Source organism: Caulobacter sp. UNC279MFTsu5.1 (assembly GCF_900114015.1).
Lineage (GTDB): Bacteria > Pseudomonadota > Alphaproteobacteria > Caulobacterales > Caulobacteraceae > Caulobacter.
Map to the genome: position 1 here is coordinate 1 of NZ_FORN01000024.1, position 56,539 is coordinate 56,539.

Below are 56,539 nucleotides of genomic sequence, written 5' to 3' on the forward strand. Positions count from 1 at the left end.
AGCCGTTATCCGGAAGCCTTCGGATCGCGGATTTTTAACCCGCTCCGATGGAGGCCCCCGACGGGCGGAAGGTTGACGACCCTTCCGGACCGCCTGGGCGATTTCAGCCCAGGCCTGCCGCGTCCGCCGATCCTTCGCCGCCGGGCTTCGTCCTGTGTTGCAAGGAACCTGCCCAGGACGCCCGAAGCGTCACTCAAGACCACCGGCGAGCGCTTCCCGCTCGTCCACCCCCGAAGGCCGCTCGGTCGCCGGCCGGACGCCCTTCCCGTGCCTTCAGGTGGGACCAGTATGGGGGTGGTCTGGAAGGGTGAGGACAGATTGGGGTCGAGAAAGTTTAGAGCGTTGATTTCTCAAAGCTTTGCTCGTTATCCGCCGAGGACAGACGCCCCGCCGGGGACGCGCACTCACGGCAAGGCTTCGGAAAATCGATCCCGGACCATCGGGGGAGTGCGTGTCCCCACCATCATCCACGGCGTCGAACGATCATTCCGGGAGCCCAGATTCCAAGCGCAACGGCCGACTTGGGGGACACGCACTCACCCGCAGCGCCCTGCAAACCGGCCGAGCCCGGCCATGAGCGCGCGTCCCCGACCTCACTTCCGCGCGCCCGCTTCACTCAAAACCTAGCCTCCGCCGTCCACACCGCTTATACCCCGCGCCATGTTTGAAGGCCTCTCCCCCCTCGCCCGCGACGCTCGATCCTGGCCGTTCGAGCAGGCGCGCGCCCTGCTCGCCCGCATCCTGCGCCTGCGCCTGTCCGACGAAGAGCGCGACTTCGCCGCGGCCCTGATCCATGCGGGCAAGGCCGACGAGGCGGTGAAGGCCCTTCCGGCCCTGGCCCGGCCGGTGATCCTGGAGACCGGCTACGGCCCCTCGGGCCTGCCGCACATGGGCACCTTCGGCGAGGTGGCGCGCACGACCATGGTCCGCGCGGCGTTCCGCGCCCTGACCGACGACGCCATCCCCACGCGCCTGATCTCGTTCAGCGACGACATGGACGGCCTGCGCAAGATCCCGCCCAACGTACCGAACGGCGATCTCATGATCCCGGATCTCGACAAGCCGCTGACCGTGGTCCGCGACCCCTACGGCGAGCACGAGAGCTTCGGCCACCACAACAACGCCCGCCTGCGGGCCTTCCTCGACAGCTTCGGCTTCGACTACGAGTTCGTGTCCTCGACCGACTGCTATCGCGGCGGCCGGTTCGACGAAACCCTGCTGATCGCCCTGGAGCGTTTCGACGCCATCCAGAAGATCATGCTGCCCTCGCTGGGCGAGGAGCGCCGGGCCACCTATTCGCCGTTCCTGCCGATCAGCCCCAAGACCGGCAAGGTGCTGCAGGTCCCGACCCTGGAACGCAACGTCGCCAAGGGCACGATCGTGTTCCGCGACGAGGACGGCGAACTGACCGAGGTCCCGGTGACTGGCGGCGGCGTCAAGATGCAGTGGCGGCCCGACTGGGCGATGCGCTGGACGGCCCTGGGCGTCGACTACGAGATGAGCGGCAAGGACCTGATCGACAGCGTCCGCCTGTCCAACCAGGTCTGCAAGGTGCTGGGCGGCTCGCCCCCCGAAGGGTTCCACTACGAACTCTTCATGGACGAGAACAACCTGAAGATCTCCAAGACCAAGGGCAACGGCCTGACCATGGAGGACTGGCTGCGCTACGGCGCGCCGGAAAGCCTGTCCTACTACATGTTCCAGAGCCCGAAATCGGCCAAGAAGCTGTATTTCGACGTCATCCCCAAGGCGACCGACGAGTACCTGCAGCAGTTGGACGCCTACCAGAAGCAGGAGCTGGCCAAGCAGATCGACAACCCGGCCTGGCACGTCCATTCCGGCCAGCCGCCCGAGCAGGGCTCGCCGGTGTCGTTCAGCCTGATGCTGAACCTGGTCTCGGCCGCCAACGCCTCGGACAAGGCGATCCTGTGGGGCTTCCTGTCGCGCTACATCCCGGGCGCGACGCCCGAGAGCCAGCCGTTGCTGGATCGCCTGGCCGCCTATGCGATCAACTATTACGACGACTTCGTGAAGCCGACGAAGGCGTTCCGCACCCCGGACGACAAGGAGCGCGCGGCGATCCTCGACCTGCTGGCCCGCCTGAAGGCCCTGCCGGCCGACTGCCAGGACGCCGAGCTGATCCAGAACGAGGTGTTCGCGGTCGGCAAGGACCACGGCTTCGACCCGCTGCGGGCCTGGTTCCAGGCGCTGTACGAGGTCCTGCTCGGCCAGAGCCAGGGCCCGCGCTTCGGCTCGTTCGCGGCGATCTTCGGCCTGGACCGGACGACGGCGCTGATCGCGGAAAAGCTGGGCTGACGAAGGCGGCCGGAAACACGGCCGCCTCCCGCCGTCGCGAAGAAGAAACGACCGCCGGCCGGCAACAGAAACGTCACGCCCCGGCCAGATTGTATCAAATGCAACAATCAACCTTCGCCGGACCGTTAACGTCGAACAGACATTCGGTGGCGAAAATGCGTCACGGAACTGCAATTGCGCTGAAATTTTGCAGGTCGCGACTGTATCGTCTTTCTTAAGCGACTTTCACCGTAAGCGGTTGCTCCGCACGGACGAGCAGTGCTAGTCACGTTTTACTTTTGTCACCGCCAATTTGGGCGGCTTTCGCAAATGGGGATCTCATGCGCGTTGCGATGATTGGCACCGGTTATGTTGGCCTGGTGTCTGGGGCCTGCTTCGCCGACTTCGGTCACGTCGTAACCTGCATCGACAAGGATCCTAGCAAGATCGAACGGCTCGAACGGGGCGAAATCCCGATCTTCGAGCCTGGCCTCGACGACCTGGTGGCGCGCAACGTGCGCGAAGGCCGCCTGTTCTTCACGCTGGAGGGCGCCCAGGCGATCAAGGACGCCGACGCGGTGTTCATCGCCGTGGGCACGCCGACCCGCCGCGGCGACGGCCACGCCGACCTCAGCTACGTCTACGCCGCCGCCGAGGAGATCGCCGGCCTGATCGAGGACTTCACCGTGGTGGTCACCAAGTCGACCGTGCCCGTGGGCACTGGCGACGAGGTCGAGGCGATCATCAAGAAAGTGCGTCCCAACGCCCAGTTCGCCGTGGTTTCGAACCCCGAGTTCCTGCGCGAAGGCGCGGCGATCGAGGACTTCAAGCGCCCCGACCGCGTGGTGGTCGGCACCGAGGACGAACGCGCCCAGGCGGTGATGCGCGAGCTCTACCGCCCGCTGAGCCTGAACGAGACGCCGATCGTCTTCACCGGCCGCCGCACCAGCGAGCTGATCAAGTACGCCGCCAACGCCTTCCTGGCGATGAAGATCACCTTCATCAACGAGATGGCCGATCTCTGCGAAAAGGTCGGCGCCGACGTGCAGCAGGTGGCCAAGGGCATCGGCCTGGACAAGCGCATCGGCGGCAAGTTCCTCAACGCCGGCCCCGGCTACGGCGGCTCGTGCTTCCCCAAGGACACGATCGCCCTGGTGCGCACCGCCAACGACTATGGCGCGCCGACCCGGCTGATCGAGACCACCGTGGCGGTTAACGACGCCCGCAAGAAGGCCATGGCCGACAAGGTGGCCGCCGCCATGGGCCTGGACGACCTGGCCGGCAAGACCGTCGGCGTGCTGGGCGTGACCTTCAAGCCCAACACCGACGACATGCGCGACGCGCCCAGCCTGGACATCCTGCCGGCCCTGCAGGCCAGGGGCGCGACGGTCCAGGCCTTCGATCCCGAAGGCCGCCACGAGGCCGAGAAGCTGCTGCCGGGCGTGATCTTCAAGGCCGGCCCCTACGAGGTGGCCGACGGCGCCGACGTGCTGCTGATCCTGACCGAATGGGACCAGTTCCGGGCCCTGGACCTGGACCGCGTCAAGGGCCTGCTGAAGGCCCCGGTCGTGGTCGACCTGCGCAATGTCTACAAGCCCGCCGAGATGGTCCGGCACGGCTTCACCTACGCCTCGATCGGCCGAGGCTGACCATGACCGCGGTGATCGTCACGGGGGCCGCGGGCTTCATCGGCATGCACGTGGTCGAGCGCCTGCTCGACCGTGGCGAGACGGTGATCGGCGTCGACGTCTTCAACGACTATTACGACCCGGCCCTGAAGGCCGCGCGCGCCGCCCGGCTGGAAGGCCGGGTCGGCTTCACCATGGTCCGCATGGACATCGCCGACGCCGCCGCGTTCGAGGCCCTGGTCCGCGACAGCGGCGCCAAGCGCATCGTGCACCTGGCCGCCCAGGCTGGCGTGCGCTACTCGATCGAGAACCCATTCGCCTACCAGCGCTCCAACCTGGCCGGCCACCTGTCGGTCCTGGAAGCCGCCCGCCGCGTCGAGGCCGTGCACCTGGTCTATGCGTCCTCCAGCTCGGTCTATGGCGACCGGCCCCAGTCGCTGGACGGCGGCGAGGGCGCCGGCTTCAAGGAGACCGATCCGGTCGACGCGCCGGTGTCGCTGTACGCCGCCACCAAGCGCGCCGACGAGCTGATGAGCATCAGCTACGCCAAGCTCTACGGCTTCCCGATGTCGGCCCTGCGGTTCTTCACCGTCTACGGCCCGTGGGGCCGTCCGGACATGGCCTATTTCGGCTTCACCCAGAAGATCCTGAGCGGCCAGTCGATCGAGGTGTACGGCGAGGGCAAGATGGCCCGCGACTTCACCTATATCGACGACATCGTCGACGGCGTGGTCGGCGTCCTGGACCACCCCCCGGCCCGGGGCCGGCACGAGATCTACAACATCGGCGACAACGATCCCGTCGGCCTGATGGAGATGATCTCGACCCTGGAGACGGCCCTGGGCCGCGAGGCGGTCAAGATCATGCGCCCGATGCAGCCGGGCGACGTCACCTGCACCTACGCCGACATCGCCAAGCTCAACGCGCTCACCGGCTACAAGCCGAAGGTGAAGCTGAAGCAGGGGCTGGAGAACTTCGTGGCCTGGTGGGACCAGTACTACGGCCGCTGACGCCATCACCGCGCGGGGCCGAAGCCCCGCCGGCGGAGACCAACCCGATGAAACTGCCTGTCAACCCGCGCGCGCTCGCGGGTAAGGTTCTGACCAGCAAGGGCTTCCGCGACGCGGTGCTCGTCTATTTCGCCTACTGCTTCCGCTTCATCTCGCCCCTGCTGCTCTATCCGCTGCTGACGCGGCGGCTGGGGGTGGACGGGTTCTCGGTCTACGCCACGGCCTATTCGATCGCGCTGCTGACCTCGATCGTCGTGGAGTACGGCTTCAACCTCAGCGGCACGCGTGACGTCGCCACCGCCGCCGACGACGAGCAGCGGGGCCAGATCGTCGCCCGCATCTCGTTCGCCAAGGCGCTGCTGTGCCTGCCGGCGGTGGCGATCGGCTTCGCGCTGGGCGCGACCAATCCGGTGGTCGGGGGCGATCCCATGGTCACCCTGGCCTCGATCGCCATCGGCTGCGCCCTGGGCCTGTCGGCGTTCTGGTATTTCCAGGGCATGCGCCGGATCTTCCTGGCCGTCTCGCTGGAAGTCTCGGGACAGGTGATCGGCCTGGTCTCGACCTTCCTGCTGGTCCGGCATCCCAAGGACACGATCCTGGCCCTGTCGATCCAGGCCGGCGCGATCGCCATCACCTCGCTCGCCGGCGTCTTCGTCATGCTGCGCCAGTATCCGAACCGCCCCAAACCCAGCATCGGCGAGGCGGTGGAGGCCCTGGTCACCGGCTTCCCGATCTTCATCAGCCGCTCGGCCGTGGTGATCTACGGCACGGCTGGCGTGTTCGTGCTGGGCCTGACCAGCACGGCGGCCCACGCGGCCTGGTATGGCGCGGCCGAGCGGGTCATCGCCCCGGCCGCCGCCCTGCTGCGCCCGATGTCGACGATCCTGCTGCCGCGCCTCTCGGCCCAGGCCAGCGAGGACCCCAGGAAGGCCGCCAGGACGGCGGGCCTGATCTGCGCGGCGACCGGCGCGCTCTACCTGTTCGGCGCCCTGGTCGTGTGCCTGGGCGCGCCCCTGCTGTTCAAGCTGATCTTCGGCGCGGGATTCGCCGGCGGCGCCCCGGTGCTGGCCGTGCTGGCCTTCGTGATGCCCGCCGCCGCCCTGAACACCATCGTCGTCAACCAGCTGATGGTGGCCTTGCGCCTGGACAAGAAGATCGCCCAGGTCGTGCTGGCCGGGGCGGCCGTGAGCCTGGCCTCGGCCTTCCTGCTCAGCCACAACTTCGGCGGCGTGGGCATGGCCGCCTCGCGCCTGGTCTCGGAGCTGTTCATCTTCGGGTTCGCGGCGTTCCTGTCCTGGCGGCACCTGCGCGCGGACCGGTCGGCGGCGTCAGCGGCGGGCTAGAACCTTCGCCGGGACGCCCCCGACCACGCTGCCGGGCGGCACGTCGCGGTTGACCACGGCGTTGGCCGCGACCACGGCGCCGTCGCCGACCGTCACCGGGCCGACGATCACCGCGCCGGCATAGAGGGTCACCCCGTCGCCGATCACCGGATACGAGGACTGCTCGGCGTTGGCGCGGCCCAGGGTGACGTTCTGGTAGATCGTCACGCCCTTGCCGATCCGCACGTCGTCCCCGATGACGATCCCGGTGGGATGCGGCAGCAGCAGGCCCTCGCCGATGTCGGCGTCGAACGAGATGTAGCAGGCGCTGGACGCGACGTTCCACCGCCAGACCAGGCGCGCCAGGCCCTTGCCCAGCTTGCCCCGCCGGGCCAGCTGCGCGGCCAGGCGGGCCAGGACCATGGTCTTGAAGGCGGGCGTGAACAGCCACTTCACCAGCGGCGCATAGGGCTTGCGGCTGTCGGTGATGCGGGCGAGGTCGGCCCGGACGGCCTGTCTCAGGCTCATGGAGCGACGCTCGCCGGCCAGCCCTCGGGTCGGCCGGACTTCACGCCCATGGCCTTGCGCAGCTGGGCCAGCGCCGGGCCGCCCCAGGGCGCGGCCAGTAGGCTCAAGCCGGTGCGGATGACCCGATTGCGGGGCGAGGCGACCAGATAGTCGCGGGCGATCTGGTGGCCGGCCTTGGGCGAGCCGAACAGGGCGCTGCGGATCGCCACCTTGCTCAGTTGCTTCTGCACGTCCGGATCGTCGATCGGCAGCACGTCGGTGACCGCCTCGCCGGCCGCCAGGCGCGAGAGCACCTGGACCTCGTCGACCGTCCCGCGGGCGATCTTCTTGCCCAGCATGTAGTAGGCGCTCTGGCGCGCCACGGTGGCCGGGTTGAACGAGATGCCGCCGAAATCGACCGCGCGGATATAAAGCGGCTCGGGCACGGTCGCGAACCGGCCCAGGTGGCGCATGCGCAGCCACAGGTCGTTGTCCTGCGACATGCGGAACTCGGGACGGTAACCGCCGGCCGTCTCGTAGGCCGAGCGCCGGAACATCACCTCGCCATGGGTGAAGGTGGTGTCGTCGATCAGGTCCTCGGTCGACTTGGATCCCGCGTCCGGCGTGCGGACTCGGTAGAGATTCATCGCCTCGATATAGTTGACGTAGTGGCTGCCCACGACCACGACCTCGGGCTGGGCGTCCATCAGGGCGGCCTGGGCCTCCAGCCGGCGCGGCAGCGAGACGTCGCCGGCGTCGTGGATGGCGACATAGGGGCTTTGGGCCTGGCGGACGCCTTCGATCAGCCCCCGGGTCAGGCCGATGTTCTTCTCGCGCGTCACCAGCCGGAAGCGCGGATCGTCCATCTCGGCGAGCACCTCGCGCAGCACCGCCGCGGTCTCGTCGCTGGACCCGTCGTCGGCGATGATCGCCTCGAAGTCCTGCAGGGTCTGGTCCCTCAGGCCGTACAGGGTGGGACGCACCGCCTGGGGGCGATTGTAGAAGCAGCAGACAACCGAAACCTTGGTCATGCCGGGGCTCTCCGGACAACACGGGCGGGCGGGATGGCGAACATGCCGATGATGAACCCGATATAGAGGCTGATCGGCCAGGTCTCGACCGAGGTGATGGTCAGGCCCGCGCCGATGAGCAGGAAGACGCCCAGCATCGACAGGCTGTTGTCGAAGCCCAGCATGGGGTCGGGCTTGGCGGCGCGAACCACCTTGCCGATCTCCCAGTAGAGCCACAGGCTGAGCGGCGCGCCGAACTCGACGACGTACTTGAGCAGGACGTTGTGCGGCTCGACCCAATGGGCGCCGCCTACGGCGAAGGGCTCGCCCAGCGTGCTGCCCGCGCTGCCCAGGCCGTAGCCGGAGAACAGGCCGATCGGATAGGTGCTGAACAGCGTCGCCATGGCTTCGTAGCTGATCGAGCGCGAGGTGAAGCGGTAGTCGCTGAAGATCGCCTGCTCAAGCTGCGAGAAATAGCCGGCGAAGATGCCGACGGCCATGATCGCCGCGCCGGCGGTCAGGACGCCGACCCGTATCAGCGGATGCTTGCCCGACCGCGAGATCTGCACGCAGGCCAGCGCCGCGGCGATGATCATGAAGGTCCGCGTGAAGGACGCGTAGATGCCCAGGGCGCCGATGGCGATCAGGATCGCCGAGCGGCCCCAGGCCAGCGGGTTGGGCGCCTGCTTGATCGTCAGGGCGATGATGATCAGCAGAGTGCCGGTCATGCCGACGTGGAAGCCCGACGATAGGATCGAGATGGCGCGCTGGTAGTCGCCGATCTTGTTGGCGTACTCCTGCGCGGACTGGGCGTCGAGCATCTGCTTGTCGAACGCCGTGAACCCGAAGAGCCACTGCTTGACCGCGTAGAGCGCGACGACCACGCAGACGCCGGTGATGATCCAGAGGACGATGTTCCGGTCGCGGCGGCGCACGCTGTAGCCGATGCAGATCGCCAGCAGCCAGAGGATCGACTTGCGGAAGCCCTGGTAGGTGGCCGTCAGCGGCACGTCGTGCGTCCAGAACGCGATGTTCAGCACCGACAGGGCCAGGAGGCCCAGGATCAGGAACTTCAGCGTCCGCAGGCCCGGCTTGAACAGCGACCAGAGAAACATCGCCAGCATGATCATGTCGGTCCCGCCCATCAGGACGCGACCGAGCGGCTGGGAGACGCCGCGCACCGCCGAGAACATCGGCATGGCGATGATCAGGGTGCAGACGATGACGCCATAGCGCCATGCGCCGGCGGGATTCAGGTCGGACGATTGCGACGGCCCCTGACCCGGCGGCCGAGGCCCCGGGCGCCGCCGGACGGGCGTCTCGGAGACGGGCGCGAGGGTTTCCGGGATCGGGGGCGTTGCGTCGGTCATCGCGCGGGTTCCGTGGCGGCCAGGCACAGGGCCTCATACTCCGACAGGATGTCCGACCAAAGGAAGGCCGTTTCGAAGCGGTGGCGCGCGGCCGCGCGGGCCTGGTCCAGTCGCTCGCCGCCCGCCTCGATCTCGTCGAAGCACCGGGCGCAGGCGTCCTTGTCCGGGAAGTACCACTGCTCAGACCCGGCGACCCAGCGGTTGTAGGGATTGTCGTGGCCGACGATCGCGTTGCCGGCGCCCAGGGCCTCGACCAGCGAGGGGTTGGTGCCGCCGACGCTGTGGCCGTGGCAGTAGGCGGCGGCGTGGAACCGCAGGGCCCGCACGACAGCGGCGTCGTAGATGGCGCCCGGGAACATCACCTTGCCCTCGCCGGCCTTGAGGACGGCGGCGTGGTAGGGGTTCTTGTCGGGCTCGAGCTTGCCCAGGCAGACGAATTGCAGGTCGCGCTCGCGGGCCGCGAAGGCCTCGATCATCGGCAGGATGTTGTTCTCCGGTTCGATCCGCCCGATCGAGATCAGGTAGCGGCCGGGCTTGAGCCCCCGCGCCTTGACCGGCTCCTCGGACGCGGCGGTCACCGCGTCGGCGCCGTACGGGATCATGACGATGTCGCGCTTGCCGCGCCGCCGCGATAGGTGACGCTCGATCTCCGGGTGGTCGGCGATCAGCTTGCTGGAGGTGAGCGCTCCGATCCATTCGTTGAGGTACAGCCAGATCCGGCCGTGCCAGGGCCACTTGGCGCGCTTCCACTCGATGCCGTCCATGTTGGTCAACACCGGATGGCCGCCCAAGCGCAGCAGGGCGCTGAAGATGGCGGTGTTGTAGCCCAGCACCAGCATCACGCCTTCGGACCGCATGGCGTGCATCACGCACTTCCAGTCGAACTTCATGGTGCCCGTCGCGCCGGAATCGGCGACATAGGTCACCCGGCGCACACCTTGCCATTCGTCAACGACGGGTCCCGGCGGGCCGTCGTCGACCTGGCAGTAGACCGTCACCTCCCACCCCTTGGCGACCATGTGCAGGGCGAACTTCTCGGCGAACGTCTCGAAGCCGCCGTGACCGGCGGGGACGCCCCGGGTGCCTAGGATGGAAAGCTTGCGCACCTTGCTCATGCCGGCGTGTACCCGCCGTGCAGCCGCAGGACGTTGCGCAGATATTGGCCGTAGGTCGACTTGCCCAGGTTGTCGGCCAGCTTTTCCAGCTGCCGGGCGTCGATGAAGTTCTTCATGAACGCGATTTCCTCGGGACAGGCGATCTTGAAGCCCTGGCGCTTCTCGAGGGTCCGCACGAACTCGGCCGCCTCGATCAGACTGTCCGGCGTGCCGGTGTCCAGCCAGGCGTAGCCGCGGCCCATGATCTCCACCGACAGCTTGCCGCGCTCGAGATAGACGCGGTTGACGTCGGTGATCTCCAGCTCGCCGCGCGGCGACGGCTTGAGGTTGGCCGCGATGTCGACCACGTCGGCGTCGTAGAAGTAGAGGCCGGTGACGGCCCAGTTGGACTGCGGCTCGGCCGGCTTTTCCTCGATCGACAGGGCGCGCATCTTCTCGTCGAAGGCGACCACGCCGTAACGCTCGGGATCGGTGACGTGATAGGCGAACACCGTCGCGCCGTCCGGACGGGCCGAAGCGCTCCTGAACAGGTCGGTCGAGCCGTGGCCGTAGAAGATGTTGTCGCCCAGGATCAGCGCCGAGGGCGAGCCCGCCACGAAATCCGCGCCGATGATGTAGGCTTGGGCCAGGCCCTCGGGATTGGGCTGGACGGCGTACTCGATGCTGCAGCCCCATTGCGACCCGTCGCCGAGCAGCGCCTGGAAGGACGGCGTATCGCGCGGCGTCGAGATGATCAGGATTTCGCGGATCCCGGCCAGCATCAGCGTCGACAGCGGATAATAGATCATCGGCTTGTCGTAGACAGGCATCAGCTGCTTCGACGTGACCTGGGTCATGGGGTGCAGACGCGTCCCAGAACCGCCGGCAAGTATGATGCCCTTCATGACGCAACGCTCCTGTTCGAAAGCTCTTCAACGATCTCGGCGACGGCGCCCCGCCACGGGCGGGGTTCGACACCGTAGTCGGCGGTGATCTTGGTGGTGGAAAGTCGGGAATTGGCCGGCCGTCGGGCCGGCGTCGGATAGTCGGCGGTCGTGATCGGCGTCACCTCGGCGGACGCGCCGCCGCGGCGAGCGCTTTGCGCGAAGATCTCCTCGGCCAGGCCGCTCCAGCTGGTCTCGCCGGCGTTCACGAAGTGATAGACGCCGGTCGGCGCGTCGGGATCGGCGATCATCCGCAGCGTTATGGTCGCCAACGCCTGCGCGATGTCGCGCGCCGAGGTCGGGCAGCCAAACTGGTCGGCCACGACCGAGATCCGGTCGCGATCGCCAGCCAGGCGCAGCATCGTCTTGAGGAAGTTGCCGCGATGGGGGCTCAGCACCCAGGCCGTGCGGACGACCACCGAACGCGGATTGCCCGACCGTACGGCCAGTTCGCCCGCCAGCTTGCTGGCCCCGTAGACGCCCAGGGGCGCCACCGGGGCGTCCTCGGCGTTGAACCCGTCGCCCTGGCCGTCGAAGACATAGTCCGTCGAGACGTGCACCAGGGGAATGCTCGCCGCCTTCGTCGCCTCGGCCAGCAGGGCCGGCGCCAGGGCGTTGGCGGCGAACGCAGCGCCGACCTCGGTCTCGGCCCGGTCGACGGCGGTGTAGGCGGCGGGGTTGATCACCGCCGCCACCTTGTGGGCGGCGAACCAGGCCGTGACGCTGGCCGCATCGGTCAGGTCCAGCTCGGCCCGGCTGGGCGCCAGGATCGTCACGCCCGCTGGCCAGGCGTGAGCGATCAGCTCGGCGCCGACCTGGCCGGCGCCGCCGGTGACCAGGATCGCGATCGGATCAGCCATGGCCGCGCCGGGCCGTGGCGTCGCGCTCGTCAAGGATCGCCTGCCACCAGGGCTGATTGGTCAGGTACCAGTTCACGGTCCGCTCGATGCCCTGCTCGAAGGTCACCGACGGGGTCCAGTCCAGCTCCGCGCGGATCTTCGTCGCGTCGATGGCGTAGCGCTGATCGTGGCCCGGACGATCCTTCACGAAGGTGATCTGGTCGGCGTAGGACTTGCCGTCGGCGCGCGGCGACAGGCGGTCGAGCGTGCTGGTGATGGCCTTGACCACGTCCAGGTTCTTGCGCTCGGAATTGCCGCCGATGTTGTAGGTCTCCAGCGGCACGCCGCGCTCGAAGACTGCCTGCAGCGCGCTGGCGTGATCCTCGACGAACAGCCAGTCGCGGACGTTGGAGCCGTCGCCATAGACCGGCAGCGGCTCGCCCGAAAGCGCCTTGAGGATCACCAGCGGGATCAGCTTTTCGGGGAAGTGATACGGCCCGTAGTTGTTGGAGCAGTTGGTCACCAGCACCGGCAGGCCGTAGGTGTGGCCCCAGGCGCGCACGAGGTGGTCGGACGAAGCCTTCGAGGCCGAATAGGGCGAACGCGGATCATAGGGCGTGGTCTCGGTGAAGAAACCTTCCTCGCCCAGCGAGCCGAACACCTCGTCGGTGGAGATGTGGTGGAAGCGGAACGCCGCCTTTTCGTCGGCTTCCAGTCCGTTCCAATAGGCCAGCGCCTGGTGCAGCAGGTTGAAGGTGCCGACGACGTTGGTTTGGATGAACTCCCCAGGTCCGTCGATCGAGCGATCCACGTGGCTCTCGGCGGCCAGGTGGGCGATGACCTGCGGCCTGAACGTGCGCAGCGCCTCGGCGACAGCCTGCGGATCGGCGATGTCGGCCTGGACAAAACGATAGCGCGGGCTGTCGGAGACCGGGCTCAGGGAGGCCAGGACACCGGCATAGGTCAGCTTGTCATAGACCAATACCTCGTGATCGCTCTCGGTGATCAGACGTCGAACCAAGGCCGAACCGATGAAGCCGGCGCCGCCGGTGATCAGAATGCGCAATTACCAATCTCCACTTCGAACCTAGACGGAACTAGGCCTCGCTCATTTTCAGGGGGTTGCCGTCGTATTCGAACGGACTGTCGAACTCCGCAAGCAGCGGCAGCGCCTGGTCCTTGGCCGAGAGCGTCGCGCCCTGGGCCGGCAGCGGCCAATCGATGTTCAGCGCCGGATCGTTCCAGACGATTCCGCCGTCGTGCTCCGGGGAATAGACGTCCGAGACCTTGTAGGCCACCTCCGTATCATCCTCGAGCGTGACGAAGGCGTGACCAAATCCGATCGGCACGAACAGCTGATGACCGTTCTGCGCGCTCAGTTCCGCACAGACGTGACGCCCGTAGGTCGGGGACCCTTTTCGCAAGTCGATGGCATAATCGAGGATTCTACCTTTAGTGCAGCGAACGAGCTTGGCCTGGGCATGCGGCGGTCGTTGGAAATGGATGCCGCGGATGGTTCCGGAATACTTCGAATAGGACTGATTGTCCTGAACAAACGTAGAATCGATGCCCAAGGCAATCATTTTCGGCGCGTTGTAAGTTTCTGAAAACCATCCTCGATCATCTTCAAACCGACGAGTTTTAATTACACACACGCCAAGCGTCATATTTTCGTCCCATATCTTAACGGTGGTCGGCCGCCGCTCGCCGCATTGCATTGCAACATCGGCGTTATTGGGTCAAGCGGCGGCATGAACGGGTGGATTTTGAGACTTGAATTGTCTAATCACGCCTCAGAATCAATGACAGAACCGCGAAACTTGCGGCATTTGGGGTTATTTTCATGAGGCTGCGGCTCTTCCGTGGAAATATAGGGCGAGACAGGCCGCACGCGGAGCGTCCCATCTAAGCTTGAGCATTGGGCATTGCGGCGCTTGGCGCGGCGACGCCTTTCGATATTTCCCTCAAACCAACCTTGACCTAGGCAGTTGAAAATCCATCGCCCGGAGACGGCGACGGACGCGGAGCAAGCATCTTGGGCGAAACCATCCTCGTGGCGGGCGGCGCGGGCTATATCGGCGCGCACACCTGCCTTCGACTGGCCGAGGCCGGATACACCCCCGTGGTCTACGACAACCTGTCGAACGGCTGGGAAGCGTTCGTCCAGTGGGGTCCGCTGGAGGTCGGCGACATCCGCGACGCCGCTCGGCTGGACGCGGTGTTCGCCAGGCACCGGCCCGTGGCGGTCATCCACTTCGCCGCCTTCATCGAGGTCGGGTTCTCGATCGCCGATCCGGGCGCGTTCTACGAGAACAATGTCGGCGGAACCCTGACCCTGATCGAGGCGGCCCGCCGGGCCGGCGTCGACAAGCTGGTGTTCTCCTCGACCTGCGCGACCTATGGCGCTCCGGTCTATGTGCCGATGGACGAAAAGCACCCGCAGGCCCCGCTGAATCCCTATGGCCGCAGCAAGCTGATGGTCGAGCAGATCCTTGAGGACCTGGCCCGCCACAAGGGCTTCCGCTCGGTCGCCCTGCGCTATTTCAACGCCGCCGGCGCCGATCCCGAGGGTCGGATCGGCGAGAAGCACGAGCCCGAGACCCACGCCATCCCGCTGGCCATCGCCGCCGCCCGGGGCGAACGCGACAAGTTCATGCTGTTCGGCGGCGACTACGACACCCGCGACGGGACCTGCGTGCGCGATTACATCCACGTGCTGGACCTGGCCGACGCCCACGTCCTGGCGCTGAAGTGGCTGCTGGACGGCAAGGACAGCGCCGTCTTCAACCTGGGCACGGGCGCGGGCACCACGGTGCGCGAGCTGGTCGGCGCCATCGAGCGGCGGTCCAACCGGCCGTTCCCGCTGGAGCTGGCCGGGCGCCGGGCCGGCGACGCTCCCAGCCTGGTGGCCGACAACCGCAAGGCCCGCGAGCAGCTGGGCTGGACGCCGCGCCACGATCTGGACGCCATCATCGAGCACGCCTGGGCCTGGCACGCCAACGGCGCGCTGGACCTCAAGCGCTGATTGTTCCCAGGGCAAAAGCTTGGTTTCGACGCCGTCCCCCGTATCAACACTGACGCATTTGGCGGCTACACACCGCCTCCGCCGGCCCACGACAGGCGGCGACATTGTCGCCGCTCCGGGCAAGCCATAGGGTTTCGACATGCACAGCCACGCCGGCCGCCAGGCCCGTCCCCAAGACCTGGTCGACCTGACCGCCCTGCTCAAGGCCTATGACGAGATCCGCCCGGACGTCTCCCGGGTCGACCAGCGGGTGACGTTCGGCACCTCGGGCCATCGCGGCTCCAGCCTGGACGGCGCCTTCAACGAGGCCCACATCCTGGCCATCAGCCAGGCCATCGCCGAGCATCGCGCGAGCGCCGGGATCACCGGCCCGCTGTTCCTGGGCCGCGACACCCACGGCCTGTCCGAACCGGCCTGGCGCACCGCCCTGGAGGTCCTGGTCGCCAACGGCGTCGCGGTGATGGTCGATTCCCGCGACGGCTACACCCCGACCCCGGCGGTGTCCCACGCCATCCTCAAGCACAACCGCCTGGCGCCGGGATCGGCCGACGGCGTGCTGATCACTCCGTCGCACAACCCGCCGCGCGACGGCGGCTTCAAGTACAATCCCCCCTCCGGCGGTCCCGCCGGGTCCGACGCCACCACGCCGATCGCGGCGCGGGCCAACCAACTGCTGAAAGACGGCCTGACCGAGGTCCGGCGGATCCCGTTCGAGCGGGCCCGGGCCGCGGCCGGCGAGTACGACTTCCTGGCCGCCTATGTCGACGACCTGCCCAGCGTGCTGGACCTGGAGGCCGTGCGCCGCGCGGGCGTCAGGATCGCGGCCGACCCGCTGGGCGGCGCCGCCGTCGCCTATTGGGGCGAGATCGCCGACCGCCACGGGCTGGACCTGACCGTGGTCAACGACCGGGTCGATCCGCGCTGGGCGTTCATGCCGCTCGACGCCGACGGCAAGATCCGCATGGACTGCTCGTCGGCCTGCGCCATGGCCAACCTGATCCACACCATGCAGGGCGGCGCGAAGTTCGACGTGGCGATCGGCAACGACGCCGACGCCGACCGCCACGGGATCGTCACGCCGGACGCCGGCCTGATGAACCCCAACCACTACCTGGCCGCGGCCATCGCCTACCTGTTCAGCCACCGGCCGCGCTGGGGCGCCGACGTCGCGGTCGGCAAGACCCTGGTCTCGTCGTCGATGATCGACCGCGTGGTCGCCAAGCTGGGCCGCCGCCTGCTGGAGGTGCCGGTCGGCTTCAAGCATTTCGTGCCGGGCCTGGTGGACGGCGGCGTCGGCTTCGGCGGCGAGGAATCGGCCGGCGCCGCCTTCCTGCGCCAGGACGGAACCGTCTGGACCACCGACAAGGACGGCCTGCTGCTAGGCCTGCTGGCCGCCGAAATCCAGGGCGTGACCGGCTCCAGCCCCAGCCAACTCTACGCCGATCTGACCGTCGAGCACGGCGCCCCGGCCTATGCCCGCATCGACGCCCCGGCCTCGCGCGAGGAGAAGGCGCGCCTGGCCTCCCTGAGCCCCAGCGACGTCGCGGCCGGCGAACTGGCCGGCGAGCCGATCGAACAGATCCTGACCACCGCGCCCGGCAACGGCGAAGCGATCGGCGGCCTCAAGGTGGTGACCAAGAACGCCTGGTTCGCCGCCCGCCCCTCGGGCACCGAGGACGTCTACAAGATCTACGCCGAATCGTTCCTCGGTCCCGATCACCTGAAGGACGTCCAGGATGAGGCCAAGAAGGTGGTCGCCGGCGCGCTGGCCGGCTGACCGCCGCCTGCGACACCATGCCCCGGAAGATGAACAACAGATAAACTGCTGGTTAAGGGTATGTCCGCACTTTTGAGGCTAGTCTGGTTTCATCAGAACCAAGGTTAGTCTCATGGCTTGCTTCACCCTCCGCCCTTCGCGCCGCTCGGAATTCGATTCGTTGCTCGGCGAACTGGCCACTCAGTTCCCCGCCGCGCATGTCGAGGCCGCCCACAACGACAACTGGGCGTCCTACCGTGTCGACATCTCGTGCGACGCCCCCTGGGAAGGCGACCTGACCGCCTGGCTGCAAAGCAAGCACGCCGACTGCCCGCGCACCTAATCTAGCCTTCTTTACTGGCTGGCCCACAGGATGCGGGCGATCCACACCACCTCGGCCAGGTCCAGCGTCCGGTCCCGGCCGTCGCGGTTCAGCGAGGCCAGCTCGACGCTGCGGGCCGTGACCCGCGCCAGCTCCGCGATCAGCAATTCGCCGCCCGTGGTCCGCACCACCACCCGATCGCCCCGGCGCGGCTCGACCGACGGCGAGACCAGGACGCGGTCGCCGTCGCGGAAGACCGGGGCCAGGGCGTCGCCGGCGATCTCCAGGGCGTAGAGTCCATCTGCGTCCACGCCCGGCAAATCGATCTCGTCCCAGATCCCGCCGATCGGCGCGCCGGTTTCGTCGAACACGCCCTCCGCACTCGCCTGGGCGAAGCCGATCAGCGGCGCCGCCCGCGGGTTGGGCCTGGGCGACCGCTCGGTCAGGGCCGCGAACTCGGAGAACCCGACCCCCGTCGCCTCCAGCACCTTGGCCAGGCTCTCGGTCGACGGCCAGCGCGGCCGTGAATCGCCGTCGCCGCGCTTGGAGCGGTTGAAGCTGGTGGGGTCGAGGCCCGCCATCTTGGCCATGGCCGACGGACTCATGTCGAACCGCTTGGCCAGGGCGTCGATCGCGGTCCAGATTTCGGTGTGCGACAGAGACGACATGGCTGGCTGCATCCTGGCCGTGAACTCCGGAAAATATGCCTCCGACCTAGGAAAGTAAACCTAACCGCTGTCGAACAAGTTGACGTTTACGTAAACGTTGACGACGGATTGCCGCGCGCATATGGTGATCGACGATAACCAACCGGCTCGGCCGCAGAAGTCGGGCCTGCCCAGGGAGGGTTCGAATGTTGGCCGACCTGCGACGCCCGGAACGCACCTTTACGATCCGCCAGCTGTGCAACGAGTTCAAAGCCACGCCGCGCGCGCTGCGCTTCTATGAGGACAAGGGCCTGCTGACGCCGGCCCGCGAGGGCCTCAACCGCGTCTATTCCCACAAGGATCGCGTCCGCCTGCAGCTGATCCTGCGCGGCAAGCGCGTAGGCCTGTCGTTGTCGGAAATCCGCGAACTGCTGGACCTCTATGACGAGAACGACGGCGGCGCGGCCCAGATGGCCCGGTCGCTGAAGAAGTTCCGCGAGCGCGCCGCCGCGCTGGAGCAGCAGCGCGAGGACATCGACGGCGCCCTGATCGAACTGCGCGAAGCCTGCGCCCGCCTGGAGAAGCGCCTGGCCGAGATCCGCCCCGACCTGCTGCCCCGCGCCGCCGACTACGACCAGGTGTTGCGCGCCCGGCTCGATGGTCACGCAGATGCGGCCTTGGGCAAGTAAGCCCGACCCGACCAGCCCGCTCCGGCCGCTTCCTGCAAGACGGGGCGCGGGCGGAGCGCTTGTTTTCAGCCACCTCCCGATCTGCCACCTCCCGATCTGACTGACCAGGACCGTTTCATGACCTACCAGCCGCCCGTTCGCGAACACGCCTTCATCCTGCGCGACGTGCTCGACATCGATCAGCACGGCGACCTGCCGGGCTTCGCCGACGCGCCGTTCGAAACCGTCGAGCAGATCCTCGAGGCCGCCGCCCAGTTCACCGGCGAGGTCCTGGCCCCGCTGAACGGCGTCGGCGACAAGCAGGGCTGCGTCTGGAGCAAGGACTTCACGGTCAAGACGCCGGACGGCTTCAAGGAAGCCTACAAGCAGCTGTGCGAAGGCGGCTGGCCGGGTCTGGGCTCGGATCCCGCCTACGGCGGCCAGGGCCTGCCCCACGTCGTCAACCTGGCCTTCAGCGAGATGTCGAGCTCGGCCAACATGGCGTTCTCGATGTATCCGGGCCTGGCCCACGGCGCCTATTCGGCCATCCACACCGGCGGCACGGACGAACAGAAGCAGACCTACCTGCCCAAGATGGTGTCCGGCGAATGGACCGGCACCATGAACCTGACCGAGCCGCAGTGCGGCACGGACCTGGGCCTGCTGCGCACCAAGGCGGTTCCGCAGGCTGACGGAACCTATCGCATCACCGGCCAGAAGATCTGGATCAGCGCCGGCGAGCACGACATGGCCGACAACATCGTCCACCTGGTGCTGGCCCGCATCGAGGGCGCGCCGGCCGGGGTGAAGGGCATCAGCCTGTTCATCGTGCCGAAGTTCCTGCCCAAGGCCGACGGCTCGGTCGGCGAGCGCAACGAGGGCGTCAAGTGCGTCGGCCTCGAGGAGAAGATGGGCATCCACGGCAACGCCACCTGCGTGATGCAGTACGAGGACGCCAAGGGCTGGCTGATCGGCGAGGAGAACAGCGGCCTGAAGCTGATGTTCGTGATGATGAACGAGGCCCGGCTGGGCGTCGGCCTGCAGGGCATCGCCCAAGCCGAGGCCGCCTACCAGGCCGCCGTCGCCTTCGCCAAGGACCGCCTGCAGGGCCGTTCGCTGACCGGGCCCAAGAACTCCGACGGCCCGGCCGACCCCATCATCGTCCACCCGGACGTGCGCCGCATGCTGCTGGAGAGCAAGGCCCTGATCGAGGGCGGCCGCGCCTTCCTGTTCTGGACCGCCCTGCACGGCGACCTGGCCCACCACCATCCGGACGAGGCCGTGCGCGCCAAGGCCGAGGACTATATGGGCCTGATGACGCCGGTGCTGAAAGGCTACCTGACCGACAAGGGCTTCAAGATCTGCTCGGACGCCATGCAGGTGCACGGCGGCAGCGGCTTCACCGAGCACTTCCCGGCCAGCCAGTACCTGCGCGACGTCCGCATCGCCCTGATCTACGAGGGCACCAACGGCGTCCAGGCCCTGGACTTGGTCGGCCGCAAGCTGGCGGCCAAGGGCGGCCGCGGCGTGATGACCTTCTTCCAGGAGATCGACCAGTTCATCGGCGAGAACGACGGCGACCCCGAACTGAAGCCGTTCATCGACGCCCTGGCCGGGGTGAAGGCCCAGCTGCAGGACGGCACCATGTGGCTGATGCAGAACGGTCTGCAGAACCCCGACAACGCCGGCGCGGCCTCGACCGACTACATGCACCTCTTCGGCCTGACGGGCCTGGCCTACATGTGGGCGTTGATGGTCAAGGCGGCCAACGCCAAGATCGCCGCCGGTTCGACCGATCCGTTCTTCACGACCAAGATCACCACGGCGAAATATTTCGTCGAGCGCATCCTGCCCGACGCGGGCGCGCACCTGGCCAAGCTGAAGACGGGCTCGGAGACGCTGATGGCCCTGCCCGCGGAGGCCTTCTGACCATGGGCGTGCTCGACGTCGAAAAGCCGGCCTTCATGGCTGAAGAAGACACCGCGATCTTCGAGGACGCGGTCGGCAAGTTCTTCGACGAGCACGCCCCTGAATCCGTGGCGGCGACGTGGCGCAGGAACCACGTCGTCGACCACCGCCTGCAACTGTTCGGCGGCTACGGCTTTAAGAACGAATATCCGATCGCACGCATGTATCGCGACAGCCGCGTGCAGCGCATCCACGGCGGCGCCAACGAGATCATGAAGCTGCTGATCGCGAGGACGCTCTAGCCATGCTGCTGGAAGCCGCCGTCGTCCTGTGCCTGACCAACGCGACCGACATGGCCGTGTCCGGATCGGTGCGCGACAGCCGCTCCAAATTGACCTCGGCCAGGCTCGACGGAACCAGCCTCACCTATCGCGAACCCCTGGCCGAGACGCCGTTCCCGGCGGTGGACGCCGGCCGGACCGGCTGCGCCGATGTCGACGCTTTGGTCCTGACCAAGCCGCAACTGGTGATCCGCGGCGGCCGATCGGTCGGCGGCGGCCAGCATCGCGGCGACACCGTCTGCCGGCCGACGCGGCCGCTCAAGGCCGGCGAACGCCTGACCTTCGTCTATCGCAAGAGCTTCCTGGGCCCGCTGACCTGCAAGGAGATCCGCTGATGCCGTTGATCGTCGCGCCGCCGCCCCAGCCGCCCGCCCAGCACGCCGCCCCGCCCTCCAGCGACAGCCGCTCGGCCGTCGTCTGCGTGCGCGCGTCCGGCCCGCGCCCGCTGTTCTTCACCGGCAAGCTGACGCCCAAGAAGCCCGGCTCCAAGCCGCCCGGCGATTTCGAACTGCCGCTGAAGGCCAATGTCGACCAGTGCAACAACCTGCTGCGCTCGAAGGTCGCCGACTGGACCCTGTCGGTGACCACCCCGGGCTTCAAGGCCTGCTATTTGCCGGCGCCGGAGTTCGGCCAGCGCGTGACCTACAGCGCCAAGGCCACGGCCCGGGGCCTGGCCTGCGCGCCGATCGCCAAGTCGCCGATCGGAAGCTGGAAGTGATCCGACCCCTAGGCCTTGTTGACGCTGTTGGCCTTGATCTGGGCCGCGCCGCGCGCGTCCAGGTCCTTGCGCGTGGCCTCCAGGCTGAGCGGCCCCAGCAGGGTGGCGTTGACCGCGTCCATGCCCGGCGCCGCGGCGCCGGGCTTGCGGGCGATCAGGTAGCGCAGCGAGAGGCGTTCGTTGTCGGCCGCGTCGGGCTGGGTGCCGTGCAGGGTGCAGGCGTGCCACATGGCCGCGTAGCCGGTCTTGCCGGTCAGCAGGTGCTGGCGGGTCTGGACCTCGTGGCCGCGCCCGTCGCGGTACAGCCAGCCGCCCTCGTTCTTCGTGAGGTCGTGCGGGAACAGCGTCCCGCCCAGCTTGTGGCTGTCCTCCAGCAGGAACAGCGGGGCGTCGTGCGTCCCCACGTCATGCAGGTAGACGTACAGGGTGATGAAGTCGGCTTCCCGGTCCTTGTAGTCGATCAGGTCCTGGTGGAAGTCGATGCCGTAGAAATAGGTGATGTCCCGGAACGGGGCCTTCACATAGGCGCCCAGGTTGTTGACCGGGTTGCCGGCGATGCGGGCCTTGAGCCAGTCGGGCACGACGCTGGCCGGCACGCCGCAGATCAGCTTCTTGAGCAGGATCTCGTAGCCCTCGCCCAGCAGGGCGTTCAGGGCTTCGACGATCGCCGGGTCCTTCTCGACGAAGGCCAGGTCGTCCTCGAACCGCTCCAGCAGGTTGCGGCCGGGCGCGGGGTTCACCCCGATATATTGCGGGTCGGCGTCGAACTCGGCTTCCGACAGGAACAGGTCCGCATCGAACGTCCGAAGCGCCCGGATCTTGGCCAGCAGGGCGCTCGCCGCCGCCGGATCCACCCCGCCGCCGAACACGTGATAGCCGCGCGCGATGAAGTCGCCCACCACCGGGTGGGCCACGTCCGTCGAGTGCTCGGCTGCCGTCATCGTCCTGATCTCCAAACCCGCGAAATCAGACGCCTCTTTGGTTAACGAACCATCCAAGCCTACGCAGGAAGGAGCCATACAATGGCCGACGCTTACATCTTCGACGCCGTGCGCACGCCGCGCGGCAAGGGCAAGAAGGACGGGTCTCTGCACGAGATCACCGCCCTGTCCCTGGCCACCCAGGTCCTGGAAAGCCTGCGCGACCGCAACGGCCTGGACACCGCGTACGTCGACGACGTCGTCCTGGGCTGCGTCGCCCCGGTCGGCGAGCAGGGCAGCGACATCGCCCGCACCGCCGTGCTGACCGCCGACTACGCCGAGAGCGTGGCCGGCGTGCAGATCAACCGCTTCTGCGCCTCGGGCCTGGAAGCGGTGAACATGGCCGCGGCCAAGGTCGCGTCCGGCGAGGCCCAGCTGGCCATCGGCGGCGGCGTCGAAAGCATGAGCCGCGTGCCCATGGGCAGCGACGGCGGCGCCTGGCCCACCGACCCCTCCTCGGCCTTCAAGACCTATTTCGCCCCGCAGGGCGTGTCGGCCGACCTGATCGCCACCCTGTACGGCTTCTCGCGCGACGACGTCGACGCCTACGCGGTCGAGAGCCAGAAGCGCGCCGCCGCCTCGTGGGCCGACGGCCGCTTCAAGAAGTCGGTGATCGCCGTGAAGGACCAGCTGGGCCTGACGATCCTGGACCACGACGAGACCGTGCGCGGAAACACCACCATGCAGACCCTGGCCTCGCTGAACCCGTCGTTCCAGGGCATGGGCGACATGGCCTTCGACGCCGTGGTCACCCAGCGCTATCCGCAGGTGGAGAAGGTCAACCACGTCCACCACGCCGGCAACAGCTCGGGCATCGTCGACGGCGCCGCCGGGGTGCTGATCGGCACCAAGGAAATGGGCGAGGCCCTGGGCCTGAAGGCCCGCGCCCGTATCAAGGGCGCGGCCTCGATCGGCAGCGAGCCCTCGATCATGCTGACCGGCCCGTCGCTGGTCACCGAGAAGCTGCTCAAGAAGCTGAAGATGGAGGTCAAGGACATCGACCTCTACGAGCTGAACGAGGCCTTCGCCGCCGTCGTCCTGCGGATGATGCAGGCGCTGGACATCCCGCACGACAAGATGAACGTCAACGGCGGCGCCATCGCCATGGGCCACCCGCTGGGCGCCACCGGCGCGATGATCCTGGGCGCCATGGTCGACGAGCTGGAGCGCTCGGACAAGGAAACCGCCCTGATCACCCTGTGCGTCGGCGCCGGCATGGGCACCGCCACCGTCATCGAACGCGTCTAAGATCCAAGGACCAACGACAATGGAAAACTTCAAGATCGAGGTCGACGGCGACGGCATCGCCCTGGTCACCTTCGACGTGCCCGGCCGCACGATGAACACCCTGACCGCCTCGGTGATCCGCGAGATCGGCGAGGTGGTCGAGACCATCAAGTCCGACGCCGCCATCAAGGGCGCGGTGATCACCTCGGGCAAGACCACCGGCTTCTGCGCCGGCGCCGACCTGGGCGAACTGGGCGACGCCGAGGGCGGCGTCGGAGGCGGCGACCTGAAGGCGACCTTCGACGCCGGCTTCGCCCTGAACAAGGCCTTCCGGGCCCTGGAGACCGGCGGCAAGCCGGTCGCCGCCGCGATCAACGGCCTGGCCATGGGCGGGGGCCTGGAAATGACCCTGGCCTGCCACTACCGCGTGGTGGCCGACAATCCGAAGATCCAGCTGGCCCTGCCGGAAGCCAAGGTCGGGCTGCTGCCCGGCGGCGGCGGCACCCAGCGCCTGACCCGCCTGATGGGCGTGATGGCCGCCGCGCCCTTCCTGCTGGAAGGCAAGTCGATGAAGCCGGCCGAGGCCCTGGGCTTCAAAGTCGTGCACGAGGTGGTCCCCGCCGGCCAGGAGGTCGAGGCGGCCAAGACCTGGGTCAAGACCAAGGGCGACCCGGTCGCGCCCTGGGACAAGAAGGACTTCAAGATCCCTGGCGGCGGCCCCTACACGGCCAGCGGCAGCCAGGTGTTCATCATGGGCAACGCCATGCTGCGCAAGCAGACCTACGGCAACTACCCCGCCCAGCTGAACATCATGAAGGCGGTCTATGAGGGCCTGCAGGTTCCGTTCGACGCGGCCATCCGCATCGAGACCCGCTACTTCCTCAAGACCCTGATGTCGCCGCAGGCCAAGGGCATGATCCGCACCCTGTTCCTGTCCTTGCAGGAACTGGGCAAGGGCTCGGGCCGTCCGGCCGGCGTGCCGCACTACGACGTCAAGAAGGTGGCCGTGCTGGGCGCCGGCATGATGGGCGCGGGCATCGCCTATGTCCAAGCCATGGCCGGCATCGAGACCGTGTTGATCGACCAGACCCAGGAAGCCGCCGACAAGGGCAAGGGCTACGCCGAGGGCCTGGTCAAGAAGGCCGTCTCGCGCGGCAAGCTGACCCAGGAGAAGGGCGACGCCATCCTGGCCCTGATCCACCCGACCGCCGACTATGCGCAGGTCAAGGGCAGCGATCTGGTGGTCGAGGCCGTGTTCGAGAACCGCGACGTCAAGGCCGAGGTGACCAGGAAGGCCGAGGCCCAGCTGGCCGACACCGCGATCTTCGGCTCCAACACCTCGACCCTGCCGATCACCGGCCTGGCCAAGGCCTCGGTCCGCCCCGCCTCGTTCATCGGCATCCACTTCTTCTCGCCGGTCGACAAGATGGGCCTGGTCGAGATCATCATGGGCGAGCAGACCAGCCAGGAGGCCCTGGCCAAGTCGATCGACTACGTCCTGAAGATCAAGAAGACCCCGATCGTCGTCAACGACAGCCGCGGCTTCTACACCAGCCGCTGCTTCGGCACCTTCGTGCAGGAAGGCATGGAGCTGCTGGCCGACGGTTACGCCCCGGCCATCATCGACAATGTCGGCCGGGCCACCGGCATGCCGCGCGGTCCGCTGGAGATGCACGACGACGTCGCGCTGGACCTCTCCTACAAGATCGCCCAGCAGACCAAGAAGGACCTGGGCGACAAGTACGAGGAGCGCCCCTTCACCGCGATCATCGAGAAGATGGTCGAGGGCGAGGGCCGCTACGGCCGCAAGAACGGCAAGGGCTTCTACGACTATCCGGAGAATGGCCCCAAGGTGCTGTGGAAAGGCCTGTCCGACCTGGCGCCGGTCAGGATCGCCGAGGTCGACAAGACCGGCATCGAGGAGATCCGCACCCGGCTGCTCTATCGCCAGGCCGTGGAAGCCGCCCGCTGTTTCGAGGAAGGCGTGATCACCGACCCGCGCGAGGCCGACGTCGGCGCCATCCTGGGCTGGGGCTTCGCGCCCTGGACCGGCGGCCCGGTCAGCCTGATCGACGGCGTGGGTGCGACCAAATTCGTCGAGGCCTGCGACACTTTGGCGCAGAAGTATGGGGCGCGTTTCTCGCCGCCACAATTGCTGCGCGACATGGCCGCCAAGGGCGAGACTTTCTATAGCCGATTTGGGGTCAAGGAACAGGCCGCCGCCTAGCCTGCCCGTCCACCCTATACTTCGAGGAGGGCTCGCCCAGAAAGGGCGAGCCCTTTTCATTTAGATATACATCATAACTTGTAACGACGTTTTACGAATTTCAATTTGATATATACTAATGTCTCGGATTATGATCAACAACAGGTGTGGCATATATTGGATTTATAAAATTCTATAACAATTAAGAGTTCACAAGTCTGCGACGTAGTCGTTTTATTCTACTTGGCGCTCTTGCATTAGTTCACCGCCCAGGAAATCCTTCGACGGGGCCCCATCCCCTTCACGACAAGGTTCAACCAGCCCTCGAAGACAGACGCCGCCGCGGATCGCTCGATGCCGCCGGAAGGGCTCGTAGTCATCGGCAGTCGCGGCCAGCGCATCCGGATTTGCTGCACTGCGAAAAATGATTGTTTTAGTCTGTCACGAACCCTTGGCATGTATCGGCCGACCGCGTTTTGACTGAGTTGCTTTTCGTTGGCGGCTCTCGAGAAGCCACAGGCGGTGACAAGAAGAGAGTATCACCGGAACAATACTTGCTAGCCAACGCGGCAACTGTTGATTGTATCACTAAGTAACGTGGGGCAATTTGTCGCGCTTGCTGCTGATAAATCAGCGTTACGGCAAAATGCCTAGTTTTTATACTTTAGTCTACATTAGGCAAATAGCACCACGGTACCTCTCGTTAACCGATGAATGTTGATCTCTCCCCGCTCACGGAGAGGCACATGACTCGATACTTTACCGCCAAAGGCGTCGAACTTTTCCTGTCAGCGACGCCGAACAGCTGGCCGGCCTACAGCTCGGCCAAGGAAACCCGCGTAGGGACCGCGAACAACGACGTCTTCCAAGGCTCCGGCGGCGATACGCTGATCGGCGGCGCGGGCGACGACACCTATTACATGTGGGACAAGATCTCGGTCGCGGTCGAGAACGCCGGCGAGGGGATCGACACCATCGACGCCCGGTTCTGGGGTCCGGCGACCCTGTCGGCCAATGTCGAGAACCTGCTGCTCAATTCCGCGGGATCAACCGCGGGGACCGGCAACGCCCTGAACAACATCATCGTGGCGGGAACCGTCGGCGCGACGCTCAACGGCCTGGCCGGCGACGACGTGCTGGTCGGCGGCGCGCAGGGAGACCTGTTCAAGATCGCCGCCGGCAACGGCTCCGACGCCATCATGAACTTCAAGCCCGGCAGCGACGTCATCCAGCTCAGCGGCTACGGCGTCACCAGCTTCGCCCAGCTCCAGACCCTGGCGACCCAGAGCGGCGCCGACGTGAAGCTCAGCTTCTCCAATGGCGAGAGCCTGGTGATCCGCGACACCGCGCTGTCCAGCCTTACCGCCTACGAGTTCGGCCTGAAGCCCGATCCCGCCGCCATTCCCGCCGGCTATTCCCAGCTGGTCGGGCCCGGCAAGGCTTACACCGCGCACGGCTGGTACGTGCTCAACAACGTCTGGAACCCCGGCAACCTGGTCTACGGGACCGACTATACGATCGACAGCGCCTACAGCGCCGCCGACATGACCTTGAAGACCACCTTCAACTGGTCGTTCCCGGTGACCACCGACTCGGCGCACACGATCCGCGCCTATCCCGAGGTGATCTTCGGACCGGCCCCGATGAGCGGCGGCCACAAGGCCAGCGACATCACCACCGTCCTGCCCGCCCAGGTCAGCGGCCTGACCGCGCTGACGGCCGACTACGACGTCAGCTACAAGGGCAACACCGGCGGCTTCAACGTCGCGTTCGACATCTGGCTGACGGACACGCCCAACGGCGGCGCCGACACCGTCACCACCGAAGTGATGGTCTGGGTGCACAAGGGCGACTTCGACGCCTTCGGCCAGCAGGTCGGGACCTATTCCAACGGTTCGGTCACCGGCAAGATCTACGCCTCGACCACCGGCGACTGGACCTACACGGCCGTCGTCCTCGACCAGGACATGCCGAAGGGGCAGCTCGACATCGCCAATATCCTGACCGCGCTCAAGGGCCTCAACCTCGTCTCCTCGAACGACTACGTCGCCTCGGTGGAACTGGGATCGGAGGTGGTGTCCGGAGCCGGCTCGCTGACCATCAACAATCTCGACCTGAACGTCCAGACCCGGGCGGCCGACGGAACCTTGACCACCATGCATGTGGAGGGGTCCGACGTCACGACCACCATCTCGCACCCCGCAACCGAGCCGGCCCCACAGCCCCCCGCGCAACAGCCCGACACCTCGGGCGACGACAGCGTCGTCTATGACGGGACGGCGTCGACCGTCCAGGGCGGCGACGGCCACGACACGCTGGTGCTGAACGTCGCCGCCACGGTCGATCTATCCGCCACGGCCGACCAGATGGTCGGCGGCGCGGTCGTCACAGGGTTCGAGGACGTGGACGCCTCGGCTTCGACCGGCGCGGTCGCGCTCACCGGCGCGGCCGACGACAACATCCTGACGGGCGGCGTCTATGCCGACACCCTGTCGGGCGGCGACGGCGCCGATACGTTGCGCGGTCGTTCGGGCAACGACACCCTCGACGGCGGGAACGGCAACGACATCCTCGACGGCGGGGCGGGCGTGGACACGATTCACGCCGGGGCCGGCGACGACAAGGTCGTCTACGACGCCGCCGACTCCGTCATCGACGGCGGCTCGGGACGCGACACGCTGATCGTCAAGGTCGGCGCCACGGTCGATCTTAGCACCTTCACGACAAACCAGGTCGTCAGCGGTTCGGCCTATGTCTCGGGCTTCGAGAATCTCGACGCCACGGGCGCGACCGGCGCCGTCGTGGCGACCGGCTCGGAGTTCGCCAACACCCTCGTCGGAACCGCCTTCGCCGACAAGTTGGCCGGCGGCGCGGGGTCCGACATCCTGGCCGGCGGAGCCGGCGCCGATCTGTTCGTCTTCGGCCCCTATAACCCCGGCGACGCCGACCGGATCACCGACTTCTCGACGAGCCAGGGCGATCGGATGGACCTGTCCGCCATCGATGCGGTTGTCGGCGGGGTGGACGATCCTTTCGCCTTCATCGGCCAGGAGGCCTTCCACCATGTCGCCGGCGAGCTCCGCTACGGCGTGGTCACGGGCGGCGTCGTGGTCCAGGCCGACATCAACGGCGACGGCCTCACCGACTTCTCCATCCAGCTCTCGGTCAGTTCGCTGACCAGCAACGACTTCATCCTGTAACCGCCCGCGCGGTTGCTCAAGGCAGACTCCATGGACCGCCGGGCGCAGAGCCCGGCGGTCCATTCGTTTATGAAGAGGCCATTCGCCTCAGAGGCGCGATCCGATTTACCTTAAGGTTACTTTCAAGGCCTGGATTCCGAAGACAAAACATGTCCTCCGGAGGCAATGCCGCAAGCATGATTAATGTAGTTTAAACCCTACATCTATGGCAGCCGTTAATCTCGATACCTCATAAGGAGCCATGAACACTGGTCGACCTCGGACCAGACCGCATTACGGATAACGAACATGACGACGATCACCTCGGGTCGTGACTTGGTCGCGATGTCGCCGCCGCCGGAAGTCCGGGTGAACTGGATCCGGATCGGCTTCCTGGCGCTGAACGTCGCCACGTGGGTCGGCATCGTCGCGGTCGTCCGCCTGCTCGGCTGAGCACGGCCGCGAACCTTCGCCGCCCGTTCGAATCAGCGCTCCAGAAACTCGCAATCCGGCGCTAACCGACCTTCGGCCTTCTGGCCCAACGGCCGGCCGATGCGCGCCCTCGGCGGCCCCCGCCCCACGGCGCCGGGCGAAGTCGCCGTCCATCGCGAAGATCGGACTTCGCGACATAGGCCCAAGGCCGGCTGATCGCCGCCGCGCCAGCCCTGCCCACTGCCTGCACAATGCGCGCCCCGACCGCTCGAGGGCGCTGAACCGCCGCGCGCGCTCTGGCGCGGCGAGGCGTTCTGAGCAAAAACCGGCCGCGATCGTGAGATATACGATCACGGCCCGGAACAGGAGCGGTGGAAACCATGTCTGCGCTCAACGACAACCCGTCGCGCCCCAGGCCGTCGCGCCGCTGGGTGCTGCAAGGGGCCGCGGCGGCCAGCGGCGGCCTGCTGGCCAACCTCAGCCCGCCCGTGGCGGGCAAGGTGCTGCAGCCGCGGATGGGGCAGCCGACGCAACCCGTTTCGCGCGAGGCGTTCGGCCTGCATCTGGTGGGGGTCGCCGGTTGGGACCAGGGGGCTGGCGCGTCCAGGAACACCCCGCTCACCACGTTCGGCTGCCGGTCGGTGCGCGTCTGGGACACGGGAGCAACCTGGCGGCGCATCGAGGGGCGCGGCAAGGGCGACTACGACTGGTCGCGGCTCGACGCCGAGATGGCCGTCTGGAGCAAGGGCTTCGACGACATCCTCTTCTGCCTGGGCCAGGCTCCGGACTGGGCGTCGGCGCCACGGCGCGGCGAGAACGACTCGTGGAATCCCAACGCGCCGAACAACAGCCAGGACGCGGCCGACTTCGTCACCGCGCTGCTGCGGCGATATCCCCGGATCACCGGCCTGGAGCACTGGAACGAACCCGACAAGCGCGGCCAATTCTACAACGGCACGGTCGAACAGCTGGCGCAGATCAGCGTGGCCCAGGCGCGCGCGGCGCGCGCCGTCCGGCCCGGCATCGTCATGGTCGGCGCCGCGCCGCAGTCCTTCGGCGATCGCGGCGACTATCTGCGCCGCTATCTGCGCGCCCTGAAGGCGATCGGCGGGGCCGGAGCGATCGACGTCGTGTCGGCTCACACCTACGTCATGCCCCGTCAGCCCGAGCAGATCGGCCTGCTGGCCGAGACCCTTCGCGGCGTCGCCGACGACGCGGGCTTCAACCTGCCCCTATGGTCCACCGAGTTCGGATGGGGCGGGATCAGGAACGCGCCTCAGGCGGGCGGCTTCGCCGACGCCGCGACCGGCGCCAAGGTCGCCGCCGCGGGCGCGGTCATGTCGCAGGACCAGGCGGCCTCGTATATCGCGCGCGCCTACCTGGTGTCGTTCGCCTCCGGCCTGACGCGCCAGTACTTCTACGCGGTCGACAAGCCGTTCTCGGCCCTTCGGCTGATCGATTTCTCCAACAAGGCCAGGGTCTTGCCGGCCGGCCGGGCCCTGACCTATCTGACCGGACTGCTGGGCGGCGGCCAGATCTCGGCGCTTTGGTCCGAGGACGACCTGCGCAGCGCCGAATTCGTCTCCGCCGACGGCCGGCGCGGTCGCGCGTTCTGGTGCCTCGACGGCCGGCAGGCCTTTGTCGATCTGACGGGTTTCAAGGCGGTGCGCGCGGTCACCGGCGAGGCCGCCCCGCCTCCGTCTCCGCAGTATCCGGTCACGGACTCCCCGGTGTTCGCCTTCGTCTGACCCGTCGACAGCGACCGTTATCGGCCGCATTCGTTTCAAGTCCGACGTCTCGCGGCCATGGTCCCGCCGCACCCCGCCGCTAGAGCTTGATCGGGTGAGATCGAGCCCGCCCTTGACGCACCCCGCCGCCGGCCCGGCCGGATCGACCGCGTCGCCCGGGACCGCCCCGAGGGACGCCAGGGAGACCGCCATGCCCGCGACAAGGCCGTCTCGCCGACGGCGACGCCGGCTGGCGATCGGCGCCGCCTCGCTGGCCTTCCATGGCCTGCTGGGCTGGGTGCTGCTCAAGGCCGTTCCCGCGCCGCCGGTGCTGGTCGAGCCGCGCAGCGTGGTGGTCCAGCTCTTGGCGCCCGCCCGGCCGCGTCCGGCCGAACGGCCCGCCGCATCGCGCGCCCAGTCCGCGCCCCTCCATCTCCCGACGCCGCGCCCGGCCCCGCCGCCGCCCGTGTCGCCGGTCGCGCCCTCGCCGCTGCCCGCGGCTCCCGGGACCATCGTCGCCCCGCCCGGCTTCACGGCCCGGGGAACCCTGACCGGCGGCGGCGAGGCCTTGCGCCAGGCCGCGCGCCGGAGCGCCTGCACCGAGGCCGACATCGTCAAGCTGACCAAGGCCGAGCGCGACGCCTGCGCCGAGGCCCTGGGGGCCAAGCACAAGAACGGCCCGGCGCTGTACGCGGCGATCGACCCCGACAAGAAGGCGGCCTTCGACGGCGACTGCAAGAAGGACGACGACTGGTGCCTCTACCGCGCCGGCAAGGGCCCCTATCCCGGCCTGTTCGCCCTGGGCCGGAAGAAGAAGATCAAGGGCTGGGATTGATCCGTCCGCCCTGGAGACGGCGTCGAAACGCGGATCGAAGGAAGGCGCTGACCGGTGGTTGACTTCGCTTCTCGATGGCAATAGGCGCTCGGGGATCGTTTTGGTTCTGCGCCTGTGGGGCAGCGGACTGATCTGGCGGCCGACGGCGGACGGGCTGGACGGACGGGCTCGAAGAGGCTGACGACAATCGAACCACACTTGCTCTATGTCGGGCACGAAAAAGTGCCGGTCCTGATCGTCGACAACTATGTCGCCGACCTTGACGCGATTGTCAGTCGCGCGCGCGCGCTGTCTCCCTACCCGCAAGCTACAGGCCCATACCCAGGCGAGCGCCATTTCATCATGCCAGGCGATAGCCTGATGGCTGATTACATCAGTCCCATGTTGAACACCTTGGCGCCCACGATCAGCGATGCATTCAACGCAGACATTTTGGGGGCCACATCGGCATCCCTATCAAAGGTCACGACGCGCCCTGAAAAACTCACGAGGCATCAGAGCCACCCGCATTTTGACGACACCAGTGGCAAGATGATCGCCATTTTGCACTACCTGACCCCCACCATGGGGACCGCCCTCTACCGCCATCGCGCCACTGGATTGGAGCGAATAACCCAAGACAAGCTCGACTACTATTTAGCGTCGATAGCGCATCTCGGGGCTCGCGAAAGTTATATATGCGGATCAAACGACGAATATGAAATGACCGCGGAAATCACCGGGCACCGTGGCAGAATTGCCGTTTACCCAAGCAATGCTCTTCATTCGGGAATGATTCCTTCAGATCACTTCACGGACCTGGGATGCCAGGAACGACTGACTGCGAACGTCTTCATTCGCCTTGCATAGCCCTCGCGGGGCGGATGGGCGCAGTCGCAATTCCCGCGGCGATGCTGTCAGCCTAGGGCGACTTGGTGTCCAGCGTGAAAACGGCTCTCGCCTCCGCCCCCTTTGAAGCGGACATCGTGACCCGCCCGGAAGGTTGATTTTCGGAGGGGCGTCAGGCGCTGGACATTTCGCAAAAGGCGTCCGTCATGGGTCGATCTCGCGGCGCTCGTTGAGCATGCATCACCTGTCCTTCCCTGCTGGAAGGCATACCCAGGTGGGACCCACGACGGACCAAGCGCTTAGGCCCCTACGCCCATCGCCCGTCGATTTCCTAGCTGGAAGGGTGGTGCCGCTTACAGGACTCGAACCTGTGACCCCCTCATTACGAATGAGGTGCTCTACCAGCTGAGCTAAAGCGGCGCGCTTCGTCTCCGGGACCGGTCGGAACAGACCCGGAAGACACTGGTGCTCCCGTCGCCAAATCACCGACCCGGCGCGAGGAGGGGCCTATTTAGCGGCGCGCGGGCCGCTTGCCAAGCGTCGGCGTGAACCGGCGTTGCGGCGCGGCGCCGGACCGCCGGTTTCGGGCTCCGGCGGCGGGGCCGCGTCGAAGCCGCCCGGACCGATTCCCGGCCCGATTCCAGGATCGTCCGGGATGGGCATCAAGGCGCCGCCGGTCTCGGCCGCCCGCACGAACGGCGTGGATTCGGCATAGGCCGAGGGCAGTTGCGGCAGCTCGCTCATCGTGCGTTCGCGGCGCTCGAAGCGCGGATGGATCAGCTCGCCGGTCTCGGCGTAGCTGACGGTCAGCCGCGCCCAGTCGTCGCGGGCGTAGGCGAAGGCGCGGCCCTCGGGGTCGAGGTCCGACCAGTCGGGCTCCTGCGGCGCGGCCGCGCCCCGGGCGACCCAGGCGCGGGCCTCGTCGGCCTCGCCGTTGGCGTAGGCGACGCGGGCCATCAGGCCGGCCACCCTCGCGGTCAGCGCCTCCTCGGGAAGCAGACGGGCGGCGGCGCGGGCGGCGAGCGGATCGCCGCCGATCAGGGCGCTCTCCACCTTCAGCAGCCGGCTCTCGCGGGCCTCGGGCTTCAGGTTGGCCAGGGCCGCCAGGCGGGCGGCCCGCAGCTTGGGGGTCTCGCTGGTCTTCAGATCGCGATAGGCCAGCCACAGGGCCGGGTGCGGGGCCTGTTTCCAGGCGGCCTCGATCAGGGCGCTGGCTTTGGCGGCCTTGCCGTCGGCGGCCTGCAGGCGCGCGGCCATCACCACGCCTGGCGCGAACTCGGGCTTGAGCCTAGCCGCCTGGGTCGCGAAGTCCAGCGCCTGGGCCAGGACCTTGGGGTCGTCGGACTCCTCCAGGCCGGCGGCCGAGGCGGCTAGCAGGGCGGCCCGCGCGCGCTCGGCGACCAGGGGCGGGACGATCTTGCGCTCCAGGGCGCCCCGGACCAGCTCCAGCGCGGCGTTCCAGTCGCCGGCCTCCAGCCGGGCCTCGAGCAAGGCGCGCCAGGCCCAGCGGGCGGTCTTGGCCAGGCCGTAGGCGGTCTCGGCGTGCCGCAGGGCCAGGGCCTTGTCGCCCTCGGCCAGGGCGGTCTGCATCAGGCCGCGCAGGCCCGCCAGGCGCATCTCCGGAAAGCCCAGCATGGCGTTGTAGGCCTGGCGGGCGGCGACGTGGTCGCCCGCCGCCTCGGCGGCCTGGGCGGCCAGGACCCGGACCAGGGCCGGAGCGTCCTCGGCCAGTTCGGAGGCCTTCTGGGCCAGGCGGCGGGCTTCGGAGCCGTCGCCGGCGGCCACGGCCAGGAAGCCGCGCGACAGGGCCTCGACGCCCTGCTTGCGCTTGGCCTCGGCCCGGGCCCGGGCGGCGCGCTTGGGCGCCTCGACCACCCACAGCAGGCCGCGCCACAGGATGGTGGCCAGCAGAGCGGCGAACAGGGTCAGCAGAGCGGCGGCGGCGGCCGTCATCTCGACCCGCCAGCCCATCCAGTCCAGGCTGGCCGCGCCGGGCTCGCCGGTCAGGGCGACCACCGCCACGGCCAGGGCGGCGACCAGGAAGAAGACGATCGCCGCCCGGATCATGGGGCCACCGGGACGACGGGCGTGGCGGCGACCGGGGCGGCCGGGGCCTGGGCGCGCGTCACCTGGACCAGGCCCGCCAGGGCGTCGGCGCGGATGGCGGCGATGTGGCGATCGATCTCGACCCGGCGCTCGGCGGCGGCGCGCCAGGGGGCCAGCACCGTCTGGGCCGGCGCCGGCAGGCGCTCGACGGCGGTCAGCGCGCCCTCGATGTCGCCCTCGTTCACCAACGTCTGCGCACGGCCCAGCACCGCGTCGGGGCTCTGGCCCTGGGTCGAGCCCACCTGGCGGATCGAGACGATGCTGGACAGGGCGTGCCGCAGTCGGGCCAGGAAATCGGCGTTGCGGCCGGGGTCGCGGGCGGCGACGGCGGCGCGGCCGGCCAGGGCCGCGAACTCGTCGGCCAGGCCCGCGCGGGTCGGCGCGCCGTCCTGGGCCAGGCGCGCCAGGGCCCGCAGGTCGGGCGACAGGGGCAGCACCCGCTCCAGGCTGACCAGCTCCTCGGCGAACGGCCGCGCGGTGCGGGCGGCGTCGGCCAGGGTGGCGGCGGCCAGGGCCGCGCCGGCGGCGTCCAGCGCCCGCTGCTGGCCGGTCTCGAGCACGGCGACCCGGCCTTCCAGCTGGGCCACGTCCTCGGCGGCCAACGGCGGGACGGCGGCGACGCTGGGCGCGCTCCGGAACGACGGAGCAGCGGGCGACGGCGACGGAGCCGGACCGCCCGCGGACTGCTGGACCGTCGGCGGCGCCTTGGCGCGCGAGAACCAGGTCGGGCCGAATCGCGCCAGGGCCGCGCCGGTCGCCACGCAGAGGATCCCGAAGGCGATCAGCGCCCAGAAGCCCGGCCCCAGCAGGCGACGACGGCGATACAGCGCCGGGTCGCGCGGCGCATCGGAGTCAACGGGATCTGGAGCGAGCGTCATGCGCCATTCGTGCCCCACGCCGCCGCGCCGCGCAATGTTCAGCTAGAGCATTTTCGCGCGAAGCGGGCGCCGGCTCGCATGAAGAAAATGCGCCAGAACAAGGATCTAGGGCGCGAGCAGACCCAGCAGCGCGGTTTCGGTCGGGTGCGGCGCGGACATCACGCAGCCCAGGCCGCCCGCTTGCACCAGCGTCCCGAGCGGCCGGGCCACCGCCGCCGACAGGCACAGCGCCCGCAGGCCCGGCGCGGGGCGCTCCGCCAGCCATCGGGACAAGGCCCGCGCCGCGCGCGGCGAATGCAGCAGCACCGCCTCCAGCGCGTCCAGCCCAGCCAGGGTCGCGGGGGCGGGATCGCGGTCGACCGTTTCGTAGACGGCCACGCGCCGGGCGCACAGCCCGGCCGCGACCAGGGGCGAAACCAGGTCGCCCGCCGGCTCCAGGGCAGAAGGATGCAGCACCGCGCCGTCCAGGCGCTCGGCCTGGCCCAGGATCAGGCCCGCCAGCGCCTGGACGTCGCCGTCGGCCGAGGCGACCGTCGCGAAGCCGGCCTCGCGGGCCGTCTTCGCGGTCCGCTCGCCGACCGCGAAGACCGGCCGATCCCGATCGCGATGGAGGCGGGCGAAGGCGGCGACGCCGTTGGCGCTGGTGAAGGCCAGGGCGGCGACGCCGGCCAGGTCGAGGCTCGGCGACAGGTCGCGGACCTCCAGCAGCGGGTCGACCAGCGGCGCCAGGCCCATCGCCTGAAGGCGGGCGGCGGTGGCTTCCGCGCCCGGCGAGGCCCGGGTGACCCAGATCCGCCGCGCGCCGCCCGTCATCGGCCTACTCGGTCAGGATCAGGGCCGGGCCGCCCTCGGCGCGGACGGCGCTTCCAAGCTCCAGGCCCAGGGCCCGGGCCTCGTCGGTCGCCTCGTGACCGGAGAGGGTGATGGCGCCCTCGCGCCGGAAGCGCTGGGCGCCGTCCGGGGTCAGGGCCTCGACGATCAGGGTCAGGTCCAGGCCGTCCAGCCGGGCATGGGCGCCGACCGCCGTGCGGCACGAGCCCTCCAGGGCGTAGAGCGCGCCCCGCTCGGCGGCGACGGCCAGGGTCGTGGCCTGGCAGCGGACGGCCTGCAGCCAGGGCAGGTCGACGTCCTCGGCCCGGGTCTCGATCACCAGGGCGCCCTGGCCCGGGGCCGGCGGGGCGGCCAGCGGGTCGAGCCAGCTGCGGGTCAGATGGCCCAGGCCCAGGCGATTGAGCCCCGACTGGGCCAGCAGGATGGCGTCGGCCTCGCCGCGTTCCAGCTTGGCCAGGCGGGTGTCGACATTGCCGCGCAGCATGACGATCTCGAGGTCGGGCCGCACGTGCAGGGCCTGGGCCTGGCGACGCAGCGAGGCCGTGCCCAGGCGCGCGCCCTGGGGCAGGTCCTCCAGGCGTTCGGCCACGGAACTGATGAAGGCGTCGCGCGGATCCTCGCGCTCGGGCGTGGCGGCCAGCACCAGGCCCGGCGGCAGTTCGGCGGGCATGTCCTTCAGCGAATGGACGGCGCAGTCGATGCGGCCGTCCAGCAGCGCTTCCTCGATCTCCTTGGTGAACAGCCCCTTGCCGCCGATCTCCATCAGCCGGCGATCCTGGATGCGGTCGCCGCTGGTGACGATCGGGATCAGCTGGGCGAAGGCCTCCGGATCGTCGCCGGGACCGGCGCCGAGCGCCGCCGCGATGCGGGCCTGCATCAGGCCGGACTGGGCCAGCGACAGCTTCGAGCCGCGCGCGCCGATGCGGATGGGTTGCCGGGACACGGTGGGGGCGTTACCTGCAGAGCGAATAAGAGCCTTCGCTGCTACAGGAGCGGCGAGACCCCGGCAACCGAATGACGCCCCTTACGAAGTCGACCCTCACCATCCTCGGCCTGGAGACCAGCTGCGACGAGACCGCCGCGTCCGTCGTGCGCCGGGACGCGGACGGCCGCGTCGAGGTGCTGTCGTCGATCGTCGGCACCCAGTTCGAGCAGCACGCCCCGTTCGGCGGGGTGGTGCCGGAAATCGCCGCCCGCGCCCACGTCGAGGCCATCGACGCCGTGGCGGCCGAGGCCATGCGCGCGGCGGGGCTGGACTTCGGCGCCCTGGACGGGGTGGCCGCCACCGCCGGCCCGGGCCTGGTGGGGGGGGTGATGGTCGGCCTGGCGTTCGGCAAGGCCGTGGCCCTGGCCCGCGACCTGCCGCTGGTGGCGGTTAACCACCTGGAAGGCCACGCGGTCTCGGCCCGGCTGGGGGCGTCGATCGATTATCCGTTCCTGCTGCTGCTGGTCTCGGGCGGTCACTGCCAGCTCCTGGAAGTGGCCGGGGTCGGGGCCTGCACCCGCCTGGGCACCACCATCGACGACGCGGCGGGCGAGGCCTTCGACAAGATCGCCAAGAGCCTGGGCCTGCCCTATCCGGGCGGTCCGGCCCTGGAGAAGCTGGCGGCGACCGGCGACCCGAGCCGGTTCGACCTGCCGCGCGCCCTGCTGGGCCGCAAGGACTGCGACTTCTCGTTCTCGGGCCTGAAGACCGCCGCCGCGCGGCTGGCCGAGAAGATCACGGACGCGCGGGAGCGCGCCGACCTGGCCGCCGCCGTCCAGTTCGCCATCGCCCGCCAGCTGTCCGAGCGCACGGACCGGGCGATGAAGCTCTACGCCGCCGGCCATCCGGGCCAGGCCCTGCGCTTCGTCGTGGCCGGCGGGGTGGCCGCCAATGGCGCGGTGCGCGCCGCGCTGCAGAAGAACTGCGCCGATAACGGCTTTTCGTTCGACGCCCCGCCGCTGGCCTATTGCACCGACAACGCCGCCATGATCGCCCTGGCCGGGGCCGAGCGGCTGGCGGTCGGGATCTCCGACGACCTCGACGCCGTGGCGCGTCCGCGCTGGCCGCTGGACGAAGCGGCGGCGCTATCCAATCCGAGCAACAGTTTCGGCCGCAAGGGAGCCAAGGCATGACCTTCACGCACGCGGGCGTCATCGGCGCCGGGGCCTGGGGCACGGCCCTGGCCCAGGTCGCGGCCCGGGCGGGCCTCCAGGTCACCCTGCAAGCGCGCGAGCCCGAGGTCGTCGCCTCGATCGCCGCCGACCGCGAGAACGCCATGTTCCTGGCCGGGGTGAAGCTGGAGGAGGCCATCATGGCTTCGGCCGACATGGCCGCGCTGTCAGCCTGCGACCTGATCCTGGCCGTGCCGCCGGCTCAGCACCTGCGCTCGGCCCTCACGGCCCTGAAGCCGCACCTGCAGGCCGGCGTCCCGGTGGTGCTATGCTCCAAGGGCGTCGAGCAGGGCACGCTGAAACTGATGAGCGACGTCGCCGCCGAGGTGCTGCCGGGCCAGCCGATCGCCGTGCTGTCAGGGCCCAGCTTCGCCGGCGAGGTGGCGCGCGGCCTGCCCACCGCCGTCACCCTGGCCTGCGAGGACGAGGATCTGGGCCGCCGGATCGGCGCGGCGATCGCCATCCCGACCTTCCGCCCCTACTGGGCCGCCGACGTGATCGGGGCCGAGGCCGGCGGGGCGGTGAAGAACGTCCTGGCCATCGCCTGCGGCATTTCCGAGGGCAAGGCCCTGGGCCGCAGCGCCCACGCCGCCCTGATCACCCGCGGCTTCGCCGAACTGACCCGCCTGGCCGTCGCCCTGGGCGGCAAGGCCGAGACCGTCGCCGGCCTGTGCGGCCTGGGCGACCTGGTCCTGACCTGCTCCAGCCCGCAGTCGCGCAACATGAGCGTCGGCTTGGCCCTGGGCGGCGGCCAGACCCTGGACCAGGCCCTGGCCGGCAAGGTCTCGGTGGCCGAGGGCGTCGCCTCGGCGCCGGCTGTCCGCGCCCTGGCCCGCTCGCTGGGCGTCGAGACTCCGATCTGCGAGGCCGTCGCCGCCATCCTGGCCGGCGAGGTCGACGTCGACAGCGCCATCCTGGGCCTGCTCTCGCGGCCCCTGAAGGCCGAGGCCTGATCCCTTTCGAAGAGGAAACCGCAATGCCGCTCTACGCCATCATCTGCAAGGACAAGCCCGGCGCGCTCGAAACCCGCCTGGCGACCCGTCCCACCCACCTGGACTATCTGAACAACTCGAAGAACCTGAAGCTGGCCGGCGCCCTGCTGGACGACGACGGCAACCCCATCGGCTCGATCATCGTGGTCGAGGCCGAAGACAAGGCCGCCGCCCAGGCCCAGGCCGACAACGACCCCTTCACCGCGGCCGGCGTGTTCGAAAGCGTCGAGGTGCATTTCTGGCGGCTGGCGATCGGCAGCGTCTAAAACTGTCATCCCGGACAAGCGAGCAGCGCGCCGATCCGGGACCGACGCCTGAGCGCCGGCGCTTCCGGCGGTCCCGGATAACGGCTTCGCCGTTTCCGGGATGACAATCATATTTGAACCCCATGTCCCGCACCGACCTCGCCAACCCCGCCCGGCCCGCCGCTGGCACGATCCTGTGCCCGCTGGACGAGATCGCCTCGCCCGGCGCGCGGGGCTTTCGCTTCCGGGTCGAGGACGCCGTGTTCGCCGGCTTCGTCGTCCGGCGGGGCCAGGCCGTGGTCGGCTACGTCGACAGCTGTCCGCACGCCGGCTGGCCCCTGGCCGGGCCGAACGGCCGGTTCCTGACCCGCGAGAACGACCTGATCCTCTGCGCCGGCCACGCGGCCCTGTTCCGGATCGAGGACGGAGCGATGGTGGCCGGGCCTTGCCAGGACGTCGCCTTGACGCCCTGGCCCGTAAGGATCGAGGGCTCGGATATCGTCGTCGTCTAAATCTTTGTTTTAACGCATTTTCTTCACGCGAACCGGTGTCCACTTCGCTCGAAAATGCTTTCGAACCTCGTCTTAACCCGTTCGACCTAGGCTTGCGCCCGACACAAACCGGGAAACCGCGCCATGGCCGACGGGTCCACGACCAATTTCGACGCCGAACTGACCGACGCCCAGGACGCCCGAGGCTTGGGGGCCAAGCTGCGTTCGTTCGCCAAGGTCAACCCACGCTTCGCCCCGGACCTGGCCCGCACCATGCTGGCCAGGCGCGACCATTCGGTGGTCGAGGCCTTCAACGCCCACAGCGAAAAGACCGGCTACGAGTTCACCTCGGGCTGGGCGTCCAACAACATCCCGTTCGTCACGCCGCTGCTGCGCGCCTTCGCCGGCAAGCGCGGCGACGCGCCGATCCGCTATCTGGAGATCGGGGCCTATGAGGGCCGCAACCTGGCCTTCATGGACTGGCTGATGCCGGACCGCCTGGACGTCACGGTGATCGATCCCTGGTTCGACGAGGCCCTGAACCCGGAAGAGAAATACCACGCCGTCGAGCCGCGCTTTCACCGCAACATGGCCCGCACCTCGTTCCGGTCGATGACCGCCCGCAAGGGGTTCTCGACCTACGAGCTGCCCAAGATGCTGGCGGCCGGCGAGCAGTTCGACCTGATCTATGTCGACGGCAGCCACACGGCCCTGGCCGTGCTGATCGACCTGTGCTTCTGCGCCAGCCTGCTGAGCGTGGGCGGCATGATGGTGCTGGACGACTACTGGCACGACATCAGCGAGATCGGCGGCCCGGGCGTGAAACAGGCCACCGACCAGTTCTACGGCGCCTTCGGGCGGTATTTCGAGATCACCGCGGTGTACCGGCAGGTGGCGCTGACCAAGATCGCCGAAATTCCGCGGTAAGAGACGATCCTTCTCCCCTTGCGGGGGAAGGTGGCCTCCGAAGGAGGTCGGATGAGGGGTCGCGCCGGCATCTCCGCCGCCGTACGCAGCGACATCTTTCATCGACCCCTCATCCGTCGGCTTCGCCGACACCTTCTCCCGCAAGGGGAGAAGGACAAGATCTAAACCCTGACCTCCGCCGAAAACTCCGCCAGGTCCTCGATCAGCGACTTGGCCGCCTGGGCCACCAGCGCTCCGCCCTTCTCCGGCGTGGCCTGGCCCGGGTCGGAGCCCATGCGGCCGTCGGCGTAGCGAGCGCGGAAGTCCAGGGCCTCGCGGATCGGGCCGGTGGGGGCGATCCTGGGCGCGTAGTCGGCGGTCTTGATGCTGTCCGGGTAGCCCCACTGGGTCACGGCGATCTCGGACGGGGTCGCATGGCTGCCGTGGCCGACCGGGAACTGCTGGTTGGCCAGGCTGAGCACGCCCTTCAGATCCCACCAGTTCTTCAGCTTCAGGGCGAACGGGGCGCGCTCCTTGCGGAAGCTGTACTCGGCGTAGATCTCCGAGAAGGCCGCCTCGATCGAGGCGACGTTGCCGCCGTGGCCGTTGAGGAAATAGATCTTCTCGAAGCCGTGCGCGCCCAGCGACCGCACCCAGTCGCCGATCGCGGCGATGAAGGTCGAGGGCCGCAGGAAGATGGTCCCCGGGAAGGCCAGGTGATGCTGGGCCATGCCGACATTGAAGGTCGGGGCCACCAGCACGGCGTCCGACAGCTTGGACGCCTCGTGCGAGATGATCTCCGGACACAGCCAGTCGGTGCCCAGCAGGCCCGTCGGGCCGTGCTGCTCGTTCGAGCCAATCGGCACCACCACCGTCTTCGAGGTCTTCAGATAGGCCTCGATCTCGGGCCAGGTCGAAAGGGCGAGCAGCATGGCTGGAAACTCCGCGAGACATCCTGGGCGGCGCCGGGGAAGGCCCGCGCCCAACTTGGGCAGGGCTTTACGCCCTTCCAACGGTGAAGCCGACCCTCTTTGCGAACGGAAGAGAGCCAGGACGCTGTTCTCGGGCCGCTGGGACGAGCAGAAGCCCTATCCGCGGGTGGTTCCGCAGCCGTGCTGACCCGCCAGCCTTAGACGGCGCACGCCCGGCAGCCCGACCACAGCCGCGCCCTGAACGGACGATCGTTTCGAGAAACCGCAGAGGTCTTCTTGCGCGACGCGCCGCACCGCGCATAACTCCGCCGCAACAAGGCCAAGGGAGTAGACGGCGTGAGCGACGGACAGGTTTTTCCGGTTCCCGACGACTGGGCGGGCAAGGCCCATATCGACGCCGCCGGCTACGAGGCGGCGCTGGCCCGGGTCGAGTCCGATCCCGAGGGCTACTGGCGCGACCTGGCCGGCCGGCTGGACTGGATCCAGGCGCCGACCCGGATCAAGGACGTCTCGTTCGCCAAGGACGACTTCCACATCCACTGGTACGCCGACGGGGTGCTGAACGCCTCGGCCAACTGCCTGGACCGCCACCTGCCGCACCGCAAGGACGAGGTGGCCCTGATCTTCGAGGGCGACGAGCCGGGCGATTCCTACACGGTGACCTATGGCGAGCTGCACGAGCAGGTCTGCCGGATGGCCAATGTCCTCAAGGACCTGGGGGCCAAGAAGGGCGACCGGATCACCATCTACCTGCCGATGATCCCGATGGCGGCCGTGGCCATGCTGGCCTGCGCGCGGATCGGGGCGATTCATTCGGTGGTGTTCGGCGGCTTCTCGCCGGACTCGATCGCCGGCCGCATCCAGGACTGCGAGAGCCGCCTGGTGATCACCGCCGACCAGGGCCGCCGCGGCGGCAAGCGCGTGCCGCTGAAGGCCAATGTCGACAAGGCGCTGGAGCAGTGCCCGCAGGTCGACAAGGTGCTGCTGATCCGCTGGACCGGCGCCGAGGTCCCGGTGGTCGAAGGCCGCGACGTGGTCTGGGACGACGTCAAGGACGCCGCCTCGGCCACCTGCGCGCCCGAGCCGATGAACGCCGAGGACCCGCTGTTCATCCTCTACACCTCCGGCTCGACGGGAAAGCCCAAGGGGGTGATGCACACCACCGGCGGCTACCTGACCTGGGCCAGCTGGACCCACGAGGCGGTGTTCGACTACCGGCCCGGCGAGGTGTTCTGGTGCACCGCCGACGTCGGCTGGGTGACCGGCCACAGCTATGTCGTCTACGGCCCGCTGGCCAATGGCGGGACCAGCCTGATCTTCGAGGGCGTGCCCAACTATCCGACCCCGGCCCGGTTCTGGGAGGTGGTCGACAAGCACAGGGTCGAGATCTTCTACACCGCCCCCACGGCCCTGCGCGCCCTGATGCGCGAGGGCGACGACCACGTGACGAAGAACGACCTGTCGTCCCTGCGCCTGCTGGGCAGCGTGGGCGAGCCGATCAATCCCGAGGCCTGGCTGTGGTACCACCGCGTGGTCGGCAAGGACCGCCTGCCGATCGTCGACACCTGGTGGCAGACCGAGACCGGCGGGATCCTGGTCTCGCCCCTGCCCGGCGCCACGGCCCTGAAGCCCGGCTCGGCCACCAAGCCCCTGCCCGGCCTCAAGCTGCAGCTGGTCGACGCCGACGGCAAGGTGCTGGAGGGCGCGACCGAGGGCAACCTGGTCATCACCGACAGCTGGCCGGGCCAGATGCGCGGCGTCTACGGCGACCACGACCGGTTCTTCGCCACCTATTTCTCGGCCTATCCGGGCAAGTATTTCACCGGCGACGGCTGCCGCCGCGACGAGGACGGCTACTACTGGATCACCGGCCGGGTCGACGACGTGATCAACGTCTCGGGCCACCGTCTGGGCACCGCCGAGATCGAGAGCGCCCTGGTCGCCCACGACACGGTCGCCGAAGCCGCCGTCGTCGGCTATCCGCACGATATCAAGGGCCAGGGCGTCTACGCCTATGTGACGCTGAAGTCGGGGGTCGAGGCGAGCGACGACCTGCGCAAGTCGTTGATCCTCTGGGTGCGCCAGGAGATAGGCCCGTTCGCCGCCCCGGACGTGCTGCAATGGGCCCCCGGCCTGCCCAAGACCCGCTCGGGCAAGATCATGCGCCGCATCCTGCGCAAGATCGCCGAGAACGAGCTGGGCAGTCTGGGCGACACCTCGACCCTGGCCGATCCCTCGGTGGTCGACGACCTGGTGAAGAACCGGGCGGGGGCCTGACGGCCTCACCCTCGACGTCCGTCATCCCCGACCGGTTCGGACAATGACGGACGAAGAAGCCGCTTCAATCCCGCCCCGGAACGCTCTGGATCTTTGTTCTGGCGCATTTCCTTCACGCGAACCGGTATCCACTTCGCTCGAAAATGCTCTAGCCTCCATCCATGCGTGGCCGAGCCCTTGTCGTTGCGTTCGTGATGCTGGCGGTCCCCGCGGTCGCCGGCGTCCCGGATCCGAGCCCGGACTGGCTGCGCCGGATCGAAAGCGGCGACGTCGCCCTGGAGGCCCATACCGACCCGACCGGCCGGGGCGGCCAGGTGCGGGCGATGATCGACATCGCCGCGCCGCCGCAGGTGGTCTGGGCGACCATCCTCGACTGCGGGCGGGCCGCCCGGATGACCCCCAGCGTCAAGCGCTGCACCGTGCTGTCGCGCGATCCTTCCGGCCGCGAGGAGCTGCGCGAACACGTGGTCAAGTGGAGCTTCCTGCTGCCGGCCCTGCACTCGACCTCGCGGCTGGCCCTGGAGCCCTACCGGCGCATCGCCTTCCGCTGCGAGGCCGGCGACATCAGGGACTGCGAGGGCCAGTGGCTGCTGGAGCCGCGCGACGGCGGGCGGGGCACCCGCGTCACCTACGAGAACCGCGCCACCGCGCCCTTCGGCCTGCCCGACGGCGTGACGATCATGGCCATGCGCCGCGACGTCCCCACCGCCCTGCGGGCCCTGCGCCGCGAAAGCGTGGCGGCGGCGCGATGAGCGTTCCCGAGCCGCTCTGGCTGTTCGACGGGGTTTGCAACCTGTGTTCAGGCTCGGTCCGGGCGGTGCTGGCCATCGACCGCAGGGGCCTGATCCGCTTCACCCCGATCCAGTCGGCCTACGGACGGCGGCTGGCCCTGGACCACGGGATCGACCCCGACCGGCCGACCAGCTTCCTGTTTCTCGACGGCGGCCGGGCGCTGGTGAAGAGCGCCGCGATCCTGGCCCTGCTGCGGCGGCTGGGCGCGCCCTGGTCGTGGCTGGCCGCGATCGGCGTCCTGCCGCGATCCTGGCTGGACGCCGCCTATGACGGGCTGGCCGCCAACCGCTATCGGCTGATGGGCAAACGCTCGACCTGCATGCTGCCGACGCCCGAGCAGCGCGCCCGCTTCGTGCTGGAGCCGCCGCCCCCAGAAGCCCCGACCGCATGAATGACGGCCGCAAGCGCATCGTCCTGGTCGGGGCCAGCGGCGTGTTCGGCCGCCGGCTGGCGGCGATGATCGCCCGCTGGCCCGATGTGGTGCTGGTGCTGGCGGCCCGCGACCTCGCCCGGCTGGACGCCATGGCGGCCGAGCTGGCCAAGGCCAGGCCCGCGGCGGTGATCGAGGTCACGCGACTGGACCGCCTGGACCCCAGGGGCTTGGCCGCCCTCGGCGCCTGGGCGGTGGTCGACGCGGCCGGACCGTTCCAGGGACAGGACCACGCCTTCCCCCGCGCGGTGCTGACGGCCGGCGCCCACTATGTCGACCTGGCCGACGCCCGCGACTTCGTGGCCGACTTCGAGACGGCGCTGGACGGCCAGGCCCGCGCCGCCCAGCGGTGGGCGATCACCGGCGCCAGCTCGACCCCCGCCCTCAGCCACGCCGCCCTCGACGCCATGACCGCCGGCTGGACCCGGATCGAGCGGATCGAGGCGGCGATCTCGCCAGGCGCGCGGGCGCCGCGAGGCCTGTCGGTGATCCGCGCCATCCTGGCCTGGGCCGGCGCGCCGGTGCGGGTGTTCGTGAACGGCCATTGGACGACCCGGCCGGGCTGGAGCGATCCGCGCCGCACGCCCTTCCCGGGCCTTGGCCGCCGCTGGACCAGCCTGGCCGAGACGCCCGACCTCGACCTGCTGCCCGCTCGCTTCCACGCTCGCCGCGACGCGGTCTTCCGGGCCGGGCTGGAGCTGCCGATGCTGCATCTGGGCCTGTGGGCGCTGAGCCTGGTTCGGCGCGTCCGGCTGGTCCGCACCCTGGAGCCCTTGGCCGTGCTGCTGGGCGAGGCGGCGGGCTGGGTCGCGCCGCTCGGCTCCGACCGGGGCGGGATGGTCGTGAGCGCCGAGGGCCTGGACGCCGACGGCGCGCGGCGGCTGGCGCGCTGGAGCCTGTGCGCCGAGGCCGGCGCGGGTCCCCACACCCCGGCCGCCCCGGCGGCGGCCAGCTTGCGCGCCCTGCTCGACGGCCGGCTGGGCGAGCCCCGCGCCACGCCCTGCGTTGGCCTGTTCAGCCTGGACGCGATCCTGCGCGAGCTGGGCGGCCTGCCGATCCGCACCCGGCTGGAAAGCCAGGCCCTGGACATGCCCGGCCTGTTCCCCCGCCTGCTGGGCGACACGTGGAACCTCCAGCCCGACGTCGTTCACCACGCCCATGCGGGGGTCGAGGCCGTCACCTTGACCGGCTGGGCCCGGGCGCGCGGCGCGCCCGGCCTGCCCGCCCTGGTCCGCCGCCTGCAGGGCCTGCCGCCCGCCGGCCGGCACGCGACGACGGTGACCATCACGCCGACGGCGGGCGGCGAGCGCTGGGTCCGCCGGTTCGGCGAGCGCGCCTTCGCCTCGACGATCGCGCCGACCCGCGACGATCCGTGGACGTTCGAGGAGACGGCCGGCGTCCTGACCTTCCGCTTCGCGGTCGCGCCCTATCCCGACGGCTTCTCCTGGACCTTCGAGGGCTGGCGGCTGGGTCCCGTCCCCTTGCCTCGCGCCTGGGCGCCGCGCATCCGGGCCCGGACGTTCGGCCGCCTCGACCCGGATGGAGCTCCCGCCTATCGCTTCCGCGTCCTGGTCGCCCATCCCTGGCTGGGCGTGATCTTCGGCTATGCCGGCCGGCTTTCATGACAAGACGGTAATCTTGGCGCCTCGGGCCCGGATGCTAGGGTCGCGCCCTCAAGCTTTCGGAGCGCCGTCCCTATGATCCGTCCCGTCGCCAAGGCCGCCCTCGTGGCGCTGGCCCTTTCGACCACCGCCTTGTCGCCCTTGGCCCTGGCCCAGACCCAGGCGGCCAAGCCGGCCCCGGCGGCGGCCGGCGTGGCCGTGCCGCCGATCGTCTACAAGGAGCGGACCCTGGCCAACGGCCTGAAGGTCTACGCCTCGCGCGACGCCACCACGCCCAACGTGACGGTGCAGGTCTGGTACGGGGTCGGCAGCAAGGACGACCCGGAAGGCCGCTCGGGCTTCGCGCACCTGTTCGAACACCTGATGTTCAAGTCGACGCGCAACATGCCCAACGAGTTCTTCGACCGGCTGACCGAGGACGTCGGCGGCTTCAACAACGCCTCCACCTACGACGACTTCACCAACTATTACGAGGTGGTGCCGGCCAACCACCTGCAGCGGCTGCTGTGGGCCGAGGCCGACCGCCTGGGCTCGCTGGTCATCGACGAGGCGGTGTTCAAGTCCGAACGCGACGTGGTCAAGGAAGAGCTGCGCCAGCGGGTCCTGGCCAACCCCTACGGCCGGTTCTTCGCCCTGAACATCACCAAGGCCTCGTTCGCCGACCACCCCTACAAGCGCCCGGGCATCGGCTCGATCGAGGAGCTGGACGCCGCCACGGTCGACGACGTGCGGGCCTTCCACCAGGCCTATTACCGCCCCGACAACGCCGCCCTGATCGTGGTCGGCAATTTCGACGAGGCCCAGCTCGACGCCTGGATCGACCAGTATTTCGGCCCGCTGAAGGCCCCCGCCGCGCCGATCAGGCAGGTGACCACGGTCGAGCCGGCCCGCACCGGACCCAAGGTTGTCACCACCTACGGTCCCAACGTGCCGCTGCCCGCCGTGGCCATGACCTGGCTGGCGCCGGCCGCCGCCGATCCGGACGTCCCGGCCCTGGCGGTGCTGGACGCCATCCTGTCGGCCGGCAAGTCGTCGCGCCTCTATGACAGCCTGGTCTACGACCAGAAGATCGCCCAGCAGATCTTCTCCGCGGCCCCCAACAACGCCCAGCCGGGCCTGTTCTACGTCGGCGCGATCATGGCCGGCGGCAAGACGGTCGAGCAGGGCGAAGCCTCGCTGAGCGCCCAGGTCGCCAAGCTGCGAACGGCCCCGCCCACCGCCGCCGAACTGGCCGAGGCCAAGGCCGGCCTGCTGGCCGACGCCGTGCGCGGCCGCGAGACCATCGACGGCCGCGCCTTCGCCATCGGCTACGCCCTGCGCACCGAAGGCGACGCCCAGCGCGCCAACACCGACCTGGCCGCCCTGCAGGCGGTGACCGCCGCCGACGTCCAGCGCGTGGCCGCCAAGTACCTGGCCGACGACCGCAAGGTGACGGTCCGCTACCTGCCGGAATCGGCCAAGCCGGCCGGCGCCAAGGACCCGTTCCCGGCCGCGCCGCGGGTCGCCTCGGTCTCCTACGACGGCCCGGTCGCCGCCCTGGCCCCGGAGGCCGAGCGCGTGGCCCCGCCCGCGCCCGGCGCACCGGTGTCGCCGGTCCTGCCTTCGCCGGTCGAGAAAACCCTGGCCAACGGCCTGCGGGTCATCGTCGCCAAGAGCAGCGACCTGCCGCTGATCACCGCCGACCTGACCGTGCGCGGCGGCGCGGGCGCCGACCCGGCCGGCCTGGCCGGCGTCTCCAGCCTGACCGCCGAACTGCTGACCGAAGGGACCAAGACCCGCACCGCCACCCAGGTGGCCGCCGCCACCGAGGCCCTCGGCGCCAATCTGGAGGCCGGCTCGGGCTGGGAAGCCACGTCCCTGACCCTCAGCGTCATCGCCGACAAGGCCCCGCAAGGCCTGGCGATCATGGCCGACGTCGCCCAGAACCCGACCTTCAAGGCCGATGAGCTGGAGCGCGTGAAGGCCGAAACCCTCGACGGCCTGTCGGTCAGCCTCCAGCAGCCCGGCTCGGTCGCGGGCTTCGTCACCCCGACCGTGATCTATGCCGGCTCGGGCTACGGTCACGTCGCCGGCGGCACCACCGGTTCGCTGCCGAAGATCCAGCGCGACGCCCTGGTCAAGACCCACGCCGCCAACTGGCGGCCCGACAACGCCGTCCTGGTGCTGACCGGCGACCTGACGCCGCAACAGGGCTTCGCCCTGGCGGAAAAGGCGTTCGGCGGCTGGGCCAAGCCGGCGGGCCCGCCGCCGGCCCCGGTCAAGGGTCCGACCAGCTACGCGGCCAAGAACGTGCTGGTCGACCTGCCCGGCACCGGCCAGGCGGCCGTGGTGGTGACCAAGCCGGCGATCCTGCGCGCCGACCCCCGCTACTACGCCGGCCTGGTCGCCAACGGCGTGCTGGGCGGCGGCTATTCCTCGCGCCTGAACCAGGAGATCCGCATCAAGCGCGGCCTGTCCTACGGCGCCGGCTCCAGCCTGTCGCCGCGCGCGGCCATCGGCGGCTTCTCGGCCACCGTCCAGACCAAGAACGAGTCCGCCGCCCAGGTGGTGGGACTGATCAAGGACGAGCTGACCCGGCTGGGCGCCGAGCCGGCCTCGGCCCCGGAACTGGCGGCCCGCAAGTCGGTGCTGGTCGGCGGCTTCGGCCGCGACCTGGGCACCTCGGAAGGCCTGGCCAACATCCTGGGCAACCTGGCGATCTACGACATCCCGCTGAACGAGATCCAGACCTATACGGGCAAGGTCGAGGCGGTCAGCGCCGCCGACGTCCAGGCCTTCTCCAAGGCCGTGCTGGATCCCGCCCAGACCAGCGTCATCGTGGTCGGCGACGCCAAGGCGATGGGCGACGGCGTCAAGACGGCCCTGCCGTCCGCCGTGCAGATCCCGATCGACCAGCTGGACCTCGACAGCCCGACCCTGAAGAAGGGCAAATAGGCGATCCTGTCGTCCCGGATGACGGTTTCGCCGTTTCCGGGGCGACAGGTTATGGGAGCGGCGGGGACGTTTCGGAGCAACGCATGACGGACAATCCTTCCCTCGATCCCGCCGCCGCGGCCCAGCTCGCCTCGCCCTCCTATCGCCTGGCGGCGCTGGACCAGGACTTCCTGTTGGGCGAATCGATGCGGGGCGTGCGGTTCCTGCTGGAGTTCGCCAAGGCCGACGAGGCCCTGCGGGCCTGGGGCGTGCGCTCGACAATCGTCGTGTTCGGCAGCGCCCGGGTGCGCGAGAACGGCCCCGGGCGGCAAGCCCAGTGGTACGCCGAAGCCCGGCGCTTCGGCCGGCTGGCCTCCGAACGCGGCGGGGCGATCCACGCCATGGACGGGGTGCGCGACAACGTCATCGCCACCGGCGGCGGGCCGGGCGTGATGGAGGCGGCCAATCGCGGAGCCTGGGACGCCGGCGCCCCGTCGATCGGCTTCAACATCACCCTGCCGCACGAACAGCAGCCCAACCCCTACGCCACGCCCGACCTGTCGTTCCGCTTCCACTACTTCGCCATGCGCAAGATGCACCTGGCGATGCGGGCCAACGCCCTGGTGGTGTTCCCCGGCGGCTTCGGCACCTTTGACGAGCTGTTCGAGCTCCTGACCCTGCGCCAGACCGACAAGGCGCCGCGCATCCCCATCGTGCTGTTCGACGAAGCCTATTGGCGCTCGGTGATCCATTTCGACAGCCTGGTCGAGCACGGCATGATCAACGCCGCCGACCTGGAGCTCTTCCGGTTCGCCGAGAGCGCCGAGACGGTGTGGTCCTGCCTGCTGGCCTGCGGTCTCAAGCCCGGCGAGTCGATCGAGCTGGAGCCCGAACAGGCTCCGCCGACCGAATCGGCGGTCCCGTGACGGAGGTCGACGTCGCCATCATCGGGGCCGGGGCCGCCGGCCTGGCCGCCGCCTCGGTCCTGGCGACCGCGCCGTTGGACGTCGTGGTGCTGGAGGCCCAGGGCCGGATCGGCGGCCGGGCCCGCACCGTTGCGCTGGCCGGACTGCCCCTGGACCTCGGCTGCGAGTGGCTGCATTCGGCCGACCGCAACCCGCTGGTCGCGGCGATCGCCGCCCGCGGCCTGACCATCGACAAGACCCCGCCGCCCTGGGCCAATCCGGAGGCCACCAGCAATTTCAGCGACGCCGAGCGCCAGGCCTATGGCGAGGCCTTCGCGGCGTTCGACGAACGGGTCGCGGCCGCGGCCGACGACCCGACGGACCGGCCCGCCTCGGAGCTGCTGGAGGCCGGCGGCCGCTGGAACCCCCTGCTGAACGCCTTCAGCGCCTACTACAACGGCGCGGAGTTCGACCAGGTCTCGGTCAAGGATTACGCCGCCTACGACGACAGCGAGGTCAACTGGCGGGTCGCCGAGGGCTATGGCGCGGCGATCACCGGCCTGGCGCCGAAAGGCCTCCGGATCGTCGGCGACTGCCCCGTCTCGCTGTTGCGCCACGACGGGCCGCGCCTGGCGCTGGAGACGCCCCGGGGCGTGATCCAGGCGCGGGCGGCCATCGTCTGCGTGCCGACCGCGGTCCTGGCCGCCGGCGGCCTGCGCATCCTGCCCGAGCTTCCCGCCAAGCTGGCCGCCGCGCAGGGCCTGCCGCTGGGCCTGGCCGACAAGGTGTTCCTGAAGCTCGACGAACCCGAAGCCTTCGCGGTGGAGACGATGGTCTATGGCGACAGCGACCGCACCGCGACGGGCGCCTATCACCTGCGTCCCCTGGGGCGGCCGATCATCGAGGCCTTCTTCGGCGGGGCCCACGCCCGCGCCCTGGAAGCCGAGGGGCCCGGCGCGTCGGCGGCGTTCGCGATCGACGAGCTGGTCGGGATCTACGGCTCGGGCTTGCGGAGCCGGGTGTCGGTGCTGGTCCAGACCGGTTGGGCGAGCGATCCCTGGGCGCGGGGCTCCTATTCCCACGCCCTGCCCGGCCGGGCCGGCGAGCGCGCCGTGCTGGCCGCGCCCGTGAACGGCCGGCTGTTCTTCGCCGGCGAGGCCTGCTCGCCGCACGCCTTCTCGACGGCCCACGGGGCGTGGGAGACGGGGGAACGGGCCGCGCGCGAGGTGCTGGCGGCGTTGGGAACCTAGCCCCCTGCCTCGCCGTCGTCCCGGGCGCTGTCGGCTGAAACGGGTGGAGAACTAGGCCTTGGGCTTGGCAGGCGCTTTAGCCGGCGCCTTCGCCGCCGGAGCGGCGACCGCCGCGGGCCGAGCCAGCAGGTCGCGGATCTCGGTCAGCAGCTTTTCCTCCGGCGTCGGGGCGGTCGGGGCGGGCTCGTCGGCGTCGGCGCGGCGGATCTGGTTGACCAGCTTGACCAGCAGGAACACCACAACGGCCACGATCAGGAATTGGATCACGGTGTTGATGAAGGCGCCGTACTGCACGGCCACCTTCTCGACGGCCGCGGTCGCCGGGTCCTCGGGCTTGAGCACCCATTCCAGCTTGGAAAAGTCCAGCCCGCCCATCAGCAGGCCGATCGGCGGCATGATCACCTGGTCGACCAGGCTCTTGACGATCGAGTTGAAGGCCGCGCCGATGATGACGCCGACCGCCAGGTCGATGACGTTGCCGCGCGCGATGAACTCGCGGAATTCCTTGACGATGCTCATGCTGGCCCTCTTCCAACTAGGGGCTGAAGGCTGAGCGCGTTCGCCCCTACGGGTCAAGGGTCAGGACAGGAAGCTCGTCCTGGGTCAGCCTACTCGTCGGCGTTCAGGCGGCCGCGCAGTTCCTTGCCGCTCTTGAAGAACGGCACATGCTTGGCGCGCACGTCGACGGTCTCGCCGGTGCGGGGATTGCGGCCGGCGCGGGCTGGGCGCGAGCGCACCGACAGCGCCCCGAAACCGCGGAGCTCCACGCGCCCGCCCTCTTCCAGCGCACCGATCATGCGTTCGAGAATGACGCCGACGACACGCTCGACATCTTTCTGGGTCAGGTGCGGATTCTCGTTCGCGAGCCTGGCGATGAGTTCGGACTTGATCATCGATATCCCCGACGCGTCAAAGCAGCCCTTGGGGGAGACGGGCCCGACGCGCGAGCGACCTTTGCCCAAGCAAGCCTGAGTCTTCAAGGGGAAAGCTTGATGTCCGTGTCGGGTTTGCAACTGGATCGGTTAATGGCGGACCCAAAGAAAACGGCGGCCGGATCGCTCCGGCCGCCGCTCTTTCGTCTTCGCGATGAAGCGAAGGCTTAGTCCTTGGTGGCCCGCTCGCGCAGGGCGGCGCCCAGGATGTCGCCCAGCGAGGCGCCGGAGTCCGACGAGCCGAACTGCTCGATGGCTTCCTTTTCCTCGGCCATTTCCAGCGACTTGATCGACATCGAGACGCGGCGAGCCGCCTTGTCGATGTTGGTGATCTGAGCGTCGACGCGGTCGCCCACGGCGAAGCGCTCGGGGCGCTGTTCCTGACGGTCGCGCGACAGGTCCGACTTGCGGATGAAGGCGGTCATCAGGGCGTCGTCTTCACCGAAGCGCACTTCGATGCCGCCGGTGGTGACTTCCGTCACCGTGACGGTCACGGTCTGGCCCTTGCGGTAGGTGTCGCCCGACATCGGATCGCCGCCCAGCTGCTTGATGCCCAGCGAGATGCGCTCCTTCTCGACGTCGACGTCCAGGACCTTGGCCTTGACGATGTCGCCCTTCTTGTAGCGGGCCATGGCTTCTTCGCCCGACGCGCTCCAGTCGATGTCCGATAGGTGCACCATGCCGTCGATGTCGTTGTCGAGGCCGATGAACAGACCGAATTCGGTCGCGTTCTTGACTTCGCCTTCGACGGTCGAGCCGACCGGGTGGGTTTCGAGGAACGAATCCCACGGGTTGGCCAGAGCCTGCTTCAGGCCCAGCGACACGCGGCGCTTGGACGGATCGACGTCCAGCACGACCACGTCGACTTCCTGCGAGGTCGAGACGATCTTGCCGGGGTGGACGTTCTTCTTGGTCCACGACATTTCCGAGACGTGCACCAGGCCTTCGACGCCAGCTTCCAGCTCCACGAAGGCGCCGTAGTCGGTGATGTTGGTGATGCGGCCCGTGAACTTGGCGCCGACCGGGTACTTGGCTTCCACGCCGTCCCACGGATCCGACTGCAGCTGCTTCATGCCGAGCGAGATGCGCTGGGTGTCCGGGTTGATCTTGACGATCTGGACCTTCACGGTGTCGCCCACGGCGAGCACTTGGCTCGGGTGGTTGACGCGCTTCCAGCTCATGTCGGTGACGTGCAGCAGGCCGTCGATGCCGCCCAGGTCGACGAACGCGCCGTAGTCGGTGATGTTCTTGACGACGCCTTCGCGGATTTCACCCTCTTGTAGCTGCGACACCAGTTCGGTGCGCTGCTCGGCGCGAGCTTCTTCCAGGATGGCGCGGCGCGAGACGACGATGTTGCCGCGCGGACGGTCCATCTTGAGGATGGCGAAGGGTTGTTCCTTGCCCATCAGCGGGCCGACGTCGCGCACCGGGCGGATATCGACCTGCGAGCCGGGCAGGAAGGCCGAGGCGCCGCCCAGGTCGACGGTGAAGCCGCCCTTGACGCGGCCGACGATGGCGCCGAGCACGGGTTCGTTCTTGGCGTAGACGCCTTCCAGGCGGGTCCAGGCTTCTTCGCGCTTGGCCTTTTCGCGGCTGATCACCGCTTCGCCGAGGGCGTTTTCCAGGCGTTCCAGGAAGACTTCGACGGTGTCGCCGACCTTCACGGTGGCCTTGCCGGCTTCGTCGACGCCGAATTCCTTCAGCTGGACGCGGCCTTCGGTCTTCAGACCGACGTCGATGATCGCGAAGTCCTTCTCGATCCCAACGACCTTGCCCTTGACGACGGTGCCTTCAGCGAAGTCGCGGCCGCCCATGGAATCGTTGAGGAGCGCTTCGAAATCGTCGCGCGTGGGGTTGAAGCTCATATCGTCAGCCATGCTGATCTTCGGTCTCTAGGTTGAGGGAAACCCTTGGATGAGCGCCGTCGGATGACGGTTCTCGGGATTCCGGTGATGTGGATTTTTGATGCGGGTCCGTCGCGTCCTGAGCGGCGGCGAGGCGGGCGGTGGATTAGCCCTTGGGGTTTCCCCACCGGGCGCGCGCCGTCTCGACGATGCGGCGGGCCGCATCGAAGGACTGGGATATAGTCATTTCCGACGTATCAAGCAAGACGGCGTCGGGGGCCTGGGTCAGCGGGGCCGAGGCCCGGCCGCTGTCGCGCTCGTCGCGCTTGCGGATGTCGGCGAGGATTTCGTCGAAGGTCACGGCCTCGCCCTGGCCGACCAGCTGCTTCCAGCGGCGGTCGGCGCGCACCTCGGGACGGGCGGTGACGAACAGCTTGGCCGGCGCGTCTGGGGCGATGACCGTGCCGATGTCGCGGCCGTCGATCACGCTGCCGGGCTCGCGCAAGGCAAAGTCGCGCTGCAGGTCGAACAGAGCCGTGCGGACTCCGGGGTGCACGGCCACGCGGCTGGCGGCCTCGCCGGCCTGGCGGGTGCGGACCTGCGGCATTTCCAGTTCGGCCAGCGCCAGGCCCCGCGCGGCGGCCTCGGCGGCGGCCGCGTCGTCCAGGTCGCCGCCGGCGTCCAGCAGGCGCACGCCCACGGCCCGGTACAGCAGGCCGGTGTCCAGCATCGGATAGCCGTAGAGCGCGGCCAGGCGCGAGGCGACCGTGCCCTTGCCCGAGGCGGCCGGGCCGTCGACGGCGATGACGAAGGCCATGGCCCTAGGCCTCGACCAGGTCGCCGCCCAGGCCGCGCATCATCTCGGCGAAGCCGGGGAAGCTGGTGGCGATCATGCCGGGCTCGTCGATCTTGACCGGGGCCTGGGCCGCCAGGCCGAGGACCAGGTGGCTCATGGCGATGCGGTGGTCGCCGTGGGTCTCGACCAGGGCCCCGCCGCGCGGCGGCTGACCGGTCCCCCGGACGATGAAGCCCTCCGGCTCCTCCTCGACATCGACGCCGCAGGCCTCCAGGCCGGCGGCGGTCAAGGCGATGCGGTCGCTTTCCTTGACCCGCATCTCGCCGACCCCGCGCATCACCGTCTCGCCGGCGGCGAAGGCGGCGGCGACCGCCAGGATCGGATATTCGTCGATCATCGCCGGGGCGCGCTCGGGCGGCACG

Annotated in this window: 51 protein-coding genes and 1 tRNA gene (1 of these 52 cut by a window edge); 31 read left to right on the forward strand and 21 right to left on the reverse strand. The window is 68.9% G+C overall.

The genetic code is table 11. The features are described 5' to 3' along the window. Positions 1–660 precede the first annotated feature (660 nt). The 4 genes from BM066_RS14425 (at position 661) to BM066_RS14440 (ending at position 6,276) form a co-directional block, all read left to right on the forward strand. Positions 661–2,316, forward strand: a complete 1,656-nt coding sequence (locus BM066_RS14425) for a lysine--tRNA ligase (protein WP_018113341.1) — start codon at positions 661–663, stop codon at positions 2,314–2,316. Between the two features lie 320 nt (positions 2,317–2,636). Beyond that, positions 2,637–3,944 (forward strand): UDP-glucose dehydrogenase family protein, encoded by a 1,308-nt coding sequence (locus BM066_RS14430; protein WP_029589483.1) that lies wholly within the window; start codon positions 2,637–2,639, stop codon positions 3,942–3,944. A gap of 2 nt (positions 3,945–3,946) precedes the next feature. After that, entirely contained in the window at positions 3,947–4,933 is a 987-nt protein-coding gene (locus BM066_RS14435) for an NAD-dependent epimerase/dehydratase family protein (RefSeq protein WP_018113343.1), read from the forward strand. Positions 4,934–4,980: 47 nt separating this feature from the next. Then, positions 4,981–6,276: an oligosaccharide flippase family protein gene (locus tag BM066_RS14440; protein ID WP_018113344.1), complete on the forward strand. Its 1,296-nt coding sequence runs from the start codon at positions 4,981–4,983 to the stop codon at positions 6,274–6,276. Here BM066_RS14440 and BM066_RS14445 read toward each other — a convergent pair. From BM066_RS14445 to rfbC, 8 genes are read right to left on the reverse strand one after another with little or no spacing between them, the layout of a single operon-like run. Next, positions 6,262–6,783: a serine O-acetyltransferase gene (locus BM066_RS14445; protein ID WP_018061088.1), complete on the reverse strand. Its 522-nt coding sequence runs from the start codon at positions 6,781–6,783 to the stop codon at positions 6,262–6,264. The two genes, BM066_RS14440 and BM066_RS14445, sit on opposite strands and share 15 nt — an antisense overlap. Beyond that, positions 6,780–7,793, reverse strand: a complete 1,014-nt coding sequence (locus BM066_RS14450) for a glycosyltransferase family 2 protein (protein ID WP_018113345.1) — start codon at positions 7,791–7,793, stop codon at positions 6,780–6,782. Before BM066_RS14450 ends, BM066_RS14445 begins: the two co-directional genes overlap by 4 nt. Continuing rightward, positions 7,790–9,142, reverse strand: coding sequence for a hypothetical protein (locus tag BM066_RS14455; protein ID WP_089929012.1), 1,353 nt, complete (start codon positions 9,140–9,142; stop codon positions 7,790–7,792). Before BM066_RS14455 ends, BM066_RS14450 begins: the two co-directional genes overlap by 4 nt. Beyond that, positions 9,139–10,257, reverse strand: a complete 1,119-nt coding sequence (locus BM066_RS14460; protein ID WP_018113347.1) for a DUF1972 domain-containing protein — start codon at positions 10,255–10,257, stop codon at positions 9,139–9,141. Before BM066_RS14460 ends, BM066_RS14455 begins: the two co-directional genes overlap by 4 nt. After that, positions 10,254–11,141 (reverse strand): glucose-1-phosphate thymidylyltransferase RfbA, encoded by an 888-nt coding sequence (gene rfbA / locus BM066_RS14465; protein ID WP_029589485.1) that lies wholly within the window; start codon positions 11,139–11,141, stop codon positions 10,254–10,256. The genes BM066_RS14460 and rfbA overlap by 4 nt, the downstream gene beginning before the upstream one ends. Next, entirely contained in the window at positions 11,138–12,040 is a 903-nt protein-coding gene (rfbD, locus tag BM066_RS14470) for a dTDP-4-dehydrorhamnose reductase (RefSeq protein WP_018113349.1), read from the reverse strand. The genes rfbA and rfbD overlap by 4 nt, the downstream gene beginning before the upstream one ends. Continuing rightward, entirely contained in the window at positions 12,033–13,085 is a 1,053-nt protein-coding gene (rfbB, locus tag BM066_RS14475) for a dTDP-glucose 4,6-dehydratase (protein WP_018113350.1), read from the reverse strand. The genes rfbD and rfbB overlap by 8 nt, the downstream gene beginning before the upstream one ends. Before the next feature lie 31 nt (positions 13,086–13,116). Continuing rightward, a complete protein-coding gene (gene rfbC, locus BM066_RS14480; RefSeq protein WP_026176436.1) occupies positions 13,117–13,686 on the reverse strand; it encodes a dTDP-4-dehydrorhamnose 3,5-epimerase in 570 nt (189 codons plus the stop codon). 368 nt (positions 13,687–14,054) lie between these two features. Between rfbC and galE the strand changes: the two genes are divergently transcribed. The 3 genes from galE to BM066_RS14495 all read left to right on the forward strand — a co-directional run bounded on the left by galE (position 14,055) and on the right by BM066_RS14495 (position 17,143). Beyond that, entirely contained in the window at positions 14,055–15,044 is a 990-nt protein-coding gene (gene galE / locus BM066_RS14485) for a UDP-glucose 4-epimerase GalE (RefSeq protein WP_018061339.1), read from the forward strand. 139 nt (positions 15,045–15,183) lie between these two features. Further along, positions 15,184–16,821, forward strand: coding sequence for a phosphoglucomutase (alpha-D-glucose-1,6-bisphosphate-dependent) (pgm, locus tag BM066_RS14490; RefSeq protein WP_018061338.1), 1,638 nt, complete (start codon positions 15,184–15,186; stop codon positions 16,819–16,821). Between the two features lie 160 nt (positions 16,822–16,981). After that, on the forward strand, positions 16,982–17,143 hold the full coding sequence (locus BM066_RS14495) for a hypothetical protein (RefSeq protein WP_255367593.1): 162 nt from the start codon (positions 16,982–16,984) through the stop codon (positions 17,141–17,143). An 11-nt stretch (positions 17,144–17,154) separates the two neighbouring features. Here BM066_RS14495 and BM066_RS14500 read toward each other — a convergent pair whose 3' ends face one another. Next, on the reverse strand, positions 17,155–17,790 hold the full coding sequence (locus BM066_RS14500; protein ID WP_018113352.1) for a S24 family peptidase: 636 nt from the start codon (positions 17,788–17,790) through the stop codon (positions 17,155–17,157). A gap of 188 nt (positions 17,791–17,978) precedes the next feature. Here BM066_RS14500 and BM066_RS14505 point away from each other — a divergent pair, with 188 nt between their 5' ends. The 5 genes from BM066_RS14505 (at position 17,979) to BM066_RS14525 (ending at position 21,404) form a co-directional block, all read left to right on the forward strand. After that, entirely contained in the window at positions 17,979–18,458 is a 480-nt protein-coding gene (locus BM066_RS14505; RefSeq protein WP_049801027.1) for a MerR family transcriptional regulator, read from the forward strand. Between the two features lie 117 nt (positions 18,459–18,575). Further along, positions 18,576–20,366: an acyl-CoA dehydrogenase C-terminal domain-containing protein gene (locus BM066_RS14510; protein WP_018061203.1), complete on the forward strand. Its 1,791-nt coding sequence runs from the start codon at positions 18,576–18,578 to the stop codon at positions 20,364–20,366. A 35-nt stretch (positions 20,367–20,401) separates the two neighbouring features. Next, positions 20,402–20,647, forward strand: coding sequence for an acyl-CoA dehydrogenase family protein (locus tag BM066_RS14515; protein ID WP_255367596.1), 246 nt, complete (start codon positions 20,402–20,404; stop codon positions 20,645–20,647). A gap of 2 nt (positions 20,648–20,649) precedes the next feature. Beyond that, positions 20,650–21,021, forward strand: a complete 372-nt coding sequence (locus BM066_RS14520; RefSeq protein ID WP_018113353.1) for a hypothetical protein — start codon at positions 20,650–20,652, stop codon at positions 21,019–21,021. Continuing rightward, a complete protein-coding gene (locus tag BM066_RS14525; protein ID WP_018061282.1) occupies positions 21,021–21,404 on the forward strand; it encodes a hypothetical protein in 384 nt (127 codons plus the stop codon). The genes BM066_RS14520 and BM066_RS14525 overlap by 1 nt, the downstream gene beginning before the upstream one ends. Before the next feature lie 8 nt (positions 21,405–21,412). Here the strand turns inward: BM066_RS14525 and BM066_RS14530 are convergent, their stop codons facing one another. Then, positions 21,413–22,345, reverse strand: a complete 933-nt coding sequence (locus BM066_RS14530) for a phytanoyl-CoA dioxygenase family protein (RefSeq protein ID WP_018061283.1) — start codon at positions 22,343–22,345, stop codon at positions 21,413–21,415. Between the two features lie 81 nt (positions 22,346–22,426). Between BM066_RS14530 and BM066_RS14535 the strand changes: the two genes are divergently transcribed. The 7 genes from BM066_RS14535 to BM066_RS14560 all read left to right on the forward strand — a co-directional run bounded on the left by BM066_RS14535 (position 22,427) and on the right by BM066_RS14560 (position 32,839). Further along, positions 22,427–23,632, forward strand: coding sequence for an acetyl-CoA C-acetyltransferase (locus tag BM066_RS14535; RefSeq protein WP_018061284.1), 1,206 nt, complete (start codon positions 22,427–22,429; stop codon positions 23,630–23,632). 19 nt (positions 23,633–23,651) lie between these two features. After that, the gene (locus BM066_RS14540; RefSeq protein ID WP_018113355.1) at positions 23,652–25,838 is read left to right on the forward strand and encodes a 3-hydroxyacyl-CoA dehydrogenase NAD-binding domain-containing protein; all 2,187 of its coding nucleotides are present in this window, start codon (positions 23,652–23,654) and stop codon (positions 25,836–25,838) included. A 725-nt stretch (positions 25,839–26,563) separates the two neighbouring features. Further along, positions 26,564–29,017 carry a GH12 family glycosyl hydrolase domain-containing protein gene (locus BM066_RS14545; protein ID WP_018113361.1) on the forward strand — a complete coding sequence of 818 codons (2,454 nt, stop codon included), beginning with the start codon at positions 26,564–26,566 and terminating at the stop codon, positions 29,015–29,017. 288 nt (positions 29,018–29,305) lie between these two features. Further along, entirely contained in the window at positions 29,306–29,449 is a 144-nt protein-coding gene (locus tag BM066_RS26475) for a hypothetical protein (protein ID WP_018113360.1), read from the forward strand. 359 nt (positions 29,450–29,808) lie between these two features. Continuing rightward, the gene (locus BM066_RS14550) at positions 29,809–31,176 is read left to right on the forward strand and encodes a glycoside hydrolase 5 family protein (protein WP_029589487.1); all 1,368 of its coding nucleotides are present in this window, start codon (positions 29,809–29,811) and stop codon (positions 31,174–31,176) included. 190 nt (positions 31,177–31,366) lie between these two features. Next, positions 31,367–31,990, forward strand: a complete 624-nt coding sequence (locus BM066_RS14555; protein ID WP_018113358.1) for a hypothetical protein — start codon at positions 31,367–31,369, stop codon at positions 31,988–31,990. Between the two features lie 198 nt (positions 31,991–32,188). Beyond that, positions 32,189–32,839 carry a DUF6445 family protein gene (locus tag BM066_RS14560; RefSeq protein WP_143093740.1) on the forward strand — a complete coding sequence of 217 codons (651 nt, stop codon included), beginning with the start codon at positions 32,189–32,191 and terminating at the stop codon, positions 32,837–32,839. A gap of 323 nt (positions 32,840–33,162) precedes the next feature. On the opposite strand, the gene BM066_RS14565 is transcribed toward BM066_RS14560, so the two are convergent. The 5 genes from BM066_RS14565 to hemC all read right to left on the reverse strand — a co-directional run bounded on the left by BM066_RS14565 (position 33,163) and on the right by hemC (position 37,576). Further along, a tRNA-Thr gene (locus BM066_RS14565) sits at positions 33,163–33,238 on the reverse strand. 87 nt (positions 33,239–33,325) lie between these two features. Further along, complete coding sequence (locus BM066_RS14570; protein ID WP_089929016.1) at positions 33,326–34,885, reverse strand: heme biosynthesis HemY N-terminal domain-containing protein; 1,560 nt, start codon at positions 34,883–34,885, stop codon at positions 33,326–33,328. Then, entirely contained in the window at positions 34,882–35,802 is a 921-nt protein-coding gene (locus tag BM066_RS14575; protein ID WP_089929018.1) for a COG4223 family protein, read from the reverse strand. Before BM066_RS14575 ends, BM066_RS14570 begins: the two co-directional genes overlap by 4 nt. Before the next feature lie 105 nt (positions 35,803–35,907). After that, on the reverse strand, positions 35,908–36,615 hold the full coding sequence (locus BM066_RS14580) for a uroporphyrinogen-III synthase (RefSeq protein WP_089929020.1): 708 nt from the start codon (positions 36,613–36,615) through the stop codon (positions 35,908–35,910). A 4-nt stretch (positions 36,616–36,619) separates the two neighbouring features. Continuing rightward, on the reverse strand, positions 36,620–37,576 hold the full coding sequence (hemC, locus tag BM066_RS14585) for a hydroxymethylbilane synthase (protein ID WP_089929023.1): 957 nt from the start codon (positions 37,574–37,576) through the stop codon (positions 36,620–36,622). A gap of 71 nt (positions 37,577–37,647) precedes the next feature. Here hemC and tsaD point away from each other — a divergent pair, with 71 nt between their 5' ends. The 5 genes from tsaD to BM066_RS14610 all read left to right on the forward strand — a co-directional run bounded on the left by tsaD (position 37,648) and on the right by BM066_RS14610 (position 41,445). After that, entirely contained in the window at positions 37,648–38,751 is a 1,104-nt protein-coding gene (gene tsaD, locus BM066_RS14590; RefSeq protein WP_089929026.1) for a tRNA (adenosine(37)-N6)-threonylcarbamoyltransferase complex transferase subunit TsaD, read from the forward strand. Next, on the forward strand, positions 38,748–39,743 hold the full coding sequence (locus tag BM066_RS14595; RefSeq protein ID WP_089929029.1) for an NAD(P)H-dependent glycerol-3-phosphate dehydrogenase: 996 nt from the start codon (positions 38,748–38,750) through the stop codon (positions 39,741–39,743). The genes tsaD and BM066_RS14595 overlap by 4 nt, the downstream gene beginning before the upstream one ends. A 23-nt stretch (positions 39,744–39,766) precedes the next feature. Then, complete coding sequence (locus tag BM066_RS14600) at positions 39,767–40,048, forward strand: YciI family protein (protein WP_089929031.1); 282 nt, start codon at positions 39,767–39,769, stop codon at positions 40,046–40,048. A gap of 122 nt (positions 40,049–40,170) precedes the next feature. Beyond that, entirely contained in the window at positions 40,171–40,539 is a 369-nt protein-coding gene (locus BM066_RS14605) for a Rieske (2Fe-2S) protein (protein WP_089929033.1), read from the forward strand. A 123-nt stretch (positions 40,540–40,662) separates the two neighbouring features. Next, on the forward strand, positions 40,663–41,445 hold the full coding sequence (locus BM066_RS14610) for a class I SAM-dependent methyltransferase (protein WP_089929035.1): 783 nt from the start codon (positions 40,663–40,665) through the stop codon (positions 41,443–41,445). A 161-nt stretch (positions 41,446–41,606) separates the two neighbouring features. Here BM066_RS14610 and BM066_RS14615 read toward each other — a convergent pair whose 3' ends face one another. After that, positions 41,607–42,356, reverse strand: coding sequence for a creatininase family protein (locus BM066_RS14615; protein ID WP_089929037.1), 750 nt, complete (start codon positions 42,354–42,356; stop codon positions 41,607–41,609). A 336-nt stretch (positions 42,357–42,692) separates the two neighbouring features. Here BM066_RS14615 and acs point away from each other — a divergent pair, with 336 nt between their 5' ends. From acs to BM066_RS14650, 7 genes are all read left to right on the forward strand, one after another. Next, complete coding sequence (gene acs, locus BM066_RS14620) at positions 42,693–44,633, forward strand: acetate--CoA ligase (protein WP_089929039.1); 1,941 nt, start codon at positions 42,693–42,695, stop codon at positions 44,631–44,633. A 194-nt stretch (positions 44,634–44,827) separates the two neighbouring features. Next, positions 44,828–45,385, forward strand: a complete 558-nt coding sequence (locus BM066_RS14625) for an SRPBCC family protein (RefSeq protein WP_255367594.1) — start codon at positions 44,828–44,830, stop codon at positions 45,383–45,385. Continuing rightward, positions 45,382–45,816: a thiol-disulfide oxidoreductase DCC family protein gene (locus tag BM066_RS14630; protein WP_089929043.1), complete on the forward strand. Its 435-nt coding sequence runs from the start codon at positions 45,382–45,384 to the stop codon at positions 45,814–45,816. The genes BM066_RS14625 and BM066_RS14630 overlap by 4 nt, the downstream gene beginning before the upstream one ends. Further along, on the forward strand, positions 45,813–47,480 hold the full coding sequence (locus BM066_RS14635) for a DUF4166 domain-containing protein (protein WP_089929046.1): 1,668 nt from the start codon (positions 45,813–45,815) through the stop codon (positions 47,478–47,480). Before BM066_RS14630 ends, BM066_RS14635 begins: the two co-directional genes overlap by 4 nt. A gap of 72 nt (positions 47,481–47,552) precedes the next feature. After that, complete coding sequence (locus BM066_RS14640; RefSeq protein ID WP_089929048.1) at positions 47,553–50,411, forward strand: M16 family metallopeptidase; 2,859 nt, start codon at positions 47,553–47,555, stop codon at positions 50,409–50,411. A gap of 83 nt (positions 50,412–50,494) precedes the next feature. Then, positions 50,495–51,316, forward strand: coding sequence for an LOG family protein (locus BM066_RS14645; RefSeq protein WP_089929050.1), 822 nt, complete (start codon positions 50,495–50,497; stop codon positions 51,314–51,316). Next, on the forward strand, positions 51,313–52,545 hold the full coding sequence (locus tag BM066_RS14650) for a flavin monoamine oxidase family protein (RefSeq protein ID WP_255367595.1): 1,233 nt from the start codon (positions 51,313–51,315) through the stop codon (positions 52,543–52,545). Before BM066_RS14645 ends, BM066_RS14650 begins: the two co-directional genes overlap by 4 nt. Before the next feature lie 51 nt (positions 52,546–52,596). Here BM066_RS14650 and mscL read toward each other — a convergent pair whose 3' ends face one another. The 5 genes from mscL to aroA form a co-directional block, all read right to left on the reverse strand. Then, the gene (gene mscL / locus BM066_RS14655; protein WP_089929052.1) at positions 52,597–53,064 is read right to left on the reverse strand and encodes a large-conductance mechanosensitive channel protein MscL; all 468 of its coding nucleotides are present in this window, start codon (positions 53,062–53,064) and stop codon (positions 52,597–52,599) included. A gap of 89 nt (positions 53,065–53,153) precedes the next feature. Further along, positions 53,154–53,438, reverse strand: coding sequence for an integration host factor subunit beta (locus BM066_RS14660; RefSeq protein ID WP_007676040.1), 285 nt, complete (start codon positions 53,436–53,438; stop codon positions 53,154–53,156). A gap of 206 nt (positions 53,439–53,644) precedes the next feature. Next, entirely contained in the window at positions 53,645–55,354 is a 1,710-nt protein-coding gene (gene rpsA, locus BM066_RS14665; RefSeq protein WP_089929054.1) for a 30S ribosomal protein S1, read from the reverse strand. A 133-nt stretch (positions 55,355–55,487) separates the two neighbouring features. Continuing rightward, positions 55,488–56,138 carry a (d)CMP kinase gene (gene cmk, locus BM066_RS14670; RefSeq protein WP_089929069.1) on the reverse strand — a complete coding sequence of 217 codons (651 nt, stop codon included), beginning with the start codon at positions 56,136–56,138 and terminating at the stop codon, positions 55,488–55,490. Between the two features lie 4 nt (positions 56,139–56,142). Continuing rightward, on the reverse strand, positions 56,143–56,539 hold the 3' portion of the coding sequence (gene aroA / locus BM066_RS14675) for a 3-phosphoshikimate 1-carboxyvinyltransferase (protein ID WP_089929071.1). Its footprint extends 926 nt past the window's final position; only the last 397 of its 1,323 coding nucleotides appear in the window; the start codon falls outside the window, past its right edge — the gene reads right to left on this strand; it ends in the stop codon at positions 56,143–56,145.

Excerpts from the sequence above, each read along its gene's own strand:
- BM066_RS14425 (WP_018113341.1), top strand. The coding sequence starts at position 661 with ATGTTTGAAGGCCTCTCCCCCCTCGCCCGCGACGCTCGATCCTGGCCG.
- BM066_RS14430 (WP_029589483.1), top strand. The coding sequence starts at position 2,637 with ATGCGCGTTGCGATGATTGGCACCGGTTATGTTGGCCTGGTGTCTGGG.
- BM066_RS14435 (WP_018113343.1), top strand. The coding sequence starts at position 3,947 with ATGACCGCGGTGATCGTCACGGGGGCCGCGGGCTTCATCGGCATGCAC.
- BM066_RS14440 (WP_018113344.1), top strand. The coding sequence starts at position 4,981 with ATGAAACTGCCTGTCAACCCGCGCGCGCTCGCGGGTAAGGTTCTGACC.
- BM066_RS14445 (WP_018061088.1), bottom strand. The coding sequence starts at position 6,783 with ATGAGCCTGAGACAGGCCGTCCGGGCCGACCTCGCCCGCATCACCGAC.
- BM066_RS14450 (WP_018113345.1), bottom strand. The coding sequence starts at position 7,793 with ATGACCAAGGTTTCGGTTGTCTGCTGCTTCTACAATCGCCCCCAGGCG.
- BM066_RS14455 (WP_089929012.1), bottom strand. The coding sequence starts at position 9,142 with ATGACCGACGCAACGCCCCCGATCCCGGAAACCCTCGCGCCCGTCTCC.
- BM066_RS14460 (WP_018113347.1), bottom strand. The coding sequence starts at position 10,257 with ATGAGCAAGGTGCGCAAGCTTTCCATCCTAGGCACCCGGGGCGTCCCC.
- rfbA (WP_029589485.1), bottom strand. The coding sequence starts at position 11,141 with ATGAAGGGCATCATACTTGCCGGCGGTTCTGGGACGCGTCTGCACCCC.
- rfbD (WP_018113349.1), bottom strand. The coding sequence starts at position 12,040 with ATGGCTGATCCGATCGCGATCCTGGTCACCGGCGGCGCCGGCCAGGTC.
- rfbC (WP_026176436.1), bottom strand. The coding sequence starts at position 13,686 with ATGACGCTTGGCGTGTGTGTAATTAAAACTCGTCGGTTTGAAGATGAT.
- pgm (WP_018061338.1), top strand. The coding sequence starts at position 15,184 with ATGCACAGCCACGCCGGCCGCCAGGCCCGTCCCCAAGACCTGGTCGAC.
- BM066_RS14500 (WP_018113352.1), bottom strand. The coding sequence starts at position 17,790 with ATGTCGTCTCTGTCGCACACCGAAATCTGGACCGCGATCGACGCCCTG.
- BM066_RS14510 (WP_018061203.1), top strand. The coding sequence starts at position 18,576 with ATGACCTACCAGCCGCCCGTTCGCGAACACGCCTTCATCCTGCGCGAC.
- BM066_RS14515 (WP_255367596.1), top strand. The coding sequence starts at position 20,402 with ATGGCTGAAGAAGACACCGCGATCTTCGAGGACGCGGTCGGCAAGTTC.
- BM066_RS14520 (WP_018113353.1), top strand. The coding sequence starts at position 20,650 with ATGCTGCTGGAAGCCGCCGTCGTCCTGTGCCTGACCAACGCGACCGAC.
- BM066_RS14525 (WP_018061282.1), top strand. The coding sequence starts at position 21,021 with ATGCCGTTGATCGTCGCGCCGCCGCCCCAGCCGCCCGCCCAGCACGCC.
- BM066_RS14530 (WP_018061283.1), bottom strand. The coding sequence starts at position 22,345 with ATGACGGCAGCCGAGCACTCGACGGACGTGGCCCACCCGGTGGTGGGC.
- BM066_RS14535 (WP_018061284.1), top strand. The coding sequence starts at position 22,427 with ATGGCCGACGCTTACATCTTCGACGCCGTGCGCACGCCGCGCGGCAAG.
- BM066_RS14540 (WP_018113355.1), top strand. The coding sequence starts at position 23,652 with ATGGAAAACTTCAAGATCGAGGTCGACGGCGACGGCATCGCCCTGGTC.
- BM066_RS14545 (WP_018113361.1), top strand. The coding sequence starts at position 26,564 with ATGACTCGATACTTTACCGCCAAAGGCGTCGAACTTTTCCTGTCAGCG.
- BM066_RS26475 (WP_018113360.1), top strand. The coding sequence starts at position 29,306 with ATGACGACGATCACCTCGGGTCGTGACTTGGTCGCGATGTCGCCGCCG.
- BM066_RS14550 (WP_029589487.1), top strand. The coding sequence starts at position 29,809 with ATGTCTGCGCTCAACGACAACCCGTCGCGCCCCAGGCCGTCGCGCCGC.
- BM066_RS14555 (WP_018113358.1), top strand. The coding sequence starts at position 31,367 with ATGCCCGCGACAAGGCCGTCTCGCCGACGGCGACGCCGGCTGGCGATC.
- BM066_RS14570 (WP_089929016.1), bottom strand. The coding sequence starts at position 34,885 with ATGATCCGGGCGGCGATCGTCTTCTTCCTGGTCGCCGCCCTGGCCGTG.
- BM066_RS14575 (WP_089929018.1), bottom strand. The coding sequence starts at position 35,802 with ATGACGCTCGCTCCAGATCCCGTTGACTCCGATGCGCCGCGCGACCCG.
- BM066_RS14580 (WP_089929020.1), bottom strand. The coding sequence starts at position 36,615 with ATGACGGGCGGCGCGCGGCGGATCTGGGTCACCCGGGCCTCGCCGGGC.
- tsaD (WP_089929026.1), top strand. The coding sequence starts at position 37,648 with ATGACGCCCCTTACGAAGTCGACCCTCACCATCCTCGGCCTGGAGACC.
- BM066_RS14595 (WP_089929029.1), top strand. The coding sequence starts at position 38,748 with ATGACCTTCACGCACGCGGGCGTCATCGGCGCCGGGGCCTGGGGCACG.
- BM066_RS14600 (WP_089929031.1), top strand. The coding sequence starts at position 39,767 with ATGCCGCTCTACGCCATCATCTGCAAGGACAAGCCCGGCGCGCTCGAA.
- BM066_RS14605 (WP_089929033.1), top strand. The coding sequence starts at position 40,171 with ATGTCCCGCACCGACCTCGCCAACCCCGCCCGGCCCGCCGCTGGCACG.
- BM066_RS14610 (WP_089929035.1), top strand. The coding sequence starts at position 40,663 with ATGGCCGACGGGTCCACGACCAATTTCGACGCCGAACTGACCGACGCC.
- BM066_RS14615 (WP_089929037.1), bottom strand. The coding sequence starts at position 42,356 with ATGCTGCTCGCCCTTTCGACCTGGCCCGAGATCGAGGCCTATCTGAAG.
- BM066_RS14625 (WP_255367594.1), top strand. The coding sequence starts at position 44,828 with ATGCTGGCGGTCCCCGCGGTCGCCGGCGTCCCGGATCCGAGCCCGGAC.
- BM066_RS14630 (WP_089929043.1), top strand. The coding sequence starts at position 45,382 with ATGAGCGTTCCCGAGCCGCTCTGGCTGTTCGACGGGGTTTGCAACCTG.
- BM066_RS14635 (WP_089929046.1), top strand. The coding sequence starts at position 45,813 with ATGAATGACGGCCGCAAGCGCATCGTCCTGGTCGGGGCCAGCGGCGTG.
- BM066_RS14640 (WP_089929048.1), top strand. The coding sequence starts at position 47,553 with ATGATCCGTCCCGTCGCCAAGGCCGCCCTCGTGGCGCTGGCCCTTTCG.
- BM066_RS14645 (WP_089929050.1), top strand. The coding sequence starts at position 50,495 with ATGACGGACAATCCTTCCCTCGATCCCGCCGCCGCGGCCCAGCTCGCC.
- mscL (WP_089929052.1), bottom strand. The coding sequence starts at position 53,064 with ATGAGCATCGTCAAGGAATTCCGCGAGTTCATCGCGCGCGGCAACGTC.
- BM066_RS14660 (WP_007676040.1), bottom strand. The coding sequence starts at position 53,438 with ATGATCAAGTCCGAACTCATCGCCAGGCTCGCGAACGAGAATCCGCAC.
- rpsA (WP_089929054.1), bottom strand. The coding sequence starts at position 55,354 with ATGGCTGACGATATGAGCTTCAACCCCACGCGCGACGATTTCGAAGCG.
- cmk (WP_089929069.1), bottom strand. The coding sequence starts at position 56,138 with ATGGCCTTCGTCATCGCCGTCGACGGCCCGGCCGCCTCGGGCAAGGGC.